Annotated in this window: 51 protein-coding genes, 1 other RNA gene and 1 pseudogene (1 of these 53 only partly in view); 24 read left to right on the plus strand and 29 right to left on the minus strand. The window is 69.1% G+C overall.

Going from position 1 to position 56,028, the window contains the following annotated elements; translation table 11 throughout:
- Positions 1-475 precede the first annotated feature (475 nt).
- The gene (locus tag SLW56_RS04525; protein WP_320694576.1) at positions 476-2,725 is read right to left on the minus strand and encodes a S8 family peptidase; all 2,250 of its coding nucleotides are present in this window, start codon (positions 2,723-2,725) and stop codon (positions 476-478) included.
- A 46-nt stretch (positions 2,726-2,771) separates the two neighbouring features.
- Here SLW56_RS04525 and SLW56_RS04530 point away from each other — a divergent pair, with 46 nt between their 5' ends.
- The 4 genes from SLW56_RS04530 to SLW56_RS04545 all read left to right on the plus strand — a co-directional run bounded on the left by SLW56_RS04530 (position 2,772) and on the right by SLW56_RS04545 (position 5,599).
- Positions 2,772-3,197 (plus strand): hypothetical protein, encoded by a 426-nt coding sequence (locus tag SLW56_RS04530; RefSeq protein ID WP_152235802.1) that lies wholly within the window; start codon positions 2,772-2,774, stop codon positions 3,195-3,197.
- A 107-nt stretch (positions 3,198-3,304) separates the two neighbouring features.
- Positions 3,305-3,656, plus strand: a transfer-messenger RNA (tmRNA) gene (gene ssrA, locus SLW56_RS04535).
- Between the two features lie 562 nt (positions 3,657-4,218).
- The gene (locus SLW56_RS04540; RefSeq protein ID WP_167336245.1) at positions 4,219-5,040 is read left to right on the plus strand and encodes an enterotoxin A family protein; all 822 of its coding nucleotides are present in this window, start codon (positions 4,219-4,221) and stop codon (positions 5,038-5,040) included.
- A gap of 235 nt (positions 5,041-5,275) precedes the next feature.
- Entirely contained in the window at positions 5,276-5,599 is a 324-nt protein-coding gene (locus tag SLW56_RS04545; protein WP_152182078.1) for a hypothetical protein, read from the plus strand.
- Positions 5,600-5,692: 93 nt separating this feature from the next.
- On the opposite strand, the pseudogene SLW56_RS04550 reads toward SLW56_RS04545, so the two are convergent.
- Positions 5,693-5,822: pseudogene (locus SLW56_RS04550) on the minus strand (IS30 family transposase); the annotation flags it as partial.
- A 423-nt stretch (positions 5,823-6,245) separates the two neighbouring features.
- Between SLW56_RS04550 and SLW56_RS04555 the strand changes: the two are divergent.
- Together SLW56_RS04555 and SLW56_RS04560 are read left to right on the plus strand one after the other, a co-directional pair.
- Complete coding sequence (locus tag SLW56_RS04555; RefSeq protein ID WP_167336246.1) at positions 6,246-6,419, plus strand: hypothetical protein; 174 nt, start codon at positions 6,246-6,248, stop codon at positions 6,417-6,419.
- 505 nt (positions 6,420-6,924) lie between these two features.
- A complete protein-coding gene (locus SLW56_RS04560; RefSeq protein ID WP_052250742.1) occupies positions 6,925-7,917 on the plus strand; it encodes a GGDEF domain-containing protein in 993 nt (330 codons plus the stop codon).
- A gap of 384 nt (positions 7,918-8,301) precedes the next feature.
- Here the strand turns inward: SLW56_RS04560 and SLW56_RS04565 are convergent, their stop codons facing one another.
- The 5 genes from SLW56_RS04565 to SLW56_RS04585 form a co-directional block, all read right to left on the minus strand.
- Positions 8,302-9,762, minus strand: a complete 1,461-nt coding sequence (locus SLW56_RS04565; RefSeq protein WP_320694405.1) for an efflux transporter outer membrane subunit — start codon at positions 9,760-9,762, stop codon at positions 8,302-8,304.
- Complete coding sequence (locus tag SLW56_RS04570) at positions 9,756-10,490, minus strand: SDR family oxidoreductase (RefSeq protein ID WP_295943400.1); 735 nt, start codon at positions 10,488-10,490, stop codon at positions 9,756-9,758. Before SLW56_RS04570 ends, SLW56_RS04565 begins: the two co-directional genes overlap by 7 nt.
- 31 nt (positions 10,491-10,521) lie before the next feature.
- Positions 10,522-13,692: a multidrug efflux RND transporter permease subunit gene (locus SLW56_RS04575; protein ID WP_295943398.1), complete on the minus strand. Its 3,171-nt coding sequence runs from the start codon at positions 13,690-13,692 to the stop codon at positions 10,522-10,524.
- Positions 13,693-13,832: 140 nt separating this feature from the next.
- Positions 13,833-15,038: an efflux RND transporter periplasmic adaptor subunit gene (locus SLW56_RS04580; protein WP_320694406.1), complete on the minus strand. Its 1,206-nt coding sequence runs from the start codon at positions 15,036-15,038 to the stop codon at positions 13,833-13,835.
- Complete coding sequence (locus tag SLW56_RS04585) at positions 15,035-15,808, minus strand: SDR family oxidoreductase (RefSeq protein ID WP_295910676.1); 774 nt, start codon at positions 15,806-15,808, stop codon at positions 15,035-15,037. The genes SLW56_RS04580 and SLW56_RS04585 overlap by 4 nt, the downstream gene beginning before the upstream one ends.
- A 347-nt stretch (positions 15,809-16,155) precedes the next feature.
- Between SLW56_RS04585 and SLW56_RS04590 the strand changes: the two genes are divergently transcribed.
- On the plus strand, positions 16,156-17,253 hold the full coding sequence (locus SLW56_RS04590; RefSeq protein ID WP_295917628.1) for a LysR family transcriptional regulator: 1,098 nt from the start codon (positions 16,156-16,158) through the stop codon (positions 17,251-17,253).
- 90 nt (positions 17,254-17,343) lie between these two features.
- Here SLW56_RS04590 and SLW56_RS04595 read toward each other — a convergent pair whose 3' ends face one another.
- From SLW56_RS04595 to SLW56_RS04605, 3 genes are all read right to left on the minus strand, one after another.
- Positions 17,344-18,051, minus strand: a complete 708-nt coding sequence (locus tag SLW56_RS04595) for an OmpA family protein (protein ID WP_320694407.1) — start codon at positions 18,049-18,051, stop codon at positions 17,344-17,346.
- 91 nt (positions 18,052-18,142) lie between these two features.
- On the minus strand, positions 18,143-19,597 hold the full coding sequence (locus SLW56_RS04600) for a wax ester/triacylglycerol synthase family O-acyltransferase (protein ID WP_017909015.1): 1,455 nt from the start codon (positions 19,595-19,597) through the stop codon (positions 18,143-18,145).
- Positions 19,598-19,692: 95 nt separating this feature from the next.
- The gene (locus SLW56_RS04605) at positions 19,693-21,114 is read right to left on the minus strand and encodes a deoxyribodipyrimidine photo-lyase (RefSeq protein ID WP_320694408.1); all 1,422 of its coding nucleotides are present in this window, start codon (positions 21,112-21,114) and stop codon (positions 19,693-19,695) included.
- A 495-nt stretch (positions 21,115-21,609) separates the two neighbouring features.
- Here SLW56_RS04605 and SLW56_RS04610 point away from each other — a divergent pair, with 495 nt between their 5' ends.
- Positions 21,610-22,122 (plus strand): hypothetical protein, encoded by a 513-nt coding sequence (locus SLW56_RS04610; protein ID WP_152243329.1) that lies wholly within the window; start codon positions 21,610-21,612, stop codon positions 22,120-22,122.
- A gap of 90 nt (positions 22,123-22,212) precedes the next feature.
- Here the strand turns inward: SLW56_RS04610 and SLW56_RS04615 are convergent, their stop codons facing one another.
- From SLW56_RS04615 to SLW56_RS04640, 6 genes are all read right to left on the minus strand, one after another.
- Positions 22,213-23,631, minus strand: coding sequence for a replicative DNA helicase (locus tag SLW56_RS04615; protein ID WP_017909018.1), 1,419 nt, complete (start codon positions 23,629-23,631; stop codon positions 22,213-22,215).
- A gap of 263 nt (positions 23,632-23,894) precedes the next feature.
- Positions 23,895-24,449, minus strand: a complete 555-nt coding sequence (locus SLW56_RS04620; RefSeq protein ID WP_267122403.1) for an NADPH-dependent FMN reductase — start codon at positions 24,447-24,449, stop codon at positions 23,895-23,897.
- Positions 24,450-24,501: 52 nt separating this feature from the next.
- Positions 24,502-25,179 (minus strand): glutathione S-transferase family protein, encoded by a 678-nt coding sequence (locus SLW56_RS04625; RefSeq protein WP_017912796.1) that lies wholly within the window; start codon positions 25,177-25,179, stop codon positions 24,502-24,504.
- A 37-nt stretch (positions 25,180-25,216) separates the two neighbouring features.
- Positions 25,217-25,756, minus strand: a complete 540-nt coding sequence (locus SLW56_RS04630) for a GNAT family N-acetyltransferase (protein ID WP_152235811.1) — start codon at positions 25,754-25,756, stop codon at positions 25,217-25,219.
- 48 nt (positions 25,757-25,804) lie between these two features.
- On the minus strand, positions 25,805-26,980 hold the full coding sequence (locus tag SLW56_RS04635; RefSeq protein ID WP_193312540.1) for an acyl-CoA dehydrogenase family protein: 1,176 nt from the start codon (positions 26,978-26,980) through the stop codon (positions 25,805-25,807).
- Positions 26,981-27,080: 100 nt separating this feature from the next.
- Complete coding sequence (locus SLW56_RS04640) at positions 27,081-27,896, minus strand: glycine zipper 2TM domain-containing protein (RefSeq protein ID WP_152235813.1); 816 nt, start codon at positions 27,894-27,896, stop codon at positions 27,081-27,083.
- Positions 27,897-28,069: 173 nt separating this feature from the next.
- On the opposite strand from SLW56_RS04640, the gene SLW56_RS04645 reads away from it, so the two are divergent.
- From SLW56_RS04645 to SLW56_RS04655, 3 genes are all read left to right on the plus strand, one after another.
- Positions 28,070-28,306, plus strand: a complete 237-nt coding sequence (locus SLW56_RS04645; RefSeq protein ID WP_017912800.1) for a DUF6116 family protein — start codon at positions 28,070-28,072, stop codon at positions 28,304-28,306.
- 6 nt (positions 28,307-28,312) lie between these two features.
- Complete coding sequence (locus tag SLW56_RS04650) at positions 28,313-29,107, plus strand: TatD family hydrolase (protein ID WP_320694409.1); 795 nt, start codon at positions 28,313-28,315, stop codon at positions 29,105-29,107.
- A gap of 473 nt (positions 29,108-29,580) precedes the next feature.
- A complete protein-coding gene (locus SLW56_RS04655) occupies positions 29,581-31,017 on the plus strand; it encodes an EAL domain-containing protein (protein ID WP_320694410.1) in 1,437 nt (478 codons plus the stop codon).
- On the opposite strand, the gene SLW56_RS04660 is transcribed toward SLW56_RS04655, so the two are convergent.
- Complete coding sequence (locus tag SLW56_RS04660) at positions 31,014-31,826, minus strand: tRNA threonylcarbamoyladenosine dehydratase (RefSeq protein WP_267083293.1); 813 nt, start codon at positions 31,824-31,826, stop codon at positions 31,014-31,016. The two genes, SLW56_RS04655 and SLW56_RS04660, sit on opposite strands and share 4 nt — an antisense overlap.
- Positions 31,827-31,957: 131 nt before the next feature.
- On the opposite strand from SLW56_RS04660, the gene SLW56_RS04665 reads away from it, so the two are divergent.
- The gene (locus SLW56_RS04665) at positions 31,958-32,392 is read left to right on the plus strand and encodes a hypothetical protein (RefSeq protein ID WP_267092413.1); all 435 of its coding nucleotides are present in this window, start codon (positions 31,958-31,960) and stop codon (positions 32,390-32,392) included.
- A gap of 251 nt (positions 32,393-32,643) precedes the next feature.
- The gene (locus SLW56_RS04670) at positions 32,644-33,126 is read left to right on the plus strand and encodes a glycine zipper 2TM domain-containing protein (protein WP_017912805.1); all 483 of its coding nucleotides are present in this window, start codon (positions 32,644-32,646) and stop codon (positions 33,124-33,126) included.
- A gap of 85 nt (positions 33,127-33,211) precedes the next feature.
- On the opposite strand, the gene SLW56_RS04675 is transcribed toward SLW56_RS04670, so the two are convergent.
- On the minus strand, positions 33,212-33,430 hold the full coding sequence (locus SLW56_RS04675) for a cold-shock protein (protein WP_017909030.1): 219 nt from the start codon (positions 33,428-33,430) through the stop codon (positions 33,212-33,214).
- 239 nt (positions 33,431-33,669) lie between these two features.
- Here SLW56_RS04675 and SLW56_RS04680 point away from each other — a divergent pair, with 239 nt between their 5' ends.
- Both SLW56_RS04680 and SLW56_RS04685 read left to right on the plus strand, forming a co-directional pair.
- On the plus strand, positions 33,670-34,155 hold the full coding sequence (locus SLW56_RS04680) for a DUF456 domain-containing protein (RefSeq protein WP_267106883.1): 486 nt from the start codon (positions 33,670-33,672) through the stop codon (positions 34,153-34,155).
- A 142-nt stretch (positions 34,156-34,297) separates the two neighbouring features.
- Entirely contained in the window at positions 34,298-35,449 is a 1,152-nt protein-coding gene (locus tag SLW56_RS04685) for a phospholipase A (RefSeq protein WP_026143478.1), read from the plus strand.
- A 58-nt stretch (positions 35,450-35,507) separates the two neighbouring features.
- On the opposite strand, the gene SLW56_RS04690 is transcribed toward SLW56_RS04685, so the two are convergent.
- The 4 genes from SLW56_RS04690 to SLW56_RS04705 form a co-directional block, all read right to left on the minus strand.
- Positions 35,508-37,562 carry a TonB-dependent copper receptor gene (locus SLW56_RS04690; protein WP_320694411.1) on the minus strand — a complete coding sequence of 685 codons (2,055 nt, stop codon included), beginning with the start codon at positions 37,560-37,562 and terminating at the stop codon, positions 35,508-35,510.
- Between the two features lie 35 nt (positions 37,563-37,597).
- Positions 37,598-38,011 carry a DUF2946 family protein gene (locus tag SLW56_RS04695; RefSeq protein ID WP_320694577.1) on the minus strand — a complete coding sequence of 138 codons (414 nt, stop codon included), beginning with the start codon at positions 38,009-38,011 and terminating at the stop codon, positions 37,598-37,600.
- A 363-nt stretch (positions 38,012-38,374) separates the two neighbouring features.
- Positions 38,375-39,010: a glutathione S-transferase family protein gene (locus SLW56_RS04700; RefSeq protein ID WP_017915531.1), complete on the minus strand. Its 636-nt coding sequence runs from the start codon at positions 39,008-39,010 to the stop codon at positions 38,375-38,377.
- A 109-nt stretch (positions 39,011-39,119) separates the two neighbouring features.
- Positions 39,120-40,640: a fumarate hydratase gene (locus tag SLW56_RS04705; protein ID WP_152239854.1), complete on the minus strand. Its 1,521-nt coding sequence runs from the start codon at positions 40,638-40,640 to the stop codon at positions 39,120-39,122.
- A gap of 101 nt (positions 40,641-40,741) precedes the next feature.
- Here SLW56_RS04705 and SLW56_RS04710 point away from each other — a divergent pair, with 101 nt between their 5' ends.
- The 3 genes from SLW56_RS04710 to SLW56_RS04720 all read left to right on the plus strand — a co-directional run bounded on the left by SLW56_RS04710 (position 40,742) and on the right by SLW56_RS04720 (position 43,301).
- Entirely contained in the window at positions 40,742-41,623 is an 882-nt protein-coding gene (locus SLW56_RS04710; RefSeq protein ID WP_320694412.1) for an RNA polymerase sigma-70 factor, read from the plus strand.
- A gap of 84 nt (positions 41,624-41,707) precedes the next feature.
- Complete coding sequence (locus tag SLW56_RS04715) at positions 41,708-42,148, plus strand: carboxymuconolactone decarboxylase family protein (protein ID WP_267085525.1); 441 nt, start codon at positions 41,708-41,710, stop codon at positions 42,146-42,148.
- Between the two features lie 250 nt (positions 42,149-42,398).
- Positions 42,399-43,301, plus strand: coding sequence for an arginine deiminase-related protein (locus tag SLW56_RS04720; protein ID WP_320694413.1), 903 nt, complete (start codon positions 42,399-42,401; stop codon positions 43,299-43,301).
- A 270-nt stretch (positions 43,302-43,571) separates the two neighbouring features.
- Here SLW56_RS04720 and SLW56_RS04725 read toward each other — a convergent pair whose 3' ends face one another.
- Entirely contained in the window at positions 43,572-43,832 is a 261-nt protein-coding gene (locus SLW56_RS04725) for a hypothetical protein (RefSeq protein WP_267085523.1), read from the minus strand.
- A 150-nt stretch (positions 43,833-43,982) separates the two neighbouring features.
- On the opposite strand from SLW56_RS04725, the gene SLW56_RS04730 reads away from it, so the two are divergent.
- The 3 genes from SLW56_RS04730 (at position 43,983) to SLW56_RS04740 (ending at position 47,174) form a co-directional block, all read left to right on the plus strand.
- Positions 43,983-45,866 (plus strand): ABC transporter ATP-binding protein, encoded by a 1,884-nt coding sequence (locus tag SLW56_RS04730; protein ID WP_017915536.1) that lies wholly within the window; start codon positions 43,983-43,985, stop codon positions 45,864-45,866.
- Positions 45,867-45,893: 27 nt separating this feature from the next.
- On the plus strand, positions 45,894-46,292 hold the full coding sequence (locus SLW56_RS04735; RefSeq protein ID WP_320694414.1) for a hypothetical protein: 399 nt from the start codon (positions 45,894-45,896) through the stop codon (positions 46,290-46,292).
- 102 nt (positions 46,293-46,394) lie between these two features.
- Positions 46,395-47,174, plus strand: coding sequence for a ferredoxin--NADP reductase (locus tag SLW56_RS04740; protein ID WP_026143480.1), 780 nt, complete (start codon positions 46,395-46,397; stop codon positions 47,172-47,174).
- 240 nt (positions 47,175-47,414) lie between these two features.
- Here the strand turns inward: SLW56_RS04740 and SLW56_RS04745 are convergent, their stop codons facing one another.
- Positions 47,415-47,906: a glutathione peroxidase gene (locus SLW56_RS04745; protein ID WP_295926024.1), complete on the minus strand. Its 492-nt coding sequence runs from the start codon at positions 47,904-47,906 to the stop codon at positions 47,415-47,417.
- A 330-nt stretch (positions 47,907-48,236) separates the two neighbouring features.
- Here SLW56_RS04745 and SLW56_RS04750 point away from each other — a divergent pair, with 330 nt between their 5' ends.
- Complete coding sequence (locus tag SLW56_RS04750; protein ID WP_320694415.1) at positions 48,237-50,423, plus strand: M3 family metallopeptidase; 2,187 nt, start codon at positions 48,237-48,239, stop codon at positions 50,421-50,423.
- Positions 50,424-50,600: 177 nt separating this feature from the next.
- On the opposite strand, the gene SLW56_RS04755 is transcribed toward SLW56_RS04750, so the two are convergent.
- A complete protein-coding gene (locus SLW56_RS04755) occupies positions 50,601-51,383 on the minus strand; it encodes a hypothetical protein (protein ID WP_320694416.1) in 783 nt (260 codons plus the stop codon).
- 104 nt (positions 51,384-51,487) lie between these two features.
- Positions 51,488-52,750: a S8 family serine peptidase gene (locus SLW56_RS04760; RefSeq protein ID WP_320694417.1), complete on the minus strand. Its 1,263-nt coding sequence runs from the start codon at positions 52,748-52,750 to the stop codon at positions 51,488-51,490.
- A 108-nt stretch (positions 52,751-52,858) separates the two neighbouring features.
- Between SLW56_RS04760 and SLW56_RS04765 the strand changes: the two genes are divergently transcribed.
- Both SLW56_RS04765 and SLW56_RS04770 read left to right on the plus strand, forming a co-directional pair.
- Positions 52,859-53,392 (plus strand): RNA polymerase sigma factor, encoded by a 534-nt coding sequence (locus SLW56_RS04765; protein ID WP_017907990.1) that lies wholly within the window; start codon positions 52,859-52,861, stop codon positions 53,390-53,392.
- Entirely contained in the window at positions 53,389-54,171 is a 783-nt protein-coding gene (locus SLW56_RS04770; protein ID WP_320694418.1) for a hypothetical protein, read from the plus strand. The genes SLW56_RS04765 and SLW56_RS04770 overlap by 4 nt, the downstream gene beginning before the upstream one ends.
- A gap of 193 nt (positions 54,172-54,364) precedes the next feature.
- Here the strand turns inward: SLW56_RS04770 and SLW56_RS04775 are convergent, their stop codons facing one another.
- From SLW56_RS04775 to SLW56_RS04785, 3 genes are all read right to left on the minus strand, one after another.
- Positions 54,365-54,898 carry a MarR family transcriptional regulator gene (locus SLW56_RS04775; RefSeq protein ID WP_148829723.1) on the minus strand — a complete coding sequence of 178 codons (534 nt, stop codon included), beginning with the start codon at positions 54,896-54,898 and terminating at the stop codon, positions 54,365-54,367.
- A 136-nt stretch (positions 54,899-55,034) separates the two neighbouring features.
- Positions 55,035-55,862: a DUF3298 and DUF4163 domain-containing protein gene (locus SLW56_RS04780; RefSeq protein ID WP_150410210.1), complete on the minus strand. Its 828-nt coding sequence runs from the start codon at positions 55,860-55,862 to the stop codon at positions 55,035-55,037.
- A gap of 104 nt (positions 55,863-55,966) precedes the next feature.
- Positions 55,967-56,028, minus strand: the 3' end of a protein-coding gene (locus tag SLW56_RS04785) for a GNAT family N-acetyltransferase (protein ID WP_017915076.1). Its footprint extends 223 nt past the window's final position; 62 of the gene's 285 nt are visible here — the last part of the coding sequence; its start codon lies off the right edge, out of view; the stop codon is at positions 55,967-55,969.

The raw sequence follows: 56,028 nt of genomic DNA on the forward strand, positions 1-56,028 counted from the left end.
GCCGCGACACAGTGGAGCCGGGATTGGGGATTGGGGAGTCGCAACCGCAGCTCCCATTCCCACAAGCTCAGCCGCAAGTGCGACGCCACAACGCCGTGGCACGACAGCCGCAAGAGCGCACCGCGGTGCATGGATGCCCTTGTGGGAGCGGCTTCAGCCGCGACGCGATGAAGTCGGAACGCGACGTGATTCGGTCGCACCGGCCGCAGAAGACGCGCAGCCCGTTTCATGCCCTCATCTGGAAACATCGGCAGTCACCCGTTGCGGCGAAAGCAGATTCCGACATGAAAGGCGATGCGGCCTCCGAGCCTGTTTCGCCCCTCGATCCCCGCCCCCAATCCCGGCCTCACCGCGTCGCGGCTGAAGCCGCTCCCACACGGGAGACCGCGCTGCCCCAGGGAACCGCCGTTTGCGAATCCCAAATCCCGAATCCCCGACTTTTCAGCAGCCGAATGGCTGATCATCCCCGCCCCACTCACGTCCCGCCAAGCATTCGCATCAAGCTCGGCAGCCCACTGCCCTGCATGTAGCGATCGCGCTGCAGGTCCAGGCACTGCGCCAGCAGCAGTTGCTTGACCCGATCCGGGGCACCGATGAACTCGCGGCGCACCGACAGAAAGGCGGCGATCAACCCCGACACATGCGCCGCGGCCATGCTGGTGCCGCTCATCTCCACCATCCAGGTGCCGGGATCCTCGAGCGCATAGCCGTGGTGCGCCGACAGGATCTTTTCGCCCGGCGCGACCAGATCCGGCTTGTAGCGGCCATCGGCGGTCGGGCCACGCGAAGAGAAGTACGAAATGCCGTAGCTGTGCGGGCTGCTCTTGTGCACCGAACCCACCGCCAGCGACTCCTCCAGGTTGGCCGGGTCGCCGATGCTCAGGTCCAGGTTCAGCGGGTAGGCCTCACCGTCGCCCTGCATCAGCCAGGCCAGGCCGTCGTTGCCGGCCGCGATCACCACCACCACGCCTTGCCGCCACAGCCGGCGCAACTCGTTGCATAGCGGGGTGAAGCCGCAGCCATAGCTCTCGGCGTCGAAGTAGCCACCCAGGCTCAGGTTGACCCCGTGCACCACCAGTTCGCCGGCGCGCTCATTGAATTCGGCGACCTGCTGCACGCCCTTGATGATCCACGAGTCGCGGCCGTTGCCGTCGTCGTCCAGCACCTTCAGCCCGTACAGCCGCGCCAGCGGCGCCATGCCGGCGAACTGCAGTGGCGCAGTGGCCGGCAAACCGGGCAGCGGCGCTTCGCACTGCCCGGCGATGATGCCGGCCACGTGGGTACCGTGACCATTGCCGTCGAGCGTGTCGAAGCCGGCCTCGCCCGGGCGCAACGCGCGCGGGCGTCCGCGCTGGGTGCAGTCCCATTGGGCAAGCACGGTCGCCGGTTGCCCGGCGGTATGGAAGTGCGGATGCGCCGCGGCGATGCCGCTGTCCAGCACCGCCCAGCCGATGCCGCTGCCGAGCGCGCGATAGGCCACCTGTGCCGCGTCCACCTGGATCGTGCTGCGCGACTGGTAGATCAGCGCGCGCTTGCCCGCATCTCGCCACAGGCGTTTCAGATTGAGGTCGCGATAGCGCTCGCGCAGGCTCTCGATCTCGAAACGGGTCAGCCGCGCCGACACGTAGCGCTGCAGCGTGTCCTCCAGTTCGATCTGCGCATCCAGCGCCTCGCCGTGCAGGCCGGTGGAGGCCTCGGTCAGCGCACGCAACGCGGCGATCAACTCATGCTTGCGTTGCGCCGGATCGCCGGCGTCGGACAACCGCTCGAGTTCGATCAGCACCTCATGACGATAATCCGGCGCGCGCGCCTCCAGCTGATCGGACAAGTCCTTGATCAGCACCGGATGCGCGATCGGCTGATCGAAGCCCACGCCCACCGCGCGCCGCACCTCGGCGCGCACGTCGGGGATGGACAGGTAGCCGGCGGCCGAATGCGGGTTGTGCTGCCAATCCGGGTTGATCTTCGACCCGGCGATGTTGTGGAAGCGCCCGCCGGCATCGGCGATGTCGTCGCTGAGATCATCGTCCAGCGCCACCGGGTCGCGCCGTTCGGCGACATTGACCCAGCGCGCCACGCAGGGTGGGAACGGCAGCTTCGGCGTGCCGGTCCACTCCTTGAACATGCTGCGCACCACCGGCAGCCCCAGCGGCGAGCCGAGCGTGAGCAGCAGCGACACCTCGCAGTCCTGCGGCTGCAGCTCGCGCAGCACGTCGTAGGCGATCAGCGAGCCCTGGCTGTGCGCGATGACCACGAACGGGCCGCCACCGGCGCGGATGCGCTGCAGCAGGCTCTCGCGCATCTGCGTACGCCGCGCCGGCACGAAGAAGAAGTCGTGCACGTCCTGCAGCAGCGCCGCGGAGATCAGCTTCAGCAGTGCGCGGTTGAGCACGTCGACCACGCCCTGCGCGTGCACGTCGGCGACTGCAGCCGCCGGTGCCGGCACCGCCGCCTCCACCTCGTCCAGCACTTGGTGCAGCCGTGCGCGCTCGGCCTCGCTGGCGGCCAGCGTGTCGGCGATCTGGCGCAGATCGGCCAGTTGCGGGGCCACGCCGAGTGCGCTGAGCACGCGCTGCTCGGCCTGGTTCAACACCGGGCCGCGGTCCTGATCCTGGCAATCGCCGGGCTCCGGCGACGGATAGCGTTCGCGGTTGACCCAGTAGGCCATGCGCGTGCGCTCGCCCATCGCGCGACCGAACAGCGCGCGATCCCATTGGCAGCGCAACACCTCGGCCGGCGGCTTGTTGCCGATGCCATGGATGTAGACGACCGTGCGTGCCCGCCCCTGCGCCAGCGAACCTTCGCCGGTGGCCTTGGGCCGCAGCGCGTTGCCCGCCGGTAGAGCGGCGGCGGGCGTCGCCGAGGCAGGTCTGCTGGCGCCGGGAGCCGCGGCGTCGGATCTGGACGGTGCTGCCAGCCTTGCCGATGCAGGTCCCTTCGTGGATGGAGCTGCCGATGCCGGCGCCGTCTTCTTCGCCGCCTTGGCAGCCCGCGTACCAACCGCTGGCGTCTTGCGCGCTGTTGCTGTCGGCTTGGCGGCAGATCTCGCCGGCGCCTTGGCCGGCGCCTTGCCGGGGGTGGACGTCGAGGACGTGACGGGTGCCTTGGGCGTACGCCCGCTGCTGCGGCCACGCGGCTGTCTGCTTGCCATTGCGCTGCTCCATGCCTGGGGGAATGCCTGGGGGACGGCGGCGTGACAGAGCCGGCGTCGCAGTGAAGCCAGCTTAAGCGCGGCCTGTCTCAAGACTTGTGACTGCCCTCCCCGATCCCTACACTGTGCAGGTCAGCGTTTGACGTTGTCCCCGGGGGTGCACTGGTTTCGACGGGGGTTGCAAAATCGCTTGGCGCATGCCGAGGGGGCAGCTTTCCTCGTAAATCCAGCCGCAAACTTATAGTTGCCAACGACGACAACTACGCACTGGCCGCTTAAGGCCTAGCCCCGAAATCGCTTGTGTCCGTGCTCGCGACGTAGGGTCATTATCACGGAATCGCCGGTGGTGGCTGCCTGTCAGCCATTGGCTAAATCAAGCAGGCTGGTCCCGGGATGCGCTTCGCACATCGTGCTGTTCCGGGGCGAGATCCAACGATGAGCTAAGCATGTAGTGCCGGGGATGGAGTGCCTTCGGACGGCGGTTCGATTCCGCCCACCTCCACCATCTGATCGCGGAAAAGAGCAGTAAACGCTTGATTCTGCGAAGGTTTGGCCCGGGGTTTGATGATCGATTTGAGCCTGGTCCAGGTATCAAACGAGGTATCAAACCCCGTGCCGAAGCCTTATTTTCTGCGCCGCCCGGCTGTGCCATAGGCGCGCATCTTCGCTCCCACCGATCTTCGGACCCTCGCTGGCCCGAGCCACTTGGTGCACCCCGTTTTCTACCGATGGGCGATGTCGCCCGTCTGGCTGCCTCGCGTGCCGCTGCAGCACTCTCGGGGGCATTCGATCGGATGCGACAGGACGCGAGCATGAACGACGATTTCCCGAGCCAAGCGCTGTCCGCGTTGCGAGGGAAGCAGGCGCGCCCCCTACACCATCAAGGCCGGGGGCATGGAACTGCCCGACCATGGGGCTGAATATGAAAACCCAATCGCAAATGCCAATGAGTTTTCGCCCATTTTCATTGGCGAGTTTAATAATTGTACATATTAAATAAATACAATCATTTCCATATTCATCGCCTATGGAGCCATCGCCTTGAGAAATCTGCTGGAGTTCTGGAATTGAAAAATCTGCTCTGTCTATTCTGTCTCATCATCTGTCCTTCACTGGCCTGGGCAAACGACCCACCAGATTTTCTTTTCAGATGCGATACGCGGTCACCCGATGAAATTCAACAAGCCGGCGGGTTCTATCCGCACAACAACGGCAGAATCCGCGACTACGACCTCGCCCATCACTTCACCGGAGAAAGTGTCGAGCATTATACCTCCGCCTTCGTATCGACGAGCTCGGATTTGAAAGCAGTCGTCAACCATTGCCTGAGCATGGTCGGCAGCGATCAGAGCGCATGGATCTACATGATCATGCCGGGCAGCAATTTCTATAGTGTTTCGTCCTCCCTGCAAAGAGTCCGCGACAGCCATGTGGCGGGCTCCCCGGAATGGCAAAGAATCAATCAACTCATCATCGACTATGACGGCATGTCCGAATATGTGGCGGTCGATGGGTTTCCTTTCGGCAGAGTCATCAGTCACGCCGAGCTCAACCAAGAGATGGTCGACGACTATTACGATGACGAAGACTCGGTGCTGTACTCGAACGACTTCTGGGAGGATCGATGGAATCTTTCGGACGCTTTCAACGCTGATTTCGATGGAGAACAGCCCAGCGACTCACCATACCTGGTGGTAGACGAGCCAGCGAGCCAGGTAGTACTGGCGCTAAATGAGCATGCGATGGAACTACCGCTGCGCTTCGTCTGCGACGCGGCGAACGGCTTCCCGGCATCGAGCAGATCGAGAGCATCCTCGCATTCATGCCCCAGGTACGAAATCATCAAAAGGCTCTATGACAAACAAATAATATCCAGCATTATACTTTGACCATCGACATACCGACGTCCGTCTCCAGCACAGTATTTCCCTGAAAAATCGAACCACCGTTTACCCAGCGGGCATTGCGCTTGCCGGGAGAGTGGGTGGTGCACGTTCCATCTGATGCCCCCCCCAAAAATACTGTAGACGGCCACAAACCAAACAGATGTCCACACCCCACACGAGTCTGCGCATTGCAGTCGTTCGTTTTAGTGGACCCACACGAAAAAACAGGAGCACGACAATGAAAATCAAGCCCCCAGCCTTTGCAATCGCAATCTGCCTTTCGTCATTGAGCCTGAATGCAATGGCAGGCGAATATACCGAAACCGGATACCTGAGAAATGTCAAGGCGAACAATACCGGGAGCACCTGTTTCTTTCAGATCGCGGGGTCACCCACAGGACATAACTTCCAGGGCGGAGAGTGGTATTGCGGAGATATTGCAGGCCAGAACATTCTGAAACTGGCGCAAACCGCACAAATCCTCCAGATGAAGGTCAAAGTCATCCTGGAAGGAGACGGAGCCGCGTACAAGCCGGTAAAGGCCGTTGAATTAGCCAATTAGAACGACTGGATGCCAGGCGGGTGTGGACGACGCGCAGGAGCCGGAGCATACGTGGGGGACCTGAGGATTCCGAGGCCGGCCGTGCCCCCTGCTCTCGCACAGCACCGCCAGCCGGGCCTTGCGCTCCACCAGCCTGCCCACGCACGAACGGTTGAACGCGCCCTTGATCAGGTCGCCCTTCCCAATGCCTCGGCACTAGGCGTTGCTCCACCTGCTCCGGACGATGCACGATGCACGGCTGTTCGGCACCCAGGAGCGCCTGAGGCGACCATGCGCGGCAGGCCGCGCATGGCCTTGCGCAGCGCCAGCTGACATGCCAACGCACCAGCAGGCGATCTACCTGCCGGTGCGCGAAGAAAGTGGTCCAGCCGCGGATGCCTGCATCCTTGAAGCAGCCCCAGGCATCGCCCCGGCCGCACAGCTGGTAGGCGCATCATGCGTCCGTGTCCGTTACGCCGGCGTCCTTGAGGCGTTGCGAAATGATGTCGGCGGCGTCGTTGCCGTGCGATGACGGCGCATGCCAACCGCGCCGCCGCCAAGAGCGCCTAGGCGGGCACTGGCGATGGCGGCATCGGCGACGCGCCGACATACCCGTCACCGCCGGTCTGTACGGTGGCAGACGCCCTCCTCGATTCGGACACTCCCCATGCCATTGACCCAGGAACAACTGCGTATCCTGCAGGACATCCATGCCACCACCCCGGTCAGCGAAGCCGAGGCGACCTGGGCGGTGCGCGAGGACTACGCGGCGCAAGGCGAGGACGGCGATCTGGCGCTCAGCCAGAAGGGGTTGAAGGCCATCGACGGCAGCGAAGCGTAACCCGCCTCCTGGCCGGCACGTCTTGCTCATCCCATCGCGCCGGCGACGGTAGCGCTGCAGAGATAGCCCGTCCGGCCGGCGCTGCGTCCATCTGCACACAACACCGCCCCCACGCGACGAGAGTACGGTTTGCCCGGCTAGCGCCCCGCTTCGCCCGTGCCCTCATCCGGCGCTGCGCGCCACCCTCTCCGGCGGGTAGAGGCAGGCGCGAGCGTCCTCGCAACAGCGCTGTACCACCCGCCGCCAGACAACGTCTGCCGCGTGGCGCAGGTTGATCGGCGCGACGCCGATCCCTCCGCCAATGCGACGTCGTCGTGATGCCATACGTGTCGGCAATCCCGCTGCGCCGCGGTCAGCTTCGGGATATTCACCACAAAAGAACCTCAGGCATGGAACTTGCCTCTGCCACCGCAACACCTCTTCGCCATCCTGACGTCGCCATGTTCATTGCCCGCCCTCGCCAGCCCGCCTGCAATGAACTTGCGCCGCTCCGGAGTCCAGCCCCGTGAGCGCCGGATTGACCCTGCGTCGGCACTTCCGGCTCGGCATCATCAAGACACTCGGTCCGTCCACGGCCGGGGTGCTGCTGCTGTTCGCCGTCTATCAGATGGCGATCGGCGCGCCGTTGACTGCACTGGCCGGCGCCGCGCTGGCCGGCCTGGCCGCGCTGGCGACCTGGCTGGCGCTGCACCGTGGCGACGGCCGCATGGATCCGCTGCTGTCGCTGAGCTGGTTGCTGGGGAGCGCCCTGGCCTGCCATGCACTGCGCCACGCCGCGGTGCCGTGGCTGTACCTGGTGATGATGAGCAATTTCTTCGTGGTGACGCGCCATGTCGCGCTGGCCTGCAATGCCACTCTGATCGCGGTGCTGCTGGTGGTGACCCCGAGCACCCTGGGTGCCGAGCACTTCTTTTCGATGATCTCGGTGTCGTTGCTGATCACCGGGCTGGGCTACATGCTCGCGTTGCGGGTGGAAGGCGATCGCGTGCAGCTGGAACAACTGGCGTCGCACGATTCGCTGACCGGGCTGCCGAACCGCCGCATGCTCGAGCGCAGCCTGTCGCAACGGGTGGCCGATCCGCGTCGTGCGACTCGCCGGCATGGGCTGATCGTGCTCGACATCGATCACTTCAAGGAGGTCAACGACCTCTACGGCCATGCCGAGGGCGACCGGGTGCTGGCCGAGCTGGCCGCGCTGCTGCGCGCGCAGGTACGTGCGCCGGACGAGGTGTTCCGGTTCGGCGGCGAGGAGTTCGTGGTGGTGGCACGGCTGCAGTCCGCGACCGAACTGTCCGCCTTCGCCAGGCGCCTGCACGATGCCACCCGCTCTGCGCTGCGCGGCCCCAACGGCACCATCACCGTGTCGCTGGGTGCGGCGATGCTGTGCGACGAGGTGCAGTGGCACGACTGGTTCTCGCGCGCAGACACCGCGCTGTACCAGGCCAAGAACAACGGTCGCGACCGTTATGTGATCGCCGAGGACGTGGCGCAGGACTGAACGACCAGCACCCGCGGCGATCTGCCACATGCCCGGCTGGTCTTCGGTCCGGTCGCCGTCACCAGTACCGCTCCGATGGCGGGAAGCATCCTGTGAGCACCAACTGTGATGCCGGGCGAATTGGCGTGCGTTCCGATGGCGCAATGCGTCGGGGCTGAAGTCCCTCGCACAGTGCACCCGCAGGGCTCGCCGCAAGCCATTGTGGGAGTCGCCAGCCATGCAGCCGCGCCGGGCTTCAGCGGGAACGCCCGGCGCGGCTGACGCCGCTCCTATAGACAAACCTGGGAAGCGGCCGGATGGCGGCGAGAGCACATGACGAGCGGTGCCGACCAGGCGCCACGGTGCGAACGGTCGTCCCGCACCGCGGCAGGTGCAGCGCTCTGCTCAGCGCGCCTGCACCGCGGACGCCGCCACCGCGGTGGTCGCGACGTCCCGGCTGCCGGCCTCCGTGCCCGCGTCCTGCCCCCAACCACCAAGCGCCTTGTACACCCGCACCACGCCGATGTTCACCGCCGCTTCGGCGTCGGCCAGGGCCGCCTCGGCGGTCAGTTGCGTGCGCTGCGCATCGAGCAGGGTCAGGAAATCCTCCGAGCCTTCGCGATAGCGGATCTGCGCCAACGCCTCGGCCCGCTGCGCCGCCTGCGTCTGTTCGGCCACGATCGCCAGCCGCGCTTGTTCGTGGGCATAAGCGGTCAAGGCGTTCTCGGTGTCCTCCAGTGCGCCGAGCACGGCTTTCTCGTAGTCGGCTGCGGCGCCGTCGGCCTGCGCTTCGCTCGCGCGCAGGCGTGCCCGCACACTGCCCAGGTCGAACGCCGCCCACTGGATCGACGGGGTCAGCGACCAGGCCTTGCTGCGGCCGTGCAGCAAGGCGCCGGCATCGCCGGACAGGAAGCCGACGAAACCGGACAGGCTGATCCGCGGGAACAGGTCGGCGGTGGCCACGCCGACGCGCGCGGTCGCCGCCGCCAGACGGCGTTCGGCGATGCGCACGTCCGGACGCCGGCGCAGCAACTGCGTTGTGTCGCCCAGCGGCAAGGCCCGTGCATAGGCCGGGGTCGGCTGCGGCGCCAGCAGTGCATCGAGCGCGCCCGGCGGCTTGCCCAGCAGCACCGCCAGCCGGTGCCGCGCCTGTGCGGCATCGACTTCCAGCAGCGGGATGTCGGCCTCGATCGCCTTCAGCCGCGCGCGGCTGCTCTGCACGTCCAGTTCGCTGCCGGCGCCCAGTCGCCAACGGGTCTCGGTCAGCCGCTGGGTGTCGCGCAGGTTGTCCAGCGTGGTCCGCGCCAGCGCGATGCGCTTCTGCGTGCCGCGCAGGGCGAAGTAGTTGCGTGCCACCTCCGCGGCCACGGTGACCTGGGCGTCGGCCAGGCCGGCCTGTTCGGCTTCCAGGTTCGCACGCGCCGCTTCGCTGGCGCGGCGCTGGCGCCCGAACAGGTCCAGCTCCCAGGCGGCATCGAAGCCCAGCCGGTAGCTTTCGGTGAGCACGCGCGCGCCGCCAGCGTCCGCGTCCGGGGCCTTGCCGCGGGTGTAGTCGCCGCCGGCGGTGACATGCGGCGCCTGGTCCAGACGCTGCTCGGCGAAGACCGCGCGCGCCTCGTGCACGCGCGCCAGGGCGAGGCGGAGGTCCAGGTTGGCGACCAGGCCGTCGTGCACCAGCTGTTCCAGCACCGGGTCGTCGAACTGCGCCCACCAGGACGCGACCGGCGAGTCGGTCGCGAACACCGGCGACGCGGCGCCCTGCAGGGTGACCGGCGGCTGCGCCGGTACGCGGTAGTCGGGGCCGACGCTGGCGCAGGCGCTGAGCAGCGCCAGCGCCAGTGCGCCGAAGACGGGACGGATCACCATGGCAGCACCTGTCCGACATGGGTGTAGCTGCCGGTCGGGCCGTCGGCGTCAAGCAGCGCCATCATCACGCTGCTGCGCGCGCCGTCGGCCACTTCCAGCTCGCCCTCGCCCGCGTTCATGTCGGTCTTCACGTAGCCGGGGTGGATGGTGTTGACCTTGATCGGGGTCTCGCGCAGTTCGTAGGCCAACTGGATGGTCCAGGCATTCACCGCGCTCTTGGACACGTTGTAGGCCGGCACCTTGAAGTCGTAGATCGGCGACCCGGGCTGGCTGTGCAGGGCAAGCGAACCGAGCACGCTGGAGACGTTGACGATGCGCGCGGCCGGCGCCTCGCGCAGCAGCGGCAGGAACGCCTGGGTGACCGCGATCAGGCCGAACAGGTTGGTGTCGAAGGTCTCGCGCCAGGTCTCCAGGCTCTGCTGCGACACGCTCAGGCGCGGGTCGTCGCGCAGGATGCCGGCGTTGTTGACCAGGATGTCCAGCCGCCCATGGCGTGTGCGCACCGTCTCCACCGCGGCGGCGATGCTGGCGGCGTCGGTGACGTCCAGGGTCAGCGGCTCCACCGGCAGGCCCTCGCCCTGCAGTTCCAGGGCCGCGGCGCTGGCGCGGGTCGCGTCGCGCCCGGCCAGCAGGGTGTGCACGCCGGCTTCGGCCAGCTGCCGCACGGTGTGCAGGCCGATGCCGCGGGTGGCGCCGGTGACCAGGGCGATCTTGTGTGCTGCGTTCATTGCAAAACTCCTGAGAAGGATGGGAAAAGGATCAGCCGTGCGCCGGCGCGTCGGCGTGGGCCGGCGCATGCGAGACCAGCGGCCGCCCGGCCAGCTTGCGCAGGGCGACATAGAACACGGGGGTGAGGAACAGACCGAACAGGGTCACGCCCAGCATGCCGGCGAACACGGTGATGCCGGTGGCAGAGCGCACTTCCGCGCCCGCGCCATGCGAGAACACCAGCGGCACCGTGCCGGCGATGAAGGCGATGGAGGTCATCACGATCGGGCGCAGGCGCAGGCGGCAGGCCTGCAGCGCCGATTCGACGATGCCCTTGCCCTGCAGTTCCAGCTCGCGGGCGAACTCGACGATCAGGATCGCGTTCTTGCACGCCAGGCCCATCAGCACCACCAGACCCACCTGCACGAACACGTTGTTGTCGCCGCCGCTCAGCCACACCCCGAACAGCGCCGACAGCAGGGTCATCGGCACGATCAGGATCACCGCCAGCGGCAGCGTCCAGCTCTCGTACAGCGCGGCCAGCACCAGGAACGCCAGCAGCACCGCCAGCGGGAACACCACCAGCGCCGCATTGCCCTGGGTGACCTGCTGGTAGCTCAGGTCGGTCCACTCGATCTCCATGCCGTTGGGCAGCACCTGCTTGGCGATCTGGGTGATCTTGGCCATCGCCTCGGCCGAGGACAGCGAGCGCGCATCCGCTTCGCCGGCCAGGTCGGCGGCCGGATAGCCGTTGTAGCGCAGCACCGGGTCCGGACCGTAGGTCTGCTTGATCGTCACCATCGAGCCGATCGGCACCATTTCGCCGTTGGCGTTGCGGGTGCGCAGCCGGGCGATGTCCTCCACGCTCTCGCGGAACGGCGCATCGGCCTGGGCGATCACCTGCCAGGTGCGGCCGAACTGGTTGAAGTCGTTGACGTAGGTCGAGCCCAGGTAGGTCTGCAAGGTGTCGAACAGATCGGTCAGGGCCACGCCCTGGGCCTTGGCCTTGACCCGGTCGACCTCGGCATCGAGCTGCGGCACGTTGGCCTGGTAGGTGCCGATCGGGAAACTCATGCCCGGGGTCTGCGCCACCGCGCCCTGCATGGTGCTGACCGCGTTCTGCAGCGCGCCGTAGCCGAGGTTGGCACGGTCCTCGATGAACAACTGGTAGCCGTTGCCGTTGCCCAGGCCGAGGATCGGCGGCGGCATGAAGGCGAACGACATGCCCTCGCCCAGCTGCGAGATGCGCTGGTTGATCTCGGCATTGATTTCCAGCGCGCTGCGGTGGCGCTCGGCGAACGGCTTCAACGGCAGGAACACCACGCCAGTGTTGGGCGTATTGGTGAACTGCAGCGCGTTGAGGCCCGGGAACGAGATCGCATGGGCCACGCCGTCGGTCTGCATGGCGATGGTGGCGACCTTGCGCAGCATCGCGTCGGTGCGCTCGATCGAGGCGCCCTCCGGCAGCTTGACGCCGGCGATCAGGTACATCTTGTCCTGGGTCGGGATGAAGCCGCCCGGCACCGCCTTGAACATCAGCCCGGTGACCAGCAGCAGCGCCACGTACACCGCGAACACCGCGCCGCGGCGGCCGAGGATGCGCGACACCGCGCCCTGGTAGCGGTCGGAGCTGCGGTGGAAGAAGCGGTTGAACGGACGGAACAGCCAGCCGCCGAACAGCCGCTCCATACCGCGCGACAGGCGGTCCTTGGGCGCGTCGTGGCCTTGCAGCAGGCGCGCGGCCAGCGCCGGCGACAGGGTCAGCGAGTTGATCGCCGAGATCACGGTGGAGATGGCGATGGTCACCGCGAACTGCTTGTAGAACTGCCCGGTGACCCCGGACAGGAACGCCATCGGCACGAACACCGCGCACAGCACCAGCGCGATCGCGATGATCGGGCCGGACACCTCGCGCATCGCCTGGTGGGCGGCCGCCAGTGGGGTCAGCCCCTCCTCGATGTTGCGCTCCACGTTCTCCACCACCACGATCGCATCATCGACCACGATGCCGATCGCCAGCACCAGCCCGAACAGGGTCAGCGTGTTGATCGAGAAGCCCAGCAGGTACAGCGCGGCGAAGGTGCCGACCACCGACACCGGCACCGCGATCAGCGGAATGATCGAGGCGCGCCAGGTCTGCAGGAACAGGATCACCACCAGCACCACCAGCAGCACCGCCTCCAGCAGGGTGTGGACCACCGCGCTGATCGAGTCGCGCACGAAGATGGTGGTGTCGTACACCGCTTCGTACTTCACGTCGTCCGGGAACTGCTTGGTCAGCTCGTCCATCTTGGCGATGACCTGGTCGCGGATCTGCAGCGCATTGGCGCCCGGCGCCTGGAAGATGCCGATGCCGACCGCGTTCTTGCCGTCCAGCTGCGCGCGCAGGGTGTAGTCGCCGGCGCCCAGCTGCAGGCGGGCGACGTCGGACAGGCGCACGGTCTGGCCGTCGGCGCCGACCTTGAGCACGATGTCGCCGAACTCCTGTTCGGTACGCAGGCGGCCCTGCGCGTTGATCAGGGTCAGGAACTTGCTCTCCGGCATCGGCTCGGCGCCGAGCTGGCCGGCGGAGACCTGCACGTTCTGCTCGCGCATCGCCGCGACCACATCGCTGGCGGTGAGCCCGCGCGCGGCCACCCGCTCCGGATCCAGCCACGCGCGCATCGCGTAGTCGCCGCCGCCGAACACCTGCGCATCGCCCACGCCCTGGATCCGTGCCAGCGCGTCCTTGACGTGCAGGCGCGCGTAGTTGCGCAGATACAGGGTGTCGTACTTGCCCTTGGGCGAGGTCAGGTGCACCACCATCAGGAAGGTCGGCGACTGCTTCTGCGTGGTCACGCCCTGCCGGCGCACGTCCTCGGGCAGGCGCGCCTGCGCCTGCGCCACGCGGTTCTGCACCTTGACCGCGGCATCGTCCGGATCGGTGCCAGGGCGGAAGGTCACGGTCATCTGCAGCACGCCGTCGGAGCCGGCGACCGACTTGATGTACATCATGTTCTCCACGCCGTTGATCGCTTCCTCCAGCGGCGTGGCGACGGTCTCGGCGATGACCTTGGGATTGGCGCCCGGATACACCGTGCGCACCACCACCGAAGGCGGCACCACGTCCGGATATTCGCCGATGGGCAGCAGCGGGATGGCGATCAGGCCCGCGGCGAAGATGACGATCGACAGCACGGCGGCGAAGATCGGCCGGTCGATGAAGAATCTGGAAAAGTCCATGGGTGGTGGTCCTGGAAACGGATGAAACGGGGGGCCGGGCGCGGACGCAGGCATGCCGGTGGCGACGCCGGGCCATCGCGGGCCCGGCGGGCGCGGCCGGCAGGTCATGACCCGGCCGGTGCTGCGTCGGCGCCCGCGACTCAGTCGAGGGCGACGGCCTGGCGCGGTGCGGCAGGAGACGCGGTCTGCGCGATCGGCTTGGCCTGCACCTGCATGCCGGGCATGAACACCTTCTGCACGCCGTCGACGATGACCTTGTCGCCGGCGGACAAGCCGCTGCGCACGATGCGCAGGCCGTCCGCGCTGCGGCCGAGCTGCACGTCGCGCCGCTGCGCCTTGCCGTCCTTGTCGACCACGTAGACGTACTTGCGGTCCTGGTCGGTGAGCACCGCGCGGTCGTCGATCAGCACCGCGTCGAAGCGACCGCTGCCGAGCAGCCGCACCCGCGCGAACAGGCCGGGGGTGAAGCGGCGATCGGCGTTGTCCAGCAACGCGCGCACGTGGATGGTGCCGGTGCTGCGCACCAGCTGGTTGTCGAGGAAATCGACCTTGCCGGCATGCGGATAGCCGTCCTCGCCGACCAGGCCGACCTGCACCGGCAGGCTGCCGTCGCGCTCGCTCGGGCGCTGGCCGTCGCGCGCCATCTGCGCATAGCGCAGGAAGGTGCCTTCGTCGGCATCGAAGTACACGTGCACCTTGTCCAGCGACACCAGCGTGGTCAGCACGCTGGCGCTGTCGCCGGCGCTGACCAGGTTGCCGGCGGTGACCATCGCGCGGCCGGCGCGGCCAGCGATCGGCGCGCGCACCTGGGTCCATTCCAGGTTCAGGCGTGCGCTGTCCACCGCCGCCTGCGCGGCCAGCACGTCGGCCTGTGCCTGCTCGGCCGCGGCGCGCCGCTGTTCCCAGCTCTCGGTGGAGATGGCCTGCTGTTCGGACAGGGTCTTGGCGCGCGCGGCCTCGCTGGCGCTGAGCTTGGCCTGGGTGCGTGCGCGCGCCAGATCGGCCTCGGCGCGGGCCAGGTCGGCGCGGTAGCTGCGCGCGTCGATGGTGAACAGCACATCGCCCTTCTTCACCTCCTGCCCTTCGACGTAATTGACCTTGTCGATGTAGCCGGACACGCGCGGGCGCAGGTCGACGTGCTCGACCGCCTCGACGCGGCCGCTGAACTCGTCCCACTGACTGATCTGCTTCTGCAGCGCGGGCGCCACGCCCACGCTCGGCGGCGGCGGCGCGCCCTGTTCGTTGGCCTTGCCGCCGCAGGCGGCGAGCGTGGCGACCAGCAGCGCCACCGCCAGCGGGCGCAGGGCGCCCGGCAGCAGGCGCGACGGCATCGGAATCGGATTCATGGAGAGACCTCGTGGGTGGAGAAGGAAAACGGCAAGGGGGTGAGCAAGGCGCTGCGCGGCTGGGCAAAGTGGCGGCGATCGATCTCGACCAGGGCGCGGTCCGGCCGCTGCGCATCGGCAAGCAGGTGGACCACGGCGCGGCCGACGCCGAGGGTGGTGAACCACTCCGGGCAGTCGCCGATGGCGTCGTCGCTGCGGCACACCGGCGCGGACAGCGACAGCAGATGCACGTGCACGCCCAGCGGCTTGGCTTCCTCGTGCAGCACCTGCGCAAGCATGCGGATCGCGGAGGCCGCGACCGAACTGTCGCCATGCCCGGACCAGGCGCGCAGCGCGCAGGGACTGCCCAGCAGCACGTAGCGGGCGCCGCGCTCGTGCTGCGCCAGCAGCGGCAACAGATGCCGCGCGGCAGCCAGATGCGGCAGCAGATCCGCATCCAGGCGCCGGCGCAGCGCGCCCAGCGGTCGCTCCAGCAGGCGCCCGGGGCGCAGCGGGCTGCCCAGGGCGGCGACCACCGCGGCCAGCGGCCGCGGCCGCTGCGCGATCTCGGCGACCAGGGCCGCGGCGGCCGCGTCGGTGGCGACCGAGCCGGCCAGCACGTCCAGCGCGGGTTCGTCGCGGTGGCGATCGCGCAGCGCAGCCAGGCGGGCGCGATCGCGCCCCACTGCCAGCACCGGGCTGCCCGCCTCCAGCAACGCCTGGACCACGCCCTGCCCGACCGTGCCGCTGCCGCCGAGGACCAGGACCTCGGGGACCAACGTCCCGCTCACGGGACTTTTCCTCCCGCCGACGGGACAATCGCGATGCGTCCCAGCCGATCGGTGCCGGACGCGCCCAGGCGCAGGCTGCTGCCGCCCTGCCGCCGCGGCGGCGGCGTGAACTCGCGAAACGCCCTCGGGTAAAGGGATTGCGCCGGCGCCACCGGCGCGGAACGGCGCCGCGGCTGGCGATCGGGGCAGGCGAAAAACTGGAACAGAGTGCGCATCGACATGGGCAAAGACCGTCGGTGATGGCGAATGCGGACAAATTAGGCGCCAAAGCCGCACTTGATTAGTCCGAATTAAGGGGAATAATCGTCCCGCTATCGGTCCAATCGTCTCCACCTCAAGGAACCGCCATGAGCCACGATCTGAACGACACCCTGATCTTCGTCAAGGTGGTCGAGCAAGGCAGCTTCATCGCCGCGGCCAATGCCCTCGGCCTGCCCAAGACCACCGTCAGCCGCAAGGTGCAGGACCTGGAAGCGCGGCTGGGCGCGCGCCTGCTGCACCGGACCACGCGCCGGCTCGGGCTGACCGAGGCCGGCGCGGTCTACCACGAGCATTGCCAGCGCATCGCCCGCGAACTGGAGGAAGCCGAGAGCGCGGTGGGCCAGTTGCAGGCCGGCCCGCGCGGCTGGCTGCGCTTCAGCGTGCCCTATTCGGCCGGCATCTCGTGGGTGGCGCCGATCCTGGGCGAATTCCACCGCCAGCATCCGGAAGTGCGCCTGGAGATGATCATGACCAGCGACAAGGTCGACCCGATCGCCGAAGGCGTGGACGTGGCCCTGCACATGGGCACGCTGCCGGATTCGACCATGGTCGCGCGCAAGCTCGCCACCTTCCGCACCCAGGTCTTCGCCAGTCCGTATTACATCGAGCGCCATGGCGAACCGCTGCATCCGGACGACCTGCAGCACCACCGCACGCTGGCACTGAGCAACGGCCGCGGCGGCGGCACCCGGCTGTGCTGGCCGCTGCGCAACGGCAAGCAGAGCGGCGAATTCCTGGTCCAGCCGATCCTGCTGGCCAACGATTCGGCGGCGCTGATCGGCGGCCTGGTCTGCGGCGAAGGCCTGGTGCTGGCCAGCGATGCGACGATCAAGCCGCTGATCGAGGCCGGCAAGGCGCGGCGCGTGCTCGGCGGCTGGGTCGGGCCGGACCTGGACTTCAACGCGGTGTTCCCGGGCGGGCGCATGCTCTCGCCGAAGGTGCGCGCCTTCGTCGACTTCCTGGTCGACAAGCTCAACTTCGACGTCAGCTACATGATGGCGCAGTGCCCGGCCAAGCTGGCCACGCAGCAGGCCGAGGACGGCGCCGAGTTCACCCTCTGCAGCGGTGTGGCGATGAACACCCAGTCGCTGGCCAGCCTGCCGCGCATCGCAGCCACACCGGCGCCGGTGCCGGCGGCACTGGAAACGGAAGCCGAGGACGAAGAGGACGTGGCACTGGTCTGAGCCGCGCCGCGCGCAACGCGTCGCAGCAGCAGCGCAGAAACGCGAACGGGCCGCAGTGCGGCCCGTTCGTCGTTGCGGTCGGCGGATCGGTCAGCCGGCCGAGGCGCGCAGCGGCACCACGCGGATCTCCACGCGGCGGTTCTGCGCGCGACCGGCCTCGGTGCTGTTGTCGGCGATCGGGTACTTCTTGCCCGCGCCCAGGGTCTGGATGCGCTCGGGCTGCACGCCCTGCGCGGTCAGGTAGGCGGCCACCGAGGACGCGCGCTGTTCGGACAGACGCTGGTTGACCGCATCGCTGCCGATGCTGTCGGTGTGGCCGACCACCTCGATCATGGTCTGGTTGTATTCGCCCAGGGTCTGGGCCACGCCGTTGAGCGCCGAATAGAACTGCGGCTTGAGCGTGGACTGGTTGAAGTCGAAGGTGATGCCGTCGGGCAGGTTGAGGGTGATGTTGTCGCCGTCGCGGCGCACGTCGATACCGGTGTTGGCGGTGCGCTCGCGCAGCGCGCGTTCCTGCCGATCCTGGTAGTTGCCGATCGCCGCGCCGCTGAGCGCGCCGATGCCTGCGCCGATCATCGCGTGCTGGCGGCGCTCGGTGGCGCTGCTGCCGCTGAGCAGGCCTGCGGCGACGCCGACCGCGGTGCCGATCAGCGCGCCGCGGCCGGTGCGGTTCTGCTGCTCGGTGGGATTGCCGTACTGGTCGCGCTGCACGTAGGAGCCGCCGGTGGCGCAGGCGGACAGCACCAGCGCACTGGCCAGGGCCACGTACACGCCGCGAAGGGTGGTCGTTTTCATCATGTTCTCTCCGAACCTGGTTTGACGTGGCGGCAGCATAAACAGGGCCACGCGAGGCGCGGATGAACGCAGCCCGGCGCGCGATGCGCCCGGTTCAGGAAGACGGCAGCAGGTCTTCGGCGTCGGCCGCGCGCAGCGGCTGCTCCCAATCGCCCATCAGCGCCAGGTACAGCAGCTTTTCGAATTCGGCGCCGACCCGCCGCATCACCGCGTCCGGATCGGGAATCAGCCGCGCATCGCCGATCAGGCCGAAGTGCACGCGGTGGTTGTAGCTCATGATCGACACGCCGACGCCGATCGAGCCGGTCTGCGGCACCCAGAACATCATCTCGCGCACGCGGCTGCCGGCCAGGTACAGCGGCTGCTGCGGCCCCGGCACGTTGGTCGCCACGGTGGTGGCCTTGCGGCTGAACAGGTCCAGCGCCGCCGACTGCAGCGCCGCCGGCGCCATGCCCACCGCCGCCAGCAGGCCGAACACCACCATCGCCTGCCGCGACTGCTTGAGCTGCTGCATCGACTCGGCCACGCACTGCAGGCGCCGCACCGGATTGGCCTCGCCCACCGGCAGGTCCAGGAACACCAGGCCGAAGTGGTTGCCGAGCTTGCGCGCGTGCTCCAGCGGGCGCAGGTTGACCGGCACGGTGGCGCGCAGGGTCACCCCGTCCAGGCGTTCGCCGCGTTCGAGCATGTAGTCGCGCAAGGCGCCGGCCATGGTCGCCATCAGCACGTCGTTGACCGTGCAGTCGCAGGCGCGGCCCACCGCCTTGACCTCGTCCAGGTCCAGCGGCTCGGCCCAGGCCACGCGCTTGCTGACGCCGAGGCGGCCGCGCAGCAGCGTCGGCGGATCGTCGGCCAGCAGCAGCGCATTGACCAGTTCGCGGCCGATCAGCCCGCCTTCGCGCGCCAGCATCTGCGGCAGGTTCGGGTCCTGCGCCATCGCCCGGCCCTTGTCGAGCATGCGCCCGCCGAGCTTGAGGTAGCGGTCCACCGCGCCGACCCGGCGCACCACCTCCTTGCCGTCGTCCTTGAGCCACGCGCGCCCGAGCTGCGCCGACGGCTCCGGGGTGCGCTGGGTATCGGTCAGCGACAGCAGCACCTGCACCAGCGCGATGCCGTCGGCATAGCTGTGGTGGATCCGCGCCACCAGCGCCGAGCCGCCTTCGTAGCGCTCGATCAGGTGGAACTGCCACAGCGGCTTGGTCTTGTCCAAGGGCGTGGAGGCCATCTGCCCGGCGAAGCGCTCCAGCGCCTTCTTCTGCCCGCGCCCGGGCAAGGCCGACAGGCGCACGTGCCAGTCCAGATCGAAATCGTCGTCGCGCTGCCAGTAGGCGCCGGTGGCGGTCTCCACCGGCTTCTGCAGGAACCGCGGGAAGGCCAGGAAGCGCTTGCGCACCAGTTGCTTGAGCGCAGGCAGGGTCAGCGGCTCGTCGAACATCAGCACGCCGGTGATCATCATCGGATTGGTCGGCCGGTCCATTCGCAACCAGGCGGTGTCCACGCGCGACATCGGTTCGCGCTGCGGCTTGCGGCGAGCTGAGCTGGTGGCCATGCGGGCTCCTGTCCGAGCCCGGAGTGAATCATGGCCCCGCGAAGGGCGTCAATCGCGCCTGCGGCCGTGCTGCGCCGCGCAACACCGCGCAGTGCTCAGCCGGCGGCGGTCTCACGATAGGCGGCCAGCGCCGCATCGCGGCCGGCGGCCAGGTCCACGATCGGCTGCCGCGGATACTGCGGGGCGGCGTGCGCCAGTCGCTGCGGTGCCTGCCAGGGCGCAAAGCGGTCGGCCACCGGCAGCGCTGCCAGTTCCGGCACCCAACGCGCGATGTACTCGCCCTTCGGATCGAACTTCTGCGCCTGGGTCACCGGATTGAACACGCGGAAATACGGCGCGGCATCGGCGCCGGTGCCGGCCACCCACTGCCAGCCCAGGGTGTTGTTGGCCAGGTCGGCATCGACCAGGGTGTCCCAGAACCAGCGCGCGCCTTCGGACCAATGCACGCGCAGGTGCTTGCACAGGTAGCTGGCGACGATCATGCGCAGGCGGTTGTGCATCCAGCCGGTGTGCCACAGCTCGCGCAGGCCGGCATCGACGATCGGCACGCCGGTGCGTCCGCGCTGCCAGGCGTGCAATGTCGCCGCATCGGGCTTGGCCCAGCGAAAGCGCTCGAAGCGCGGATTGAGGTTGCGCTCGGGCGTGTCCGGGAAATGGTGCAGCAGGTGGTGGGCGAAATCGCGCCAGCCGAGCTGGCGGATGTAGCCGTCGATCGCCGCGGCGGTGGCGGCGCGGCGCTGCCGTTCCAGCGTCGCGACGATGCGCCATGGCGCGATCTCGCCGAAATGCAGGTGCGGCGACAGCCGCGAGGTGCCGACCTGGTCGGGGCGGTCGCGGCCATCGAGATAGTCGCGCAGCGCGCCGTCGACGAACACGTCCAGCGCCTCGTGTGCGCCCGCCTCGCCCGGCTGCCAGACCTCCCAGAAGCCGCGATCCCAGTCCAGCGCCGGCGCCAGGCCGAGTCGTTCCAGCGGCAGGCTGTCCAGATCCTTGGGCGGCGCTGGCAGCGTCTTCGGCGCGGCCTGCAACGCGGGCACCTGCCAATGGCTCAAGGCGCTGCGCCAGAACGGGGTGAACACCTTGTACGGGCCGCCCTGCTGCGTCGCCAGTTGCCAGGGTTCGAACAGCAGCGCGCTGTTGTGGCTGTGCACCTCCAGGCCCTGTTCGCGCAGTTCGCGCTTGAGCCGCGCGTCGCGCGGTTGCGTGGCCGGCTCGTAGCGGCGGTTCCAGTACACCGCCTCCGCGCCGCAGTCGGCGATCACCTGGCGCAAGGCGACCTCGGCCGGGCCCTGGCGCAGGATCAGGCGCGAACCGCGCGCGCGCAGTTGCGCGTCCAGCGCTGCCAGCGAGCGCTGCAGCCAACTGCGCGAAGCCGCGCCGGCGGCCCATGCGCCCTCGTCTTCCGTACTGTGCAGGTACACCGGCACCGGCGTATGCCCGGCATCCAGCGCGGCCTGCAGGGCGGGTTGATCGTGCAGGCGCAGGTCGCGCCGGAACCAGACGATGGCGTAGCTCATGCGAGGGGACGCAGCGAAGGACGCGCCATGATACGGATCGGGTGCAGCGGCCAGGTGAGCATGCGGAACGCCCGTACCCGCTTCGACGCTGCCGATGCTGCTGCGCGAGTGCCGTGCTGACCGGATTTCGTAGACATCGCCACACGCCGCGCGCGTGCACCTCATCCTCCCTGCTATAACGCCGTGGCGGGCGCCGTCATGTCGAAGCGGCGCCGCGACCGCCGCTGTTGGATGACGTTCCGGGGAAGGACGTCATCCGTGCTTTCGCTGCACCGCGCACGACACGGCCACGGCCGTCTCGCGCGCACGGGGAACATCCGCCATCGCTTCTGCGACCTCACGGCCACCACGGCCGGCGAGCGCGGCTGCGTGCGCCCCGAACCGCCCGCGCCCGGACCTGCATCGACAGGGCCGCGACGCGCTGCGGGCAGCCAACGGCGCAGCACGGTCATGCCCATCGCAGACATCCGCAAGACTCTCAGGAGAGCAAGATCCATGGACAAGCGCATCGCAAAAGTCGCCCTCACCCTCGCACTGAGCCTCGCCGCCCCGCTGGCGATGGCCTGCACCGCCGAACCCATCCAGCTACAGAACGAGGTCAGCCTCGACAACGGCATCGAGTGCGGCGGCGGCGGTGGCGGCGGCGGCAGCACGCCGGTCTACACGCTGCAGGGGGTGATCCAGAACCAGGGCTACGAGTCCGACGGACGTCCGGCCGGCGGCAAGCGCCTGAAGATCCGCGCGTACTCGCGCTTCGCCAACGCCAACAACGACCGCGTCGATGCCAACTACATCAACGTGCGCTGCAACGCCTACGATCAGATCGGCAACGGCTACACCACCGACTACGACGAGGAAGGCAACGGCGCGCTGGTCGACGTGCACTTCAAGTCGAACTTCGTCTACGGCATCTATCGCAAGATCACCGTGGTCTGCACCCACCACGCCGAGTACGGCGCCAACACCTACGACGCCACCAGCAACGCCGAGATCGAGATTCCCTACTGATCGCTGCGTCGCGCCCTCAAGCCGGCGCCCGGAACGTACCGGGCGCCGCACTCGCAAGATCGCAAGATGATGTGCGCGTAGCGCGCAGGCTTACTCGAACGCGCCCACCGAGTCGTGGGCGAGATTGTCGAAGCGGGTGTATTCGCCGAAGAACTTGAGCTTGCACGATCCGGTCGGGCCGCCGCGGTGCTTGCCGATGATGATTTCGGCCAGGCCCTTGTCCGGCGAATTTTCCTTGTTGTAGTAGTCGTCGCGGTAGATGAACACGATCATGTCCGCGTCCTGCTCGATCGCGCCCGATTCGCGCAGGTCGGCCATCACCGGGCGCTTGTCGGTGCGGGTTTCCAACGAGCGGTTGAGCTGCGACAGCGCGATCACCGGCACCCCCAACTCCTTGGCCAGGCCCTTGAGCGAGCGCGAGATCTCCGAGATCTCGGTGGCGCGGTTCTCGCTGTTGCCGGGCACCGACATCAGCTGCAGGTAGTCGATCACGATCAGGCCCAGGTCGTGCTCGCGCTTGAGCCGGCGCGCCTTGGAGCGCAGCACTTCCGGCGACACGCCCGGCGTGTCGTCGATGAAGATCTTGGTCTCCTTGAGCATCTTGATCGCGCCGGTGACCCGCGCCCAGTCCTCGTCCTCGAGCTGGCCGGTGCGCAGGCGCTGCGCGTTGATGCGGCCGTTGGAGGAGATCAGGCGCATCGCCAGCTGCGAGGCGGACATTTCCATCGAGAATACCGCCACCGCCTTCTTCGACTTGATCGCCGCGTACTCGGCGATGTTCAGCGCGAAGGTGGTCTTGCCCATCGCCGGACGCGCGGCGAGGATGATCAGGTCGGTCGGCTGCAGGCCGGCGGTCATCGCGTCGAAGTCGTTGTAGCCGGTCGGCAGGCCGGTGATGTTGCCGCCGTTCTCGAAGCGGTTGCGCAGTTCCTCGAACGCGTCCTTCAACGCGCCGGGCATCGCCACGAAGTCGCTGCGCCCGCGCGCACCGGCCTCGGCGATCTGGAACACCGCCTTTTCCGCCGACGCCAGCAGTTCCGAACTCTCGCGCCCTTCCGGCTGGAAGCCGTCGTTGACGATGGTGGTACCGACCTCGATCAACTGCCGCAGCACCGCCTTGTCGCGGACGATCTCGGCGTAGGCGACGATGTTGGCGGCCGAGGGCGTGGTGCTGGCCAGTTCGATCAGGTAGGCGCCGTCGCCGACCATCTCCAGCTTGCCTTGCGATTCGAACCACTCGCCCAGGGTCACCGCGTCGAACGGGCGCCCCTTTTCGGCCAGCTCGCGGATCGCGCGGTAGATCAACTGGTGATCGCGCCGGTAGAAGTCGTTCTCGGTGAGCTGGTCGTTGACCCGGTCGTAGGCGTCCGGCGCCAGCATCAGGCCGCCGAGCACGGCCTGTTCGGCCTCGATCGAGTGCGGCGGCACGCGCAACTGGTCGAGACGCGGCTCGCTGCGTTCGCTGCGCTCGCTTTTGCGATCGCCGCGGTAGCCGGGACGGGCGGACATAGGCTGGGTCTTCTCTGTGGGGCGCGGGCGCCGGGCGCGGCCTCACCGCGGCCCGGGCGCCGATTTTAGTCGCCGCGCCCGGCCGGGGCTAGGGCGACGCTCAACACAGGGCGCCTGCCTGAGCGGGGGCACCTGCGTCGCCACGCCTCGCCAGAGGCTGGGGACAAGTCTGGGGACAAGCGGTTGAGAACCTCGCCGAGACCGCGTCGCACAAGGCCCGCCCTGCCCCATCCGCGCACCACGGCACGCGCCGCGGTGGCGCTTCAGGCCTGCAGTTCGTCGATCCAGGCGATGAACTTGTCGACGAAGCCGGCGAGGAACTTGCGCGTGCGCTCGTCGTCGATCGCGCCATCCTCGGCGATCAGGCCCTCCCTGAACTGCAGAAAGATCTCCGGCTGCCCCAGCACCGGCATGTCCAGGTAAGCCAGCACGTTGCGCAGGTGCTGCTGCGCCAGGGCGGTGCCGATCGCCCCCGGCGAGGTCCCGCACACCGCCGCCGGCTTGCCGGCGAAGGCGCTCTCGCCGTACGGCCGCGAGCCCAGGTCGATGGCGTTCTTGAGCACACCGGGGATGGAACGGTTGTATTCGGGGGTGACGAACAGCACCGCGTCGGCGCCGCTGACCTGCGTCTTCAGGCGCCGGCCCTGCGCCGGATAGTCGTGGTCGTGGTCCTGGTTGTACAGCGGCAGGTCGCCGATCTCGACGTACTCGAAACGGGCGCGGTCGCCCGCAAGTCGCTCCAGCGCGTGCGCCAGGCGCCGGTTGAACGATTCCTTGCGCAGGCTGCCGACGAACACGGCGATGCGGTACTGGCTCATGGCGTTACTCCTGACCGAATGGACCTGCAGGCTAGCCGCCGGCGCGCGGCAGTCAGGTGAACGCCGTTGACGTCCCGGTCTGCGCCAGGCGTGCCTGCACGTCCTCCGGCAGCGGCGGCAGCGCCACGAAACCCGGCGTCGCGCGCACCCGCTGCAGCCAGTCGCACAGTGCCGGATACTGGGTCAGCGCGATGCCGGCATCTCCGGCGCAATGCGTATAGGCGAACAACGCGATATCGGCGATGCCGTAGGCCGGCCCGGTGAACCAGGCCTGCGCCTGCAGATGCTGCTCCATCACCGCCAGCGCCCGCAGCGCGCCCTCGCGCAGGCGCGGCAGTTCGGCACGGCGCGGCGAGTCGGGCGGCGTCCAGCCGCAGACGAAGCGCGCCACCGCCACATAGGGTTCGTGGCTGTACTGCTCGAAGAACAGCCAGCTCAGCGCCTGCGCGCGCTGCCAGGGATCGGCGGGCAGATAGCCGGTGCCCTCGGCCAGCCAGCACAGGATGGCGTTGGATTCGGCCAGCACGCGCCCGTCCTCGCGTTCCAGCAGCGGCACCTTGCCGTTGGGATTCTTGGCCAGGAACGCCGGGGTGCGGGTCTGGCCGTTGGCGCTGTCGACCTCGACCCAGCGGTAGCCGCAGCCAAGCTGGTCCAGCAACAGCCGCACCTTGTAGCAATTGCCGGACAGCGCCATGCCGTACACGGTCAGGGGAAAACGTTCGGATGCCATGCGCCGCTCCTGTGTCGAATGCTGCCGTCGTCGTGGCTCAGCCCCGCGCCTGCCACTGCGCGCGCGACTGCCCCCACACTTCCACCTCGAATGCCTGCAGCGGCTCGGGCAGGCGATCCTGGCGCTGGTAGCGCGACCCGAGCTTGGCCGCCACCGCCTTGGAGTTGGCGTTGTCGGGCACGATGGTGTGGATCACCTCGGCCCAGCCCAATTGCGCGAACGCCCAATCGATCGACGCCGTGGCCGCCTCCGGCGCATAGCCCTGGCCCCAGAACGCGCGGGCGATGCCCCAGCCGACCTCCGGACCCGGCCAGCCGTGCGGCTGCCAGGGACCGACCCGGCCGATCCACTGCCCGCTGCGCTTCTCGATCACCGAGAACATCGCAAAGCCCTGCAGCTGCCAGCTGCCGACCAGCGAGGTCAGGCTGCGCCAGACCACCGATGGCGCCTGCACGCCGCCAAGGTGATGCATGGTCTCGGCGTCGGCGGAAAAGGCGCAGAACGCCGCGAAATCCTCTGCAGTGGGCGGGCGCAGCACCAGGCGCTCGGTTTCCACGCGCACATCGAAGACGCTCATCGTCGGTTCTCCTGTGAACAGGCACGCAGCCGGCCGCGGGCCTTGGATTCAAAACGCATTGATGCCGGTCAGTTCGCGGCCGACCACCAGTTGGTGCACGGTCTCGGTGCCCTCGTAGGTGATCACCGATTCCAGGTTCAGCGCATGCCGGATCGCACCGTAGTCGGTGGTGATGCCGGCGCCGCCGAGCAGGTCGCGGCATTCGCGGGCGATGTCCAGGGCCATGCGCACGTTGTTCCACTTGGCCAGCGACACCTGCGCCGGCTGCAGCGTGCCGGCGTCCTTGAGCCGGCCCAGTTGCAGCGCCAGCAACTGCGCGCTGGCGATGCGCCGTGCCATGTCGGCCAGCTTGATCTGCGCGCTCTGCGTCGCCGCCAGCGGCCGCCCGAACAGCATGCGCTCGCCGGCATAGGCCAGCGCCTCGCGCAGGCAGGCGATGGCCGCGCCGATCGCGCCCCAGCTGATGCCGTAGCGGGCCTGGGTCAGGCAGCCCAGCGGCCCCTTCAGACCGCGCACGCCGGGCAGGCGCTGGCTGTCGGGCAGGCGCACGTCGTCGAAGAACAGCGCCGAGGTCACCGAGGCGCGCAGGCTCATCTTGTGCGCGATGTCCTGGGTGCCGAAGCCCGGGGTGCCGGCCTCGACCAGGAAACCCTGGATGCCGTCGTCGGTCTGCGCCCACACGATCGCCACGTCGGCGATGCTGCCGTTGGTGATCCACATCTTGCTGCCGCTCAGGCGCCAACCGTCGCCGTCGCGCACCGCATGGGTCTGCATCGCCGCCGGGTCGGAGCCGCCCTGGGACTCGGTCAGGCCGAAGCAGCCGATCGCCGTGCCGGCGGCCATCGCCGGCAGCCAGCGCTGGCGTTGCGCGTCGCTGCCATAGGCATGGATCGGGTACATGCACAGCGAGGACTGCACACTGACAAAACTGCGCAGGCCGCTGTCGCCGCGCTCCAGTTCCTGACAGATCAGGCCGTAGCAGACCGCGTTGAGGCCGCCACCGCCCTGCCCGGCCGGCAGGCTGGCGCCGAGCAGCCCCAGTTGCGCAAGTTCCGGCACCAGTTCGCGCGGGAACCGCGCCTGGTCGAAGGCGTCGCCGATCACCGGCAACACCTTGGCATCGACGAAGCGCGCCACCGCCTGCTGGATCGCGCGCTCCTCCTCGCTGAGCAGCGCGGCTACGTTGAACAGGTCGTCGCAAGGCAGGGGCATGGCGGCATCCACGGCGAAAACCGCATTGTATCGGTCCCGCCCGCGCCGCCGCCCGCAGATAGACGAAGGCCGGCGCACGCGCCGGCCTTCGGAGGTGCAACCGCGCTGCGACTCAGCGCTGGCTGACGGCGACGTCGCCGGCCGAGGCGGTCTGGGTGACCAGGCGGCCGTCCAGCACCGGCAGGCGGTCGCTGTTCGGGCGGTCGTCCATGCGCACGGTCTTTTCCTGGCCGTCGTAACGGTAGGTCACGTCGTAGCCCTTGACCACGTCCTGCGTGCCCATGGCGATGCGGCTGCCCGGCTTGCTGTCCATGCGCATGGTGCCGGTGGTGCCGTCGTCGTTACGGTAGGTCACGTTGTAGCCGGTGATGGTCGAGGACTGCGCGGTGCTGTTCTCGGTGTGGCACTGGCGCTCGGTGCGGTCGACCACGCGACCGCCGACATGGTTCTGGTCGATGCGGTTGCCGATGAAGCCACCGGCCACCGCGCCGGCCGCGGTCGCGGCCTTGCGGCCGTTGCCATGGCCGATCTGGTTGCCGAGCAGGCCGCCGACCACCGCGCCAACCACGGTGCCGCCGACATTGCCGTCGCGCTCGGGCAGGCGCTCCTGCACCACCACGTCGTTGCACACCTGACGCGGCGTGGTGGTGGTGGAGGTCTGGCGCAGCGGCTCGGTGCCGATCACCTCGGCGTAGCGCTGCTGCTTCTGGGTGATCGGGTCGACCCGGACCACGTCGGCGTACTCGAGCTTGCCGCCGACGCTGTTGTCCATCGCGCTGTCGCCGCGGGTATTGTCCAGGGCCGGGCGCACGTCGCTGCTGGCGACGTCCACCGGTTTGTCACGATTGTTCATGAAGGCCGCGGTGGCGACGCCGCCGACCAGCAAGGCGCCAGCCGCGACCAGAACGGTTGTCGTAGTGCTTTTCATGTGTGCTCTCCTGCGGGCTGACCGCGTTGTCTACGGTGCTGTGATTACCATGCCGAAGCTGAACCGATCCGCTCCCTATTCAGTAACGCGGCGTACACGCGACTGGTAACGCCCCCGGAACGTCGCCATATCAAAGCTGTTAGCGTTTCCACCGCTGCCCCGGAGCACCTGACATGCCCAACCCGATCGTCTATCCGCTGCTGCGCTGGGCGGGCAAATTGCGCTACCCGACGCTGTTCAAGATCACCGCCGGGCTGTTCGTGCTGAGCGTGCTGCTGCCCGATCCGGTGCCCTTCATCGACGAGATCGTGTTCGGCCTGGGCACCCTGCTGCTGGCCAACTGGAAGACCCGCACCCCGGCGCCGGCCACCGAGCCGCTGAACTCGACCGCGCAACGCGTGCGCCGCTGAGCGCCGATGCCGTTGATCGACAGCCACTGCCACCTGGACGCGGAAGAGTTCGATCCGGACCGCGACGCGGTGATCGCGCGCGCGCAGGCGGCGGGCGTGCAGGCGCAGGTGGTGCCGGCGGTGACCGCGGCGTCCTGGGCGAAGCTGCGTGCGGTCTGCGCGGCCGCGCCCGGCCTGTATCCGGCGTATGGCCTGCATCCGCTGTTTCTGGCCGAGCACCGGCCCGAGCACCTGGCCTTGCTCGGCGAGTGGATCGAACGCGAGCGTCCCTGCGCGATCGGCGAATGCGGCCTGGACTTCTTCGTCGAAGGCTTGGACGAAGCCGACCAGCAGCGCTACTTCGCCGGCCAGCTGCAACTGGCACGAGAGTTCGACCTGCCGGTGATCGTGCATGCGCGGCGCGCGGTGGACGCGGTGATCCTGGCGATCCGCAAGGTCGGGCGCCTGCGTGGCGTGGTGCACAGTTTCGCCGGCAGCGCCGAGCAGGCGGCACAGTTGCAGTCGCTGGATTTCCTGATCGGCCTGGGCGGGCCGGTCACCTACGCACGGGCGCAGCGCCTGCGCCGGCTCGCCGCCACGGTGCCGTTGCAACAACTGCTGCTGGAAACCGATGCGCCGGACCAGCCCGATGCCGCGATCCGCGGCCAGCGCAACGAACCGGCACGGCTGCGCACGGTGCTGGACACCATCGCCGCGCTGCGCGACGCACCTGCCGCCTCCATCGCCGCGCAGACCACGGCCAACGCGCGGCGGCTGTTCGGCCTGCCCGACGTGCTTCCCGACACAGCCGCGCCGGGCTGACGCAGGACTGTCCCGCAGACACAGCGCGCACCGCTCGCCAGCGTGGTGGCGCCCCGCGCAAGCGCCGCTCGGCACGCAGGCACGCTGGCCAACGCGCAGCTCCGCGCTGCAGCGATCCGCGCGAACGTCGCTTGCCGCGCATCTTTCGTACGAAACTGTGAACTGGGCTACCGGATCACGGTCTTTCGACAGGGTTTCCGCCTGCTGGCTTCTGCTACTGTGCACCGCGCTGAACGGCGAGCGGATCTTTTGTCCGCCAGGCACCGGAGTGTGAACCCGTTCGCTCTCAGCACAAGGCTCGGCGGCCGGCTCGATGGCACGCGTTCTGGCAGATCGGATCATCCTGGCGTGAAACAACCGGCAAGCCGTATCCCCTACCCGCTTCTCCACAGCGCGCGGCGCACGCGTGCGATCGCCTCCTCCGCGGCCGCCCCGGCGCGAGCGGAGCCATCGCGCATGCGAGCGCCACGACGATGAAAAGCGCCGCGAGTTCGGAGAAACACGTCTCCAACGGCGAAAGCTGGGTCTCCCTGAAATTCCGCGACAGCAATCGCAGCCGCAAGATGCGCAGCACCCTGACCCTGGCCGGGGTCTCGTGCACCACGCTCGGCGCCTTGTGGACCGTGTGCTACCTGTACTACGGCCGGCCGGAACTGGCGCTCGCCTTCGTCGGGCTCACGGCGGTCGGCCTGCTCGCGCTGTGCCGCCGCCGCCATTGCGACGAGGCCTCGTTGTCGCTGGTGGCGCATGGCGTGTTCGTGGTGGTGCTGGTGATCTCGTTCATCGATGCGCCGATCGGCACGGTGCCGCGCTCGGTGCACACCTTCTTCCTGCCGCTGGCGGCCGGCGCGCTGTTCGTGTTCGACCGCAGCCGCCGCTACCGCGCGCTGGTGTTCCCGCTGGCGTGCCTGGGCGCCTTCGTCGCGTTCGGTTCGGGCGAACTGGACTGGCTGGCGCCAGCGTCCTCGCCGCCGCCGGGGATGCGCCGGCTCGGCGCGATCTCCAACATGGCCTGCGCGGCCGGCCTGCTCGCGGCGATCCTGCACATCTACCGCAACGACGTGAACGCGCGCATTTCGCTGGAGCGGGAACTGGCGCGTGCAGTCGGCAACGGCGAGATCGAGGTGCTGTACCAGCCGCAGGTGAGCGCGAACGGCAGCATGCTCGGCGCCGAGGCGCTGGTGCGCTGGCGCCATCCCAGCGGCAAGCTGCTGACCCCGGACAAGTTCATCCCGCTGGCCGAAGAAAGCCAGCTGATCCGGGACGTGGGACTGGAAGTGCTGCGTCAGGCCTGCAGCACGCTGCGGCGCTGGTCGCACGAGCAGGATCTGCGTGCGCTGGTGGTCGCGGTGAACGTCAGCCCGGTGCAGTTGCTCGATCCCAACTTCGTGGCGTCGGTGAAGCAGGTGATCACCAGCGAGGGCGTGGCGCCGGCATCGCTGGAATTCGAGCTGACCGAATCGGCGCTGTACGTGGACACCGCCGGGGTGCGCGCCAAGATGCACGAACTCAAGGCGTTCGGCATCGGCTGGGCGCTGGACGATTTCGGCACCGGCTTCTCGTCGCTGGCCATGCTCAGGACGCTACCGGTCACCAAGCTGAAGATCGACCGGCAGTTCGTCAACGACGCCAAGGCCGACGAGTCCTCGCGGCGCCTGCTGGCCAAGATCGTGGAGATCTCGGAGGTGATGGGCATGGTCGCGCTGGCCGAAGGCATCGAGGATGCGCAGCAGTGCGAGATGCTCTCGGCCATGGGTTGCCGGCACTTCCAGGGCTTCCTGTTCGGCCGGCCGCAGCCGGCGCACGACCTGGAACGGCTGGCCTTCCTGCAGGCCGGCACCGAGCGCAACCTGATGAGCGGCGCGGCCACGCGCGCCCCGGACGCGCCGCCGCCGTCCAGCGCGCGCTAGGCGGCCGCCGCCTCGCGCGCCACCACGCGCTTCAACAGCATCTCCAGCGCCTTGCCGACCGCGGCGAAGGCGAACGCACCGGTGATGTGGGTGGCCGCGCCCAGCCCGGCGCCGCAGTCCAGGTTCAAGGCTGCATCCGGCCCCAGCACCGGCCGCAGTCCGCAGACGCTGCCATCGGCCTGCGGATAGCGCACGTTCTCCAGCGAGTACACCGCCGGCACGCCGAAATAGCGCTGCGGGTTCTTGGGGAAATTGAATTCGCTGCGCAGCTTCTTGCGGATCAGCGCCAGCATGGCGTCGTGCTCGGTGCGCGACACGTCGCGGATCCGCACCAGGGTCGGATCGGTGCGCCCGCCGGCCGAGCCCACGGTCAGCAGCGGCAGCTTGCGCCGCCGGCACCAGGCGATGGTCTCGACCTTGACCCGAAAGCTGTCGCAGGCATCGATCACCAGGTCGAAGCCGGCATCGAGCAAGTCGGCGATGTTGGTCGGGGTGAGGAAGGCCTCGACCGCCACCGCCTCGATCTGCGGATTGATCGCCACGCAGCGCTCGGCCATCGCCACCGCCTTGTTGCGCCCGTACTGCCCGGCCAGTGCCGGCAGTTGCCGGTTGGTGTTGGACACGCAGATGTCGTCGGCGTCGATCAGGGTCAGATGCCCGACGGCCGAGCGCGCCAGCGCCTCGACCACCCACGAGCCGACCCCGCCCATGCCCACCACCGCCACCCGGCACTGCGCCAGCCGCGCGATCGTGCCTTGCCCGTAGAGCCGGTCGATGCCGGCGAAGCGTTCGCGCCATTGTTCGTTCATCCGCGCATTTTAGGGGATTGCCTGGGGAGCCGGGATTGGGGGATTGGGGATTGGGGATTCGCGCCTGGCGTCCGCGCGCCGCCTTGCAGCAGGCGTACCATCGGCACTCCATCCCGCTGCGCATGCCTGCCATGGCCAAGCCGCCCTCATCCCCGCCCGCCTCCACCTCACGCTATCTGTTCGTGCTGCTGGCCGGCCTGTTGCTCGGCCTGGTGCTGACGGTGATGGCGCTGCGCGCGGTGCAGGCGCGGCAGGATCCGTTCCCGCGCAGCCTGATGCAGGTGATGGGCAAGCAACTGACGCTGCTCGAACGCGACACCGCGCACCGGCAATGCAGCGGCGCGGGTCCGCAGGCGCGGCTGCGCACGCTGCGCCTGCTCGGCGACGAACTGGGCACGGCGTTTCCCGACCTGGCCGACGACAGCCGCTTCCGCGAGCACGCCGATGCGCTGCGCGCCGGTGTGGACGCGGCGCTGGCACAGCCGCCGGCCGACTGCGCCGCGCTGGCGCAGGCGCGCCAGCAGATCGACGAACGCTGCGACGCCTGCCACCGCGATTTCCGCTGAGCGTTCGCTGAGAGCGGCGCCGAGCTTGCTGCAGGGGTTTCGCTGACGGACCGACGCAGGCCTCGCTGCGCTGTCGGCGTGGCTTCAGCGCACATGTGCCAGTGCGCGTATCGATGAATTGCCGCTGACGCAAGCCGGCGCGAGGCTGAACGGCACCTGCCAGGGTTGGCGTTTCATTCACGCAGGGGTGGACAGGATGCGTGCGAACGCGGCGCTGCCGCCGCGCTCCATCACTGTCGAGGAGAGCACCCATGAAGATTCAACTGATGGCCACCGCTGCCGTGGCGACCCTGGCGCTGGCAGGCTGCGCCACGTCCCCGGGCTATGGCGGCGGTTACGGCGGCGGCTACAGCCAGCCGGCGCGCGGCGGTTACACGCAGACCCGCTGCGCCGACTGCGGCATCGTCACCCGCATCGACACCGTACCGTCCGGCCGCACCGCGCCGTCGGCCACGGGCGCGATCCTGGGCGGCATCGTCGGCGCGGTCGCCGGCCACGAGATTTCCGACCACACCGGCGGCAGCAAGGGCAACCAGAACGTGTCGGCGGTGGCCGGCGCGGCGGCTGGCGCGCTGGCCGGCAACCAGATCCAGAAGAACGTCACCAGCGACACCTACGACGTGCATGTGCAGATGGACGACGGCCGGGTGATCGTGGTCAACCAGCGCGACCTGGCCGGGGTGCGCGAGAACACCTACGTGCGCGTGGTCAACGGGCGCGTGGTGCCGCGCTGATCGGCCTCGGCGAGCTGCCCCGAAACGCAAAAAGGCCCGCAGCGCGGGCCTTTTTGCTGCGCGCGGCGCCGCGCGCGACAGCGCCTCAGAGCGGCTGCACCGCGTCGGCCTGCAGGCCCTTCTGGCCCTGCACCACGGTGAAGCTGACCTTCTGGCCTTCCTTCAGGCTCTTGAAGCCCTGGGTCTGGATCGCCCGGAAGTGCACGAACACGTCCTCGCCGTTTTCGCGGCTGATGAAACCGAAACCCTTGGCATCGTTGAACCACTTCACGGTGCCGTTTTCGCGATTGCCAGTGCCGTTCATGATCGACTTACTCCTTGGAACACGTCTCAGGGGTGGGTACGCCGTGGGGTGCGGCGGCTGGTTGCAAGGAGGAAGCGAGGTATAACGATGTAGCGGATCGGTGGATCTACCGCATCAGGCCACGATTCACGGTGACCTTTGCAAACGCAGCGGCTGCAACTTACCCCGGTCAAAATGAAAATGCAATCAGCAAAAAGACCCCATCTGTCAACCCCCAAATCTCCCCCGCGGTGAGCCACGTGGACCCTGCGTTCATCTATTACGTCTGTGCCGGTCTCCTGGTTCTGGTCGGGCTGGCAGGGGTGCTGCTGCCGGCCCTGCCCGGCACCCCGCTGATGTTCGCCGGGATGCTGCTGGCGGCCTGGGCCGACGGCTTCCAGCGGCTCGGCTGGCCGACGCTGACCGTGCTGGGCGTGCTCACCGCGCTGTCGCTGCTGGTCGACCTGCTGGCCACCGCGTTCGGTGCGCAGCGCGTCGGCGCCAGCCGCAAGGCGCTGTGGGGATCGGTGCTGGGCGGGATCGCCGGCATGTTCTTCATGCCGATCGGGCTGTTCGTCGGCCCCTTCGTCGGTGCCCTGGTCGGGGAGTACTGGCACGGCCGCGAGCTGCGCCAGGCGACCCGCGTCGGCGTCGGCACCTGGCTGGGCATCGTCCTGGGCACCGCCGCCAAGCTCGGCCTGGCCCTGGCGATGCTCGCGGCGTTCGCGGTGGCCTGGCTGCTCTGACGCAGCACGCCTGAAGCCGGCGTCGCGGCGGCAGCATGAACGTGTGATGACCCTGTTGTCGTCACTTCCTGTATTTTCCCTGCCGGCCATTCACCCCGGCAGCGCACCACCCGCCCGCGCCGCCCGTTGCAGCGAGAACCGCATGTCCCATCGTCAGGTCCGTCCCCTGTTGCTGCTGTCGATCGCGGCCGTGCCGCTTGCGCACGCGCAGGAAGTCCTGCCCACCCCCGCCTCGCCGGAAGCCTGCGTGGCGATTTCCAGCGACGCCGCCCGCCTGGCCTGCTACGACCAGGCGTTGTCGCGCCGCACCGCCGATCCGCAGGCCGCCGATGCCGCGGCAAAGGCTGCCAGCGAACGCCAGAAGCAACAGCTGGACGCCAGCGTGCCGGAAGACGCCGGCGTCGCCGAGCGCACCCGCCAGCGCGCCGCCGCGATCTTCAAGCAGGACCGCTACGACAGCACCATCGCCAATGCCGGCAAGGGCTCGCTGCTGGACAGCCGCTGGGAACTGGCCAAGGACTCCAAGCTGGGCACCTTCCAGCTGCGCGCCTACAAGCCGGTGTACCTGCTGCCGGCGTTCTGGACCAGCAAGAAGAACGAGCTGCCGTCCTCGCCGAACCCGGTCAACACGGTGACCACCGCCGAGCCGCTGGACAGCGTGGAGGCGAAGTTCCAGCTGAGCTTCAAGACCAAGATCGTGGAGAACATCTTCGGCGACAACGGCGACCTGTGGGGCGCGTATACCCAGAGCTCGCGCTGGCAGGTCTACAACGCGGAGCAGTCGCGGCCGTTCCGCGAGACCAACTACGAGCCGGAACTGATGCTGGTGTTCCGCAACAACTACAGTCTGTTCGGCTGGAAGGGACGGATGACCGGCATCCAGCTGACCCACCAGTCCAACGGCCGCAGCGATCCGCTGTCGCGCAGTTGGAACCGGGCGATGCTCAACATCGGCCTGGACCGCGACAACTGGGCGTTGGTGCTGCGGCCCTGGTACCGCATCCCGGAGAGCCGCAAGCAGGACAACAATCCGGACATCGAGGACTACATGGGCCGCGGCGACGCGACCCTGATCTACAACCGCAACGGCCACGAGGTGGCGCTGATGGCACGGCATTCGCTGCGCGGCGGCGACCGCTCGCACGGCGCGGTGCAGCTGGACTGGGGCTTCCCGATCAGCAACCTGCTGCGCGGCCATGTGCAGGTGTTCGACGGCTATGGCGAGAGCATGATCGACTACAACCACCGCGCCACCTACGTCGGCGTCGGCATCTCGCTGCTGGAATGGTTCTGATCGGCCACGGCTGAGCGGCGCACGCGACGCCCGCCTGGGCGTCGCGTGCGCCGATCGCTCAGAACCGGTAGTTGCCCTTCAACCAGAGATTGCGGCCCGGTTCGGCGATGCGCACCGGGTCGGCCGGGAAGCCGAAATCGGCGCTGCCGGCCAGGTTGAGATGTTCGCTGTAGCGGCGGTCGAACACGTTGTCGATGCCGGCGCTCAGCCGCAGCCCCTCACTGACCCGGTAGCCGCCGCCCACCCCCAGCGTGGCGAAACCGGCGCTGCGGCCGAGGTCGCGGCCGACCACGTTGCCCTGGTCCAACGCCACCCGCCCCTGCCGCGCCACCGCGCGCAGCAGCGCCCCGGCCGACCAGCGCTGCCCTTCCCACTCCAGTCGCAGCCGCGATTCCAGCGGCGGCATCTGCGGCAAGGGCGTGCCGTCGCTGCGGTTCTCGCCCCAGGCATAGGCCAGCGTGCCGCCGAGGGCCAGGCCGTGCAACGGCTGCCAATCCAGTCCCGCCTCGGCGCCGGCGATGCGCGCATCGACATTGTCGACGCGGGTGCTGGTGCCCATCATGCCGCCGTCGGCATAGGTGAAGAGGATGAAGTCCTGCACCCGCCCGGCGTAGGCGGAGACCCAACCCTGCACGGTCGCGCCGCGGTACTGCAGGCCGAGATCGAGCTGGGTGGTGCGTTCCGGGCGCAGCCCGGCGAAGGCGTTGGCCGCGCCCATCGGGCCCATGTCGGCAGAGAACAGTTCCCAGTAGTCCGGCATGCGTGCGCTGCGGCCCAGGCCGGCATACCAGACGGTGTCGGCCGAGAGGTTGCGCTCCACGCGCAGAAAACCGCTGCCCAGGTCTTCGCTGCGCGTCTGTCCGGCAGTGGGATTGGGCATGCCCATCATGCCGATGCTGCGCCGGGTGTCCTCGACCTGCGCGCGATCCAGGCGCAGGCCGGCGATCCAGCGCTGCGCCGTGCCGGCGCCGAAGGTCGCCTCGGCGAAGGCGCCAAGATTGTCGAACCGCGCGTCGGTGCGCCACGGCACGGTCCGGTATGCGCCCTCGCCGCTGGCGCTGCGGTCGCGGTGGCGGCTTTGCTGGGTGTCGACGCCGGCCTGGACCACGACCTGCTCCCAGCGCCACTCCGATTCCACGCGCCCGCCGCTGGTGCGTCGATCCACGTTGGCGGCCATCGGCATCGGCATCGCCGACTGCGGGTTGGGGCGGCGCAACGTGTAGTTGTCCATGACGTGGTCGGCGTCGTTGACGTAGGCGTTGGCGCGCAGCGCTTCCCAGGCGCCGGGCAGGTCGGTGCGCTCGAAGCGCGCGGCGTAGCTGGTGCGACGGAACTGGGTGCCGTCCATGCTGCGCCCGGCGTAGCGGGCCAGGCCGTCGCCGCTGCCGGCGGAGAGTTCCAGCACGGTGTCCGGGTCCGGAGTCCAGCCGACCGCGGCGTCGGCATTCCACTTGCGCCAGCGCGACGGCACCACTGCGCCGTCGCCATCGCGGTAGTCGCCGGACTCGGAACGGTTGGCGTCCACGCGGGCGTAACCGCTGCGGTTGCCGCCGCGCAGGTCCAGGTTCTGGTCGTTGCGGTTCCAGGACCCGACCAGCGCGCTGGCCTCGCCTTCCAGCGTCGGCGCCGCGTAATGCGGGGTGTCGCGCTCGAAGCGCACGGTGCCGGCGGAGGCGCCGGGCCCCCAGCGCACGGTCTGCGGGCCCTTGACGATGGTGAGCCGGTCGAAGGTCTCCGGCGCGATGTAGGACAAGGCGTTGTCCATCCGCGCCGGGCACGCGCCGACCAGGGTGCCGTCGTTGCTGAGCACGTTGAGCCGCGAGCCGAACATGCCGCGCAGCACCGGATCGCCGTTGGTGCCGCCATTGCGGATCGCGGCGAAGCCCGGCACGGTCTTCAGATAGTCGGCGCCGTCGCTGGCCGGCACCGGCTGCCGCGGCAGCTTCGGATCGACCGTCCAGGTCAGCGGCGCGACCGGCGCGGTGGCGGTCACCTGCATCCGGTCGAGGGTGGTGGCATCGGGCGCCTCGGCATGGCCGGAAGCGGGAAACAGACTGACAAGAATGCAGCACGACAACGCCGCCCGCGCGGGCGACGGCAGGAACTGAGGCATGAGGTGAACTCCAGAAAAGAACGGCGCCGGCGCGCCTAGCGCACCGGAAACAGGAGAGCGCTCTGGAGATTCGGTGGCGGCCCGCGTGCGCCGTGCGCACGCCAGCGCACAGCAGCGTGGATACGGTGGCGCAATGGCGCCGCGGTTGCAGGCGCGGGCAGCGCAGCGGCCAGCAGCAGGACGATCGCCAGCCATGGCAGCAGCCGTGCGGCGAGCAGGCAGTAGTCGCAGGCGGCATGTGCCGGGCCATGGTCGCGCTGTGCGCCCGACACCTCGTGGTGATCGGCGTGGATCGCGTGCGCGGCGCCGTGTTCCGGTGGCAGTTCCGGCATCGCCTGCAACCCGGCCGTCGTGCACATCGGCACCGACAGGCTTGCGGTCTCCAGCAGGCGGCTGGCCACCGGCGCGACCACCAGCAACAGCGCGGCCAGCAAGGCGGGCCAGCGCATCAGGCGGCGCAGTCGGGCGGGAGCACGGAGGGCGGACACCGCATCATTCTAGGCGGCCGCGTCGGCAGCGGGTCGGCCGCAGTGGCGGGTGCGACAAGATGACGCAGGAGGGGGCGCCGCTGGCTACTCAGCGACGCGCGATGCTTCCGTACGGGTGAGCGCAAACCACGTGAACGGTCAGCGCACGTGCTTGTGAATCAGCGCTTTGCTGGTTCGGCGCTCATGTCGAAGACCAGAAAAAACGGACCAGCAGAGTTTCAACGAACTCATCTTCGTTGTCCGGGGAAGCTGCCGGAACCCCGACAGCCCACGCCACACGACGTAGCCGCCGTTGCTTCCGGATCCGCGCTTCCGCTCCGCTGCTCACGCCCAATCGGTAATGCCTTCCCGCCGATAGGTTTCGTGGAACGCCGGGCGCGCCTTCATGCGCTCGGCCAGCGCCTTGAGCGCCGGCCAGCTGTCGGTGGGCCGCGGCATGTTGCGCGACCAGCGCATCAGCATGACCAGCACGAAGTCGGCGGCGCTGCAGTGCTCGCCGAGCAGATACGGGCCGCCCTGCTCCAGGTGGGTCGCCACCTCGTCCCAGGCCTTTTCCAGGAACGCGCGGGCACTGGCGCGCACGCGCTCGGCATTGTCGGCACCGGCCGGTTCGTCGGGATAGAACCAGTCGCGGTAGGCCGGCATCAGGGTGTAGGCGCCGAACAGCATCCAGCGGTAATAGGCCGCGCGTTCATGGGTGCCGGGCGGCGGCGCCAGGCCGGCGTGCGGATAGAGGTCGGCCAGGTGCATGGCGATGGCGACCGATTCGGTCAGCACCTGCCCGTCCAGCACCAGCGTCGGTACCCGCCCCTGCGGGTTGAGCGCCAGGTACTCGGGGCTCTTCTGCTCCTGGCGCTCGAAATCGAGCATGCGCAGTTCGAAATCGACCTGCAGTTCGATCAGCAACCAGTGCACGACGAACGAGGCGGTACTGGGCGAGCCGTAAAGCACGATGGACACGACGCTTTCCCCGGAGGCGGAACCAGCGCCGATTATTGCCGCGGCGCCGGCGCACCGCCAGCGCCGCGCGGAACGCCGGCGACTTCGTCGGCGTCCGCGCTGCGGCCGATCAGGCCTCGACCACCACCGGGATCTTGCCGATGCGCGCCTGCCACTCGCGCGGGCCGGTCTTGTGCACCGACTCGCCGCTGGCATCGACCGCCACGGTCACCGGCATGTCCTTGACCTCGAACTCGTAGATCGCCTCCATGCCCAGGTCTTCGAACGCCAGCACCTTGCTGGCCTTGATCGCCTTGGACACCAGGTAGGCTGAGCCGCCGACCGCCATCAGGTACACCGCCTTGTTGTCGCGGATCGCGGCGATCGCCGCATCGCCGCGCTCGGACTTGCCGACCATGCCCAGCAGGCCGGTCTGCTCCAGCATCTGCCGCGTGAACTTGTCCATGCGCGTGGCGGTGGTGGGACCGGCCGGGCCGACCACTTCGTCGCGCACCGGATCGACCGGGCCGACGTAGTAGATGAAGCGGTTGGTGAAGTCCACCGGCAGCGTCTCGCCGCGGTTGAGCATGTCGATCATGCGCTTGTGCGCGGCGTCGCGGCCGGTGAGCAGCTTGCCGTTGAGCAGGATCGTCTCGCCCGGCTTGAAGCTGGCCACTTCCTCGCGGGTGATGGTGTCCAGGTTCACCCGGCGCGCATTGGTCGGGTTGTAGGTCAGCTTGGGCCAGTCTTCCAGCGATGGCGGCTCCAGCATCACCGCGCCGCTGCCGTCCAGGGTGAAGTGCGCATGGCGGGTCGCCGCGCAATTGGGGATCAGCGCCACCGGCAGGTTGGCGGCGTGGGTCGGATAGTCCTTGACCTTGATGTCCAGCACCGTGGTCAGGCCGCCCAGGCCCTGCGCGCCGATGCCCAGCGCGTTGACCTTCTCGTACAGTTCCAGGCGCAGCTCCTCGGCACGGTTGGACGCGCCGCGGGCCTGCAGGTCGACGATGTCGATCGGCTCCATCAGCGCTTCCTTGGCCAGCAGCATCGCCTTCTCGGCGGTGCCGCCGATGCCGATGCCGAGCATGCCCGGCGGGCACCAGCCGGCACCCATGGTCGGCACGGTCTTGAGCACCCAGTCGACAATGGAGTCGGAGGGATTGAGCATGGCGAACTTGCTCTTGGCCTCCGAGCCGCCGCCCTTGGCCGCGACGATGACGTCGACGGTGTCGCCAGGGACGACCTTCACGTTGACCACCGCCGGGGTGTTGTCCTTGGTGTTCTGGCGCTTGCCGGCCGGGTCGGCCAGCACCGAGGCGCGCAGCTTGTTGTCCGGATGGTTGTAGGCGCGGCGCACGCCCTCGTTGACCATGTCTTCCACGCCCATGGTGGCGTCGTCCCAGCGCACGTTCATGCCGATCTCGAGGAACACGGTGACGATGCCGGTGTCCTGGCAGATCGGCCGGTGGCCCTCGGCGCACATGCGCGAATTGATCAGGATCTGCGCGATGGCGTCCTTGGCCGCCGGCGACTGCTCGCGCTCGTAGGCCGCGGACAGATTCTTGATGTAGTCGACCGGATGGTAGTAGCTGATGTACTGCAGCGCGTCGGCGACGGACTGGATGAGGTCTTCCTGCTTGATCGAGGTCACGGCTGGCTCTGCGGCTGGCGGGGGGAAACCCGCCCATTTTAGGGCAAAGTGGCGGCCCCGCCCGCTGTCACGCCGGCACGCCCTGTTCCGTCCTGGTCATCATGACCCACGATCCGACCTTCGAATCCCACCGCCCCCGGCTGTTCGGCCTGGCCTACCGCCTGCTCGGCAGCCGCGCCGACGCCGAGGACATCGTGCAGGACGCCTGGCTGCGCTGGCAGGCCAGCGACCGCGGCACGATCCGCGACCCCGAAGCCTGGCTGGTGACCGCCACCACCCGGCTCGGCCTGGACCGCCTGCGCGCGGCGCGCAGCGCCCGCGTCCACTACGTCGGGCCGTGGCTGCCCGAGCCGCTGGAGATCGCCGACGACGCCGACCCGGCCGAGCGCCACGACCGCGCCGAGCAGGTGTCGCTGGCGTTCCTGGCATTGCTGGAGCGGCTGAACCCGCACGAGCGCGCGGCGTTCCTGTTGAAGGAAGCGTTCGACTACGACTACGCGCAGATCGGCCGCACCCTGGAGCGCAGCGAGGCCGGCTGCCGGCAACTGGTGCACCGGGCGCGCGAACGGCTCGGCCAGGGTCAGGCCCGCTTCGCGGTCACGCCCGAACGTCACCGCCAGTTGCTGGAGCGCTTCCTGCACGCCTCGCAACGCGGCGACCGCGCCGCCATCGTCGCCTTGCTGCATGCCGACGCGCAGTTGCGCTCCGACGGCGGCGGCAACGTCACCGCCAGCCTGCGCCCGCTGCACGGCGCCGAGCGCATCGGCCGGCTGTACTGGGCCGTGGCGCGGCGCGGCCTGGGCCTGCAGGCGCGGATCGGCACGGTCAACGGCGAACCGGCGATCCTGCGCTTCCTGGGGCCGCGGCTGCAGTCGGCGACGCTGGTGGTGATCGACGGCGAGCGCATCGCCGAAGTGCTAACGCTGATGAACCCGGACAAGTTGCCGGCGCCGACGGCGCGACCTGCAGCCAGCCGTGACTGACCTGCGCCGGCGCTGTCACGCCGCGACGCACCGCCGCGTCCTGGAGGGGAAGGCGGCCATGCTGGCCGCCATGCGCGACCCACCATGCACTTCCATCGCATCGACTACACCCGCCACGAACCCGACGCATTCCGCGCCCTGCTCAGCGCCAGCCAGCAGGTCCACGACGGCACGCTCGGCAGTGCCCTCACCGAACTGGTGTTCCTGCGCGTCTCCCAGCTCAACGGCTGCGCCTACTGCATCGACATGCATGCCACCGCCCTGCGCAGGGCGAGCACCGAACCGCGCAAGCTCGACACCCTCGCCGCCTGGCGCGACAGCCGCTTCTTCGACGCCCGCGAGCGCGCCGCGCTGGACTGGGCCGAAGCGCTGACCACGCTGCCTGCCGGCGCGCCGCCGCAGGCGGTGTACGACGCACTGACGGCGCAGTTCGACCCGGCCGGAATCAGCGCGCTGACCATGGCCGTGGCCCTGATCAATGCCTGGAACCGGCTGAGCGTGGGGCTGCAGCCGGCGCTGCCGTAAGGGTGCTGCGCGTCGGGATTGGGGATTCGGAGGCAGGATCGCGCAACCGGCGGGATGCATAGCGCTTCCGAATCCCGAGTGCTGGCAGCTGGACGTACGGCCTACACGCCAACGCCAGGCAGCCCCCCAGCGCGCGCGGCTCTGCTTGCACGAATCCCCAATCCCGCTGGCGTACGCCACCAGTCCACCGACATGTCCCCGCAACACGCCGCCGCTAGCGTGGCGCGCATCCCAGACGTGGAGCGCGCGCATGATCGAGAACGCCCTTGCTGTCGGCCTGGCCGACGAGACCGACCTGGCCCTCGCCTCCCCCGAACCGCAGTCCCGCGCCAGCGCCAGCTACCGCCATCGCCTGCTGATGTGCGCGCCGCAGCACTTCGCGGTGGACTACGTGATCAATCCGTGGATGGAAGGCAACGTCCACGCCGCCAGCCGCGAGCGCGCGCAGGCGCAGTGGAACGCGCTGGTGGCAGCTGCCGAGGCGGCAGGCGCCCGCGTCGACTGCATCGCTGCCGCGCCGGGCCTGCCGGACATGGTGTTCAGCGCCAACGCCGGCCTGGTGCTCGGCGACCGTTTCGTGCCCAGCCGCTTCCGCCACGCCGAACGCCGTGGCGAGGAAGCCTTGTTCGCCGCCTGGTGCCGCCAGGCCGGCCTGCGCATCTGCGAACTGCCCGAGCAGGTGTATTTCGAAGGCGCCGGCGATGCGCTGCTGGACCGCGGCGCACGCCGGCTGTGGATGGGCCACGGCCACCGCAGCGACCTGGCCGCCGCGCACGAGCTGACCGACCTGCTGGACATCGAGGTGGTGCCGCTGCGCCTGGTCGACGCGCGCTTCTACCACCTGGACACCTGCTTCTGCCCGCTGCGCGACGGCTACCTGCTGTACTACCCGGCCGCCTTCGACGCCGACGCGCAACAGGCGATCGCGCAGCACATCCCGGCCTCGCGGCGCATCGTCGTGGGCGAGGCCGATGCCCTCGCCTTCGCCTGCAATGCGGTGGACCTGGACGACACCCTGCTGCTCAACCGCGCCTCGTCCGAACTGTGCGCCGCACTGGCCGCGATCGGCTACCGCGTGGTGCAGACCCCGCTGGACGAATTCCTCAAGGCCGGCGGCGCCGCCAAGTGCCTGACGCTGCGGCTGGACGAGTAAGCCGAAAGAGGCTCCCGCCAGACGCCTCCATCAGCCCCTCTCCCCCCGGGAGAGGGGTTGGGGTGAGGGTACGGCCGCCATGGAACGCCTGGCGGTAGCAAGCATTTTCGAGGCTTCGCCCGTACCCTCATCCGCCCCTTCGGGGCACCTTCTCCCGCAGGGAGAAGGGACGCGCTCGCCCGTCTCCCCGGGAGAGAGGTTGGGGTGAGGGTGCGACACGCCGCATGACACAGCCGTCGCGCCGGGCTGCCCACGCCGCTACGAACCCCATCAGCACAGACCAAGGACCGCATTGAGCACCTCGCGCCAGAGCTGATCGAGGTCGATGCCACCACGACCGCCGAACAAGCGGAACAGGCTGTAGCCGATCGCGAAGACCGCATACGACAGCGTCAACACCACCATGGTCGCCTCGCCCCACCGCAGCAGCGCGGCGGCGACCAGGACGAAAACCGCGCAACCGACCAGTTCGCGCCACGACGGCAGGTGCGCACGCAGGCGGGCGACGGCAAGCGCAACGGGATCGGACATCGCAGGAGCCTCGGCTGGACGTCGACGAGGCTACCCCACGCCCCCGCCCTCAGAATGCGCGCGCCAGTCACCCGGGTCAGCCCCGGTGCAGCCTGCGTCCCGGCGCAGCCCACACTCCCCGCGCACACCCTGCCCCGGCACAATGCGCCGATGGCCTCCACCTCCCCCTCCCATGGCGGCGCCCGCGCCGCGCCCCGCACCGGTCCGAGCCTGCGCGAGCGCTTCGACGCGATGCGCAACCTGCCGCCGTTCCTGCGCCAGATCTGGCAGACCAGCCGCTGGCTGACCCTCAGCAGCATCGGCCTGCGCGTGATCCGCGCGCTGCTGCCGGTGGCCGCGCTGTACGTCGGCAAGCTGATCATCGACGAGGCCATCCACCTGGTTGGGCAATCGCCCGGGTTCGACACGCTGGGCCAGGCCCTGGCCAGCGGCCGCCTGAACCGGCTGCTGGAACTGCTGGGCCTGGAGCTGGCGCTGGCGATCGCCTCGGACCTGCTCGGGCGGCTGGTCAGCTATGCCGACACGCTGCTGTCGGAGCTGTTCAACAACACCACCAGCGTGCAGTTGATGGAGCACGCCGCGCAGCTGGACCTGGAGGATTTCGAGGATCCGGAGCAGCAGGACCGGCTGGACCGCGCGCGGCGCCAGACCATGGGCCGCATGAACCTGATGAGCCAGTTGTTCGGCCAGGTGCAGGACGCGATCACCGTGGTCAGCTTCGCGGTCGGCCTGCTGGTCTACGCGCCGTGGCTCATCGCCCTGCTGGCGGTGGCGCTGGTGCCGGCCTTCATCGGCGAGGCGCACTTCAACGCGCTGGGCTACTCGCTCAACTTCCAGTGGACGGCCGAACGCCGCCAGCTCGACTACCTGCGCCAGCTCGGCGCCAGCGTCGAGACCGCCAAGGAAGTGAAGATCTTCAACCTGCACAACTTCCTGATCGCGCGCTACCGCGCCCTGGCCGACCGCTACTTCCAGGCCAACCGCGCGCTGGCGCGCAAGCGCATGCTGTGGGGCACGCTGCTGGCGGCGCTGGGTACGCTGGGCTACTACGGCGCCTACGGCTACATCGCCTGGCGCACCGTGCGCGGCGACTTCAGCATCGGCGACCTGACCTTCCTGGCCGGCAGCTTCCTGCGCCTGCGGCAGTTGCTGGAAGGCCTGCTGATCGGCTTCTCGCAGGTGGCCGGGCAGGCGCTGTACCTGGACGATCTGTACTCGTTCTTCCGCATCGTCCCGGAGATCCGCACCCGCCCGGGCGCGGTACCGGTGCCGCGGCCGATCGTGCAGGGCTTCGTGTTCGAGAACGTCGGCTTTCGCTACCCGGACGCCGAACAGTGGGCGGTGCGGCACCTGGACTTCGCCCTGCGCGCCGGCGAAGTGCTGGCCCTGGTCGGCGAGAACGGCGCCGGCAAGACCACCCTGGTCAAGCTGCTGGCGCGGCTGTACGACCCGGACGAGGGCCGCATCCTGCTCGACGGGCGCGACCTGCGCGACTACGACCTGGACGACCTGCGCGCCAACCTCGGGGTGATCTTCCAGGACTTCGTGCGCTACCACTTCAGCGCGGGCGAGAACATCGGCGTCGGCCAGGTCGACGCGCTGGACGACGCGCCACGGATCCGTGCCGCCGCGCAGCGGGCGATGGCCGCCGAGCTGATCGACGGCCTGCCGCAGGGCTACGCGCAGGTGATCGGGCGCCGCTTCAAGACCGGCGTGGACCTGTCCGGCGGCCAGTGGCAGAAGATCGCCATCGCCCGCGCCTACATGCGCGACGCGCAGGTGATGATCCTCGACGAACCGACCGCCGCGCTGGACGCGCGCAGCGAGTTCGAGGTGTTCCAGCGCTTCAAGGAGCTGTCCGACAACCGCACCGCGGTGCTGATCTCGCACCGCTTCTCCAGCGTGCGCATGGCCGACCGCATCCTGGTCCTGGCCGACGGCCGGATCGAAGCCAGCGGCACCCACGACGAACTCATGGCGCAGGGCGGCCGCTACGCGGAACTGTTCGAACTGCAGGCCGCTGGGTATCGTTGAGCCTGGTCCGCCCCTTCCGACACCGCCATGCTCCGCACCCTGCCCTGCCTGTTCGCCGCCGCCCTCGCCGTCCCGGCGCTCGCCGCTCCCGCCGCCGACACGCCGGCACCGTCCGACTACGCCGCGGCCAAGGCCCTGGCCGACCGCGACGAGGCCGGCCTGCCGGCGTCCATGCAGGAACGCCTGCAGACCCTGCAACGCGCGGCGCTGGACGAGGGCGTGGCCAGCTGCGCCACGCCGCGCCCGGACACCTCGCCGTTCACCGTGGTCGTGCAGGTGCAGGCCGACGGCAGCGTCGGCGCCAGCTGGCGCAATGGCACCACCCCACTGGCCCTGTGTCTGGAGCGTTTCCTGCGCCAGCGCCCGCTGCTGGCGCCGCCGCGGGCGCCGCTGTACCTGTCCTACGAGGTTTCGTTCGAGAAGTGAGCCGGATCGCCGTGATCGGCCCACCCCCAAATGAGATTTGATCTCATTTGAACCGGCATGGGGTAGAATGATCGCCGTTCCTTCCCCATCACGATCAACGGCATGTCTTCCGCTTTTGGCCCCGAAACGGTGCTCGATGTCCGCCACTGGACCGAGGACTACTTCAGCTTCACCACCACCCGCAACGACGGCTTCCGTTTCGACAACGGCCAGTTCGTGATGATCGGCCTGGAGACGGAGACGCGGCCGCTGCTGCGTGCCTATTCCATCGCCAGCGCCAACTGGGAAGAGCAGCTGGAGTTCTTCAGCATCAAGGTGCCGGACGGCCCGCTGACCTCGCGTCTGCAGCACATCAAGCCCGGCGATTCGGTGCTGGTCGGCAAGAAGCCCACCGGCACCCTGCTGATCAGCGACCTGCATCCGGGCCGTCACCTGTACCTGCTGGGCACCGGCACCGGCCTGGCGCCGTGGCTGTCGGTGATCAAGGACCCGGAGACCTACGAGCGCTTCGACAAAGTGATCCTCACCCACGGCGTGCGCTTCGAGAAGGACCTGGCCTACCGCGACTATTTCGAGAAGGAACTGCCGCAGCACGAGTTCCTCGGCGAGACCATCCGCGAGAAGCTGCTGTACTACCCGGCGGTGACCCGCGAGGACTTCCGCAATCGCGGCCGCCTCACCGAGTTGCTCGAGAGCGGCGAAATGCAGCGCACCCTCGGCCTGCCGCCGCTGAACCCGGAACACGACCGCGCGATGATCTGCGGCAGCCCGCAGATGCTGGCCGACCTGCGCCATACCCTGGACGCCCGCGGCTTCGTCGCCTCGCCGCGCATCGGCTCGCCGGGGCATTACGTGTTCGAGCGCGCCTTCGTCGAGAAGTGACGGCGCTGCGCGTCTCCGACCATAGGAGCGGCTTCAGCCGCGACGGGCGTTCCCGGTAAAGCATCGCGGCTGAAGCCGCTCCTGCCGGATAAGCGACACGGCGGCAGGTCAAAGCGAAATAGTGGGGAGTATTTTGTGGGAGGGACTTCAGTCCCGACGCTTTTCAGCTAAACGCGTCGGGACTGAAGTCCCTCCCACAAGAGCACTACCCCAGCAGCTTGGATTCCCCAGGTTGCCTACTCACCCCAGCGCCCGCTCGATATCGGCAGCCAGCGCTTCCGGCTTGTCGGTCGGCGCATAACGCGCCAGCACCTGGCCATCGCGGCCGACCAGGAACTTGCTGAAATTCCACTTGATCGCAGCGATGCCGAGCAGCCCGGATTTTTGCTGCTTGAGCCAGCGCCACAGCGGATGCGCGCCATCGCCGTTGACCTGCACCTTGGCGAACATCGGGAAATCGACGTCGTAACTGAGCGAACAGAACTGACGGATCTCCGCGGCATCGCCCGGCTCCTGATGGCCGAACTGGTCGCAGGGAAAGCCCAGCACCACTAGCCCGCGTTCGCGGTAGCGCTGCCACAGCGCCTGCAGCCCGGCGTACTGCGGGGTGAAGCCGCACTTGGAGGCGACGTTGACGATCAACAGCACCTTGCCGGCGTACTCGGCGAGCGGCTGCTCCTGCCCGTCCAGGGTGGTCGCGGTAAAGGCATAGGCGGTGGTCGGCGTGTCCATGGATCCTCGTGGTGCGGCGCGCCGCAGCGGCGCTGTGTCGAGGCGATGCTACGCGGTGGCCGCAGGCGTCGCCAGCGGGCCGCAGCCGATGCGCGAGGCCGCGTCGCAGACGTCCGCGCGAACCAGCAATACACCGCCAGCGCACCACCGAGGCGTGACTGCACCGGCACAGCCACGCCGAAGAGCGCACTGCATCAAGGTTCACGCCAAATGCCGCAAAGCCTTGCGAAACAAGCGTCGATGCTGCAGCGCTCCCATGGCTTTCGTCACGGGTCACGCCTGCCGGCCTGGGGTAGCCTGCCCGATCACCATGATTGCGGATACCGCTTGATGACCTCTCGCCTCGCCCTTGCCCTCGCCGCCACGCTCGGACTCGCCATGCCCGCCTACGCCGCTCCGGCCACCACGCCCACCGCCGCCACGGCGGCCACGCAGGCCAACCCGTTCTTCGCCGAAAGCCCGCTGCCGCTGCATTACCCGCAGTTCGACAAGATCAAGGACAGCGATTTCGCGCCCGCGTTCGACGCCGGCATGGCGCAGCAGTTGAAGGAAATGCAGGCCATCGCCGATCAGACCGCCAAACCGACCTTCGACAACACCATCGTGGCGATGGAGAAGAGCGGGCAGGTCTTGGACCGCGCCACCACCGTGTTCTTCAACCTGGTCGGCGCCGACACCAACGACACCCGCAAGAAGCTGCAGGCAGAGTACGCCGGCAAGCTGGCCGCGCACCGCGACGCGATCGCGCTCAATCCCAAGCTGTTCGCGCGCATCCAGACGCTGTACGACACCCGCAACCAGCTCGGCCTGGACGCGGAGGGCGTGCGCCTGATCGAGAAGTACCACAGCGACTTCGTCCGCGACGGCGCCAAGCTCAACGACGCCGACAAGGCCAAGCTCAAGGCGATGAACGCCGAACTGGCCGAACTGGGCACCAAGTTCAGCCAGAACGTGCTGGCCGAAGTGAACGCCGCCGCGGTGGTGGTGGACGACGTCAAGCAGCTCGACGGCCTGTCCGACGCGCAGATCGCCGCGGCCGCCGAAGCGGCCAAGGCGCGCAAGCTCGACGGCAAGTACGTGATCGCCCTGCTCAACACCACCGGCCAGCCGCCGTTGGCCCAGCTCAAGGATCGCGCCCTGCGGCAGAAGATCTACGAAGCCTCGGTGTCGCGCGGCAGCCACGGCGGCCCGTACGACAACACCGCGCTGGTGTCGCGGATCATGACCCTGCGCGCCGACCGCGCCAAGCTGCTCGGCTATCCGAACCACGCCGCCTATTCGCTGGAAACCCAGACCGCCAAGACCCCCGAAGCGGTCAACGCGATGCTCGGCAAACTGGCCCCGGCCGCGGTGGCCAACGCCAAGCGCGAGGCCGCCGACCTGCAGGCGATGATCGACCAGGAGCAGAAGGCCGCCGGCAAGCCCAGCTTCAAGCTCGAGGCCTGGGACTGGGCCTACTACACCGAGAAGGTGCGCCAGGCCAAGTACGACTTCGACGAGTCCCAGCTCAAGCCCTACTTCGAACTGAAGAACGTGCTGGAAAACGGCGTGTTCTACGCCGCCAACCAGGAGTACGGGCTGACCTTCAAGCAGCGCACCGACCTGCCGACCTACCGCGACGACGTGCTGGTCTACGACGTGTTCGACGCCGACGGCAGCCAGTTGGCGATCTTCATCGCCGACATGTACGCGCGCGAATCCAAGCGTGGTGGCGCCTGGATGAGCTCCTACGTGTCGCAGTCGGCGCTGACCGGCGACAAGCCGGTGGTCGCCAACCACCTCAACATCCCCAAGCCGCCGGCCGGCCAGCCGACCCTGCTGACCTGGGACGAGGTCACCACCGCGTTCCACGAATTCGGCCACGCGCTGCACGGCATGTTCTCGAACGTGAAGTACCCCTACTTCGCCGGCACCAGCGTGCCGCGCGACTTCGTCGAGTTCCCCTCGCAGGTCAACGAGATGTGGGCCGACGATCCGGCCATCCTCAAGCACTACGCCAAGCACTACCAGAGCGGCGCGCCGATGCCGCAGGCGTTGTTGGACAAGGTGGTGGCCACCGCCAAGTTCAACCAGGGCTTCGCCACCACCGAGTACCTGGGCGCGGCCATGCTCGACCAGCGTTGGCATCAGCTCAGCCCCGGCCAGGTGCCGCCGGCCTCGGGCGTGATGGACTTCGAGGCCAAGGCGCTGGCGGCCGACGGCATCGCCTACCCGCCGGTGCCGCCGCGCTACCGTACGCCGTACTTCAGCCACATCATGGGCGGCTACGCGGCCGGCTACTACGCCTACATCTGGTCCGAGGTGCTGGATGCCAACACCCAGCAATGGTTCAAGCAGCACGGCGGGCTGAGCCGCGCCAACGGCGACCGCTTCCGCAAGACCCTGCTCTCGCGCGGCGGCAGCGTCGATGCGATGCAGTTGTTCCAGGACTTCGCCGGGCACGCGCCACAGATCGAGCCCTTGCTGGAGAAGCGCGGCCTCAACGCCGCGCCGGCGGCGACGCCGAGCTCACGCTGAGGCGCACCTCGGCACGGCCCCGGCCGTGCCGCGACGTCGCGACGACGTCGTTGGGACGCTCCCACGACCAACCCGCATGACGCGAAACGCACGACGCCCGGCTCAGCCGGGCGTCGTTTTTTTCAGCCTGACATCGCGATGGCGACGCGCGGTACGTCGCGCGTGGCCGTCCGCGGCTTACTGGCCGTCGCCGGAGGCGTTGATGCTGGCACCCAGCGAGGCATTGCCGCCGGCCTGGCCCTGCGCCTGACCGCTACCGGCCTGCGCACCGCCCTGGCCGCCCGCACCCGCCTGGCCCGACACCGACCCGCCATGCGTGCCCGCGCTGTGCGAGGCGCTGCCGCTGGCCGCACCGTTGGCACTGCCGCTGCCGGACAGCGCCGGCACCGTCGGCAAGCTGCCGCCGCTGGCGGCGCCGTTGCCGTTGCCGTTACCGGCCGCACGCGACGCAGCACCGTTACCGGTCACGCCATTGACTGCACCGGCGGCATTGCCGGCGGTCGACAGCGCCGCAGTGGGATTGGCCGCGCTGGTCGTCGCGCCGAGCGCGCCGTCGGCCTGGCCCGTCGCACTGGCGGCCGCGCTGCGTGCCGCCGCACTGCCACTGGCGGCGGCATTGCCGGCCAGCGTGCGGCCCTGGTTCACCGCAGCGCCGGCGGTTTGCGCCGCACCGTCCGCGGTGGCCGCGCCACGCGCCGTCGCCCGCTGCGCCGCCATCCGCGCACGCTGCGACGACTGCTCGATGCCACTACGCGCGGCATCCAGCGGCACTCCGGCGTCCAGGCGGCCGGCGCCCATGCCGTTGCCGCCGAGGCTGCCGCCGCCCAGGCCGCCCATGGTGCCGTTGACCGCACCGCCCACGCTGCCCGCACCGCCCAGCAACTGCGCGCCGGCCACGCCCGGGGTCAGCGCCACCGACGCCACCAGCACCGCGCTCGCCAACAGAGTCTTGCCGTTCATCGCATTCTCCTCGTGTCGCCGCAGGCCATCTGCGGCTCTCATGTCTCCCTACGAGTCGAGCGACGCGGAACATCCCGTGCAGGCGGGACGCAGACAGAATGCGTTCAGCCGCCCGGCGCGCGCTGCAGCGCCAGGTCCGCACCGAGCAGGCCGGCGCCGTACACCGGATCGGCGCCGGGCGCACCGAGATCGCGCGCCTGCGCCTGCAACTGCATGCGCAGCTGCGCGGCCGCCTGCGGGTTCGGCTGCGACAGTGCCTGCGCCGCCAGCCGCGCCACCAGCGGCGCCGCGAAGGAGGTGCCGCGCTGCGTCTGCCAGCGGCCCTGCGGCGCGGCGGCGATCAATTCGCCGACTGCGGCGAAGGCCACCTGCGGCCCACGCCCCGCCTCCGGCAAGACCCGCCCACGCGCATCCACCGCGGTGACGCCAATCACGCCGGGATAGGCCGCCGGATACAGCGGCGGTGCCGCCGGGCCGTCGTTGCCCACCGCCGCGACCAGCACGTGGCCGCGCGCGAGCATGCGCTGCACGGCGAGTTGCAGCGCGCGGTTGGGACCGCCGATCAGGCTGATGTTGATCACCGGCACCTGCTGCTGCGCCATCCATGCCAGTGCCCCGACCAGCTCGACGACGGTGCCGCCATCGGCCTGGCCGCAATAGATGTCGGCCGCATACAGGGTGCGCGCGAACGGTCCGTGCGCCACCGCGCGTCCGGCCAGCAGCGAGGCGACGGCGGTGCCATGCGGCTGCGCACGCACCTGCCCGTCGCAGCCCCAGGTCTGCACCTGCACGCCGGCCAGCGCCGGATGCGTGGCGTCCACGCCACTGTCGATCAGGCCGACCACGAATCCGCCCGTCGCGGCGCCAGCGGCTGCCGGAGCGGCGGACGCGCCGGCTGGCGCTGCCGCCGCCGATCCGCTGTAGACGTGGTTGTAGTCGTACTCGCCCTGCGGATCGCGCTCGCGCAGTTGCTGCAGGGCGCGGCGCGTGGACAGGCCCGACGGCACCTGCAGCACCACCAGGCGCAGGCCGAATTCGCCGAAGCTGCGCTGCTCCAATACGGTGAAGCCGGCCGCCTGCGCCGCCTGCAGCGCGGCCGGCTCCGGTTCCAGCGCCACCACCTGCCCGCGCATGACCACCGCGCCGCCCTCGTCGCGCTCCAGCCCGCGCGGATCGCTGCGCAGCAGCGCCTGCAGGCGTTTCAGCCGCAGCCGTTCGAGATCGCCGCGCGCATCCTGCAGCGATTCTCCCAACCGATTCATGCCGCCCTGCATGCCCTGGGTGACGTCCTGTACCAGCCCGCCCGCCGACGGCAACGCCAGCTGCGCCAACGCCGGTGTCGCCACAGCCAGCCATGCCACGGCCATCCAGCGCATTCGCCTGCCCGTCGCCATGTCCCGCTCCGTTGTCCGCCCCTGTTGGCGTGCCACACTAATCCTGCCATCCCGACACGCGGTGAACGCCGCGCCGCGCCCATGGAAGAAAACCCCTCCGCCGAACGTATCACCGACATGCACGCCGATCCCACGGCCGCCGTCGGCGACGGCATCTGTACCCTGCTGCCGCAGTTGCGGCGCTTCGCGCGTGCCGTCGCCGGCCATCGCGAGGACGCCGACGACCTGCTGCAGATCGCGATCGAGCGCGCGCTGCGCCGCGCCGGGCAATGGCGGCCGGAGACGCCGCTGCAGTACTGGCTGTACGGCATCATCCGCCACGCCTGGATCGACGAGGTGCGGGCGCAGCGGCGACGGCGGCAGGTGTTCGTCGATGCCGCCGAGGGCGAACACGTCGGCGACACGCCGCTGGAGCGGCAGCAGGACTGGATGGCGGTGCAGGCCGCGATGGCCGGCCTGCCCGAGGAACAACGCCTGGCGATCGCACTGGTGCTGATCGAAGGCCTGTCCTACAAGGATGCCGCGGCGGTGCTGGAGATTCCGCTCGGCACACTCACCAGCCGGCTCGCGCGTGGGCGCGAAGCCCTGCAGGCGTCACTGGAGGCGACCGCATGAACACTACGATCGACGCACTCACGCTGCAGGCCTACGCCGACGGCGAACTGGATGCGGCGCAGGCCGCCCAGGTGGAAGCGGCGTTGCGCAGCGACCCGCAGCTGGCGCAGGCGCTGGAGCGGCTGCGCAGCCTGCAGGCGCGGTTGCGCGCCGGCTTCGCCCCGGTGCTGGACGAAGCGGTGCCCGCACGCCTGCTCGCCGCCGCGCGGGCACGGCCGACCGGCGCGCCCGGCAAGGACGCCGCTGTCGCCGCGCTGCCGCCCTCGCCCATCCATGCGACGGCGCAGGCAAGCCGACCGACGCCGCTGCGGCCGCGTGCGCGGCGCCGCTGGGCGCTGCCGGCGGCCTTGGCGGCGGCGCTGTTGCTGGGGCTGTGGATCGCGCAGCGGCAATTGCCGCAGGACGATGCGCACGGCCCGACGGTCGCGGCGGCCCAAGGGAGCGTCGCCGAGGGCGCGCTGGCGCAGGCGCTGACGCAGCAGTTGTCCGGCCAGTCCCAGGGAAGCGTGCGCATCGGCCTGAGCTTCCGCGATCGCGACGGCCATTACTGCCGCACCTTCGCCATGCCGCGCGCCAGCGCCGGCCTGGCCTGCCAGCGCGACGGCGCATGGCGGGTGGAATTGCTGGTGCCCGCCGGCGAAAACAACGACGGCGGCGGCATGCGCATGGCCGCCAGCACGATGCCGGCCGCGGTGCTGCAGGCGGTGGATGCGCGCATCGCCGGCGAGGCGCTGGATGCCGACGGCGAACAGCGCGCGCGCGCACGCGGCTGGCGCTAGGAACAGGCCGATGTCCTGCCTGCTTTGGGATGGGCAACGCGCCTAGAACACCTCCGAAGCACACCGGAACGCGTCCGGCAGGAGCGGCTTCAGCCGCGACGCGCGTTTCCGACAAGCCGGTCGCGGCTGAAGCCACTCCTGCAGCACATCGATTCACGCTCGATGCCGCGGACGCACCTTCTTCGAGGTGCCCTCAGGGCAGCGCTGCCTGCGTCTTCGACTCGGTGGCAGCGTCGAGGCCGTCGATGCCGGCCAGCATCTTCTTCAGCAGTCTCTCCAGTTGCTGCTGCTCGCCGGCATCCAGCGCCGCGGTTTCCGTCTCCAGGAACGCACACACGTCCGGCAGCAAACGTTCGATCAGGGCGATGCCGGCCGGCTGCAGGGTCAGCGCAACCTTGCGCCGGTCTTCCGGACTGGCCGTGCGCGACAGCAGCCCCTTGCTGCACAGGCTGTCGGTGAGACGGGTGATGTTGGCCGGCTTCTCGCTGGCGGCCTCGGCCACCTCAGTAGGGGTGATGCACTGCTCGGGCGTGCCGTACAGCATCATCAGGATCTCGTACTCCGGCGGGCTGATGCCGTACGCCTTGAGCACGCCGCTGGCGTTGGCATGCACGCGCTTGTACAGGTGCTTGACCAGCCGGACCAGGACGGCGGGCTCGCGCGGGAAGGCCGGATAGCGCGCGCAGGTGTGCGCCACGCGCCGCTCGGTCTGATCGAAACTGCCCATAAGAAATCGATTGCAAGTGGGGTAGCCGCCAATGCTACCCATTGCGCATCGTTCCGACGAGGGCACGCGTTGCGTTCCCGCATGCTGTCGACGCGGTGCACCGCACGCCGACGCGCGCTGGCGCGCCGGCCACCGCTCAGGCGGCGAACAGCGGCGCGTATTCCGGTGCCACCAGCTCGCGCAGCACGCTGGCCGGCACGTCCACCGTCTGCGTGCCATCGGCGTACGGCCCCACCTGGTACGGCGGAAACACGAAACGCAAGGCGGTGATCTTGCCCGCCGCGTCGACCAACGGCTGGAACTGGCTGAAGTTGCCGGGCTGCGGCTCGGTGCCTTCGGCGATCATCTTGCTGGCGCTGCGCACCTGCTCGTCCTGGTCCTCCGGCGGCACCTGTTCGGCATCCACCCGCGTCTGCACCGCCTGGCGCAGCTGCGCGGCAACGTAGCCGGCCACCTGCTTCCAGTGCGACGCATCCGGGATCAGTGTCTCGGCGGTGAGCATGCGCTGCTGCTGCGGCAGCCACACCCAACGCGCCACCAGCGGTTCGCCGTGCGCACCGCCGGTGTAGCGGCTGCCGTCGGCGCTCAGCGCGACCAGGTCCGGACGCTCCAGCAGCATCTCGAACTGCAGCGAGAGTTCGTAGGGCGCGCGCGGGCGATCGTTGCCCAGCCCGTCGACCGCTTCCATCAGCTCGCTGCGCGCGCTCTGCGCGTAGCGGTTGGCCGCCTCGGCCAGTCCGGGGTAGCGGTTGATCGACGGCGGAAAAGTGATGCCGACCACATAGCTGGGGCTGTGTTCGACGATGTCCTTCAGTTCCGGCGGTGTGGTCTGCGCCGGCTCCGGCGCCGCGGAAGCCTCGCTTTGTGCCGGTGCCGCGGCGGGCGCCGGTACGGCGGCCGGTTCCTCGCGTTTGCAGCCGGCCAGTGCCAGCGCCGCGGCGACCGCCAGTGCCGTCCATGCCATCCGCCCGTTGCCCATCGTCTCTGCCCTGCTCACGTCGACTGCCCCTGTTCCTGCAATGCCTGTAAAAGTGGCGCGCATTATCGCGCCGTTGCGGTGCCCGATGCTCAATCGAGCAGCGCGGCGTATTGCGGATGCCGCTGGATGAACACGGCCGCGTACGAACACG

The sequence above is a fragment of the Xanthomonas sp. LF07-6 genome (assembly GCF_034105445.1).
Taxonomy (GTDB): Bacteria; Pseudomonadota; Gammaproteobacteria; order Xanthomonadales; family Xanthomonadaceae; genus Xanthomonas_A; species Xanthomonas_A sontii.

Bases quoted from the DNA above. Each gene is read 5' to 3' on its own strand.
- SLW56_RS04630 (WP_152235811.1), bottom strand. From the start codon at position 25,756: ATGAGCGTCTTCGATGTGCGCGTGGAAACCGAGCGCCTGGTGCTGCGC.
- SLW56_RS04670 (WP_017912805.1), top strand. From the start codon at position 32,644: ATGAAGATTCAACTGATGGCCACCGCTGCCGTGGCGACCCTGGCGCTG.
- SLW56_RS04780 (WP_150410210.1), bottom strand. From the start codon at position 55,862: ATGGCATGGACGGCACTGGCGGTCGCCGCGGCGCTGGCACTGGCCGGC.
- SLW56_RS04595 (WP_320694407.1), bottom strand. From the start codon at position 18,051: ATGATGAAAACGACCACCCTTCGCGGCGTGTACGTGGCCCTGGCCAGT.
- SLW56_RS04775 (WP_148829723.1), bottom strand. From the start codon at position 54,898: ATGGGCAGTTTCGATCAGACCGAGCGGCGCGTGGCGCACACCTGCGCG.
- SLW56_RS04665 (WP_267092413.1), top strand. From the start codon at position 31,958: ATGGCCAAGCCGCCCTCATCCCCGCCCGCCTCCACCTCACGCTATCTG.
- SLW56_RS04565 (WP_320694405.1), bottom strand. From the start codon at position 9,762: ATGGTGATCCGTCCCGTCTTCGGCGCACTGGCGCTGGCGCTGCTCAGC.
- SLW56_RS04610 (WP_152243329.1), top strand. From the start codon at position 21,610: ATGGACAAGCGCATCGCAAAAGTCGCCCTCACCCTCGCACTGAGCCTC.
- SLW56_RS04760 (WP_320694417.1), bottom strand. From the start codon at position 52,750: ATGGCCGTGGCATGGCTGGCTGTGGCGACACCGGCGTTGGCGCAGCTG.
- SLW56_RS04650 (WP_320694409.1), top strand. From the start codon at position 28,313: ATGCCGTTGATCGACAGCCACTGCCACCTGGACGCGGAAGAGTTCGAT.
- SLW56_RS04645 (WP_017912800.1), top strand. From the start codon at position 28,070: ATGCCCAACCCGATCGTCTATCCGCTGCTGCGCTGGGCGGGCAAATTG.
- SLW56_RS04770 (WP_320694418.1), top strand. From the start codon at position 53,389: ATGAACACTACGATCGACGCACTCACGCTGCAGGCCTACGCCGACGGC.
- SLW56_RS04710 (WP_320694412.1), top strand. From the start codon at position 40,742: ATGACCCACGATCCGACCTTCGAATCCCACCGCCCCCGGCTGTTCGGC.
- SLW56_RS04675 (WP_017909030.1), bottom strand. From the start codon at position 33,430: ATGAACGGCACTGGCAATCGCGAAAACGGCACCGTGAAGTGGTTCAAC.
- SLW56_RS04640 (WP_152235813.1), bottom strand. From the start codon at position 27,896: ATGAAAAGCACTACGACAACCGTTCTGGTCGCGGCTGGCGCCTTGCTG.
- SLW56_RS04685 (WP_026143478.1), top strand. From the start codon at position 34,298: ATGTCCCATCGTCAGGTCCGTCCCCTGTTGCTGCTGTCGATCGCGGCC.
- SLW56_RS04625 (WP_017912796.1), bottom strand. From the start codon at position 25,179: ATGGCATCCGAACGTTTTCCCCTGACCGTGTACGGCATGGCGCTGTCC.
- SLW56_RS04590 (WP_295917628.1), top strand. From the start codon at position 16,156: ATGAGCCACGATCTGAACGACACCCTGATCTTCGTCAAGGTGGTCGAG.
- SLW56_RS04615 (WP_017909018.1), bottom strand. From the start codon at position 23,631: ATGTCCGCCCGTCCCGGCTACCGCGGCGATCGCAAAAGCGAGCGCAGC.
- SLW56_RS04580 (WP_320694406.1), bottom strand. From the start codon at position 15,038: ATGAATCCGATTCCGATGCCGTCGCGCCTGCTGCCGGGCGCCCTGCGC.
- SLW56_RS04695 (WP_320694577.1), bottom strand. From the start codon at position 38,011: ATGCGCTGGCCCGCCTTGCTGGCCGCGCTGTTGCTGGTGGTCGCGCCG.
- SLW56_RS04600 (WP_017909015.1), bottom strand. From the start codon at position 19,597: ATGGCCACCAGCTCAGCTCGCCGCAAGCCGCAGCGCGAACCGATGTCG.
- SLW56_RS04765 (WP_017907990.1), top strand. From the start codon at position 52,859: ATGGAAGAAAACCCCTCCGCCGAACGTATCACCGACATGCACGCCGAT.
- SLW56_RS04655 (WP_320694410.1), top strand. From the start codon at position 29,581: ATGAAAAGCGCCGCGAGTTCGGAGAAACACGTCTCCAACGGCGAAAGC.
- SLW56_RS04690 (WP_320694411.1), bottom strand. From the start codon at position 37,562: ATGCCTCAGTTCCTGCCGTCGCCCGCGCGGGCGGCGTTGTCGTGCTGC.
- SLW56_RS04555 (WP_167336246.1), top strand. From the start codon at position 6,246: ATGCCATTGACCCAGGAACAACTGCGTATCCTGCAGGACATCCATGCC.
- SLW56_RS04570 (WP_295943400.1), bottom strand. From the start codon at position 10,490: ATGAACGCAGCACACAAGATCGCCCTGGTCACCGGCGCCACCCGCGGC.
- SLW56_RS04745 (WP_295926024.1), bottom strand. From the start codon at position 47,906: ATGGACACGCCGACCACCGCCTATGCCTTTACCGCGACCACCCTGGAC.
- SLW56_RS04750 (WP_320694415.1), top strand. From the start codon at position 48,237: ATGACCTCTCGCCTCGCCCTTGCCCTCGCCGCCACGCTCGGACTCGCC.
- SLW56_RS04575 (WP_295943398.1), bottom strand. From the start codon at position 13,692: ATGGACTTTTCCAGATTCTTCATCGACCGGCCGATCTTCGCCGCCGTG.
- SLW56_RS04605 (WP_320694408.1), bottom strand. From the start codon at position 21,114: ATGAGCTACGCCATCGTCTGGTTCCGGCGCGACCTGCGCCTGCACGAT.
- SLW56_RS04740 (WP_026143480.1), top strand. From the start codon at position 46,395: ATGTCTTCCGCTTTTGGCCCCGAAACGGTGCTCGATGTCCGCCACTGG.
- SLW56_RS04715 (WP_267085525.1), top strand. From the start codon at position 41,708: ATGCACTTCCATCGCATCGACTACACCCGCCACGAACCCGACGCATTC.
- SLW56_RS04755 (WP_320694416.1), bottom strand. From the start codon at position 51,383: ATGAACGGCAAGACTCTGTTGGCGAGCGCGGTGCTGGTGGCGTCGGTG.
- SLW56_RS04620 (WP_267122403.1), bottom strand. From the start codon at position 24,449: ATGAGCCAGTACCGCATCGCCGTGTTCGTCGGCAGCCTGCGCAAGGAA.
- SLW56_RS04720 (WP_320694413.1), top strand. From the start codon at position 42,399: ATGATCGAGAACGCCCTTGCTGTCGGCCTGGCCGACGAGACCGACCTG.
- SLW56_RS04730 (WP_017915536.1), top strand. From the start codon at position 43,983: ATGGCCTCCACCTCCCCCTCCCATGGCGGCGCCCGCGCCGCGCCCCGC.
- SLW56_RS04660 (WP_267083293.1), bottom strand. From the start codon at position 31,826: ATGAACGAACAATGGCGCGAACGCTTCGCCGGCATCGACCGGCTCTAC.
- SLW56_RS04725 (WP_267085523.1), bottom strand. From the start codon at position 43,832: ATGTCCGATCCCGTTGCGCTTGCCGTCGCCCGCCTGCGTGCGCACCTG.
- SLW56_RS04545 (WP_152182078.1), top strand. From the start codon at position 5,276: ATGAAAATCAAGCCCCCAGCCTTTGCAATCGCAATCTGCCTTTCGTCA.
- SLW56_RS04735 (WP_320694414.1), top strand. From the start codon at position 45,894: ATGCTCCGCACCCTGCCCTGCCTGTTCGCCGCCGCCCTCGCCGTCCCG.